The 56,984-nt window shown below is 70.7% G+C and carries 49 protein-coding genes (2 of these 49 only partly in view); 29 read left to right on the top strand and 20 right to left on the bottom strand.

Annotated features, from left to right (window positions below; translation table 11 throughout):
* A protein-coding gene (locus CIW48_RS07105) for an HdeD family acid-resistance protein (RefSeq protein WP_149310185.1) crosses the window boundary here: on the top strand, positions 1-639 show its 3' portion. The gene continues 27 nt to the left of window position 1, outside the view; only the last 639 of its 666 coding nucleotides appear in the window; the start codon falls outside the window, past its left edge; the stop codon is at positions 637-639.
* A gap of 161 nt (positions 640-800) precedes the next feature.
* Positions 801-3,260, top strand: coding sequence for a PBP1A family penicillin-binding protein (locus CIW48_RS07100; RefSeq protein ID WP_149310184.1), 2,460 nt, complete (start codon positions 801-803; stop codon positions 3,258-3,260).
* A gap of 4 nt (positions 3,261-3,264) precedes the next feature.
* Here CIW48_RS07100 and CIW48_RS07095 read toward each other — a convergent pair whose 3' ends face one another.
* Positions 3,265-3,693 carry a DUF1810 domain-containing protein gene (locus CIW48_RS07095; RefSeq protein ID WP_149310183.1) on the bottom strand — a complete coding sequence of 143 codons (429 nt, stop codon included), beginning with the start codon at positions 3,691-3,693 and terminating at the stop codon, positions 3,265-3,267.
* Positions 3,694-3,796: 103 nt separating this feature from the next.
* Here CIW48_RS07095 and CIW48_RS07090 point away from each other — a divergent pair, with 103 nt between their 5' ends.
* Positions 3,797-4,150 carry a hypothetical protein gene (locus CIW48_RS07090; protein ID WP_149310182.1) on the top strand — a complete coding sequence of 118 codons (354 nt, stop codon included), beginning with the start codon at positions 3,797-3,799 and terminating at the stop codon, positions 4,148-4,150.
* 173 nt (positions 4,151-4,323) lie between these two features.
* On the opposite strand, the gene CIW48_RS07085 is transcribed toward CIW48_RS07090, so the two are convergent.
* On the bottom strand, positions 4,324-4,593 hold the full coding sequence (locus CIW48_RS07085; RefSeq protein ID WP_149310181.1) for a hypothetical protein: 270 nt from the start codon (positions 4,591-4,593) through the stop codon (positions 4,324-4,326).
* A gap of 348 nt (positions 4,594-4,941) precedes the next feature.
* Between CIW48_RS07085 and pcaD the strand changes: the two genes are divergently transcribed.
* Entirely contained in the window at positions 4,942-5,751 is an 810-nt protein-coding gene (gene pcaD, locus CIW48_RS07080; RefSeq protein WP_149310180.1) for a 3-oxoadipate enol-lactonase, read from the top strand.
* A gap of 174 nt (positions 5,752-5,925) precedes the next feature.
* On the opposite strand, the gene CIW48_RS07075 is transcribed toward pcaD, so the two are convergent.
* From CIW48_RS07075 to CIW48_RS07055, 5 genes are all read right to left on the bottom strand, one after another.
* Complete coding sequence (locus CIW48_RS07075) at positions 5,926-6,339, bottom strand: EF-hand domain-containing protein (protein ID WP_149310179.1); 414 nt, start codon at positions 6,337-6,339, stop codon at positions 5,926-5,928.
* A 222-nt stretch (positions 6,340-6,561) separates the two neighbouring features.
* Positions 6,562-8,181, bottom strand: a complete 1,620-nt coding sequence (locus CIW48_RS07070) for an ABC transporter substrate-binding protein (protein WP_149310178.1) — start codon at positions 8,179-8,181, stop codon at positions 6,562-6,564.
* Between the two features lie 136 nt (positions 8,182-8,317).
* Positions 8,318-9,379 (bottom strand): MBL fold metallo-hydrolase, encoded by a 1,062-nt coding sequence (locus CIW48_RS07065; RefSeq protein ID WP_149310177.1) that lies wholly within the window; start codon positions 9,377-9,379, stop codon positions 8,318-8,320.
* An 86-nt stretch (positions 9,380-9,465) separates the two neighbouring features.
* Entirely contained in the window at positions 9,466-9,702 is a 237-nt protein-coding gene (locus CIW48_RS07060) for a hypothetical protein (RefSeq protein ID WP_091778413.1), read from the bottom strand.
* Positions 9,703-10,098: 396 nt separating this feature from the next.
* On the bottom strand, positions 10,099-11,322 hold the full coding sequence (locus tag CIW48_RS07055) for a transglycosylase SLT domain-containing protein (RefSeq protein ID WP_149310176.1): 1,224 nt from the start codon (positions 11,320-11,322) through the stop codon (positions 10,099-10,101).
* 324 nt (positions 11,323-11,646) lie between these two features.
* On the opposite strand from CIW48_RS07055, the gene CIW48_RS07050 reads away from it, so the two are divergent.
* From CIW48_RS07050 to CIW48_RS06995, 11 genes are all read left to right on the top strand, one after another.
* The gene (locus tag CIW48_RS07050) at positions 11,647-12,837 is read left to right on the top strand and encodes an inositol-3-phosphate synthase (RefSeq protein WP_149310175.1); all 1,191 of its coding nucleotides are present in this window, start codon (positions 11,647-11,649) and stop codon (positions 12,835-12,837) included.
* 39 nt (positions 12,838-12,876) lie between these two features.
* Positions 12,877-13,806: a hypothetical protein gene (locus tag CIW48_RS07045; protein ID WP_149310174.1), complete on the top strand. Its 930-nt coding sequence runs from the start codon at positions 12,877-12,879 to the stop codon at positions 13,804-13,806.
* 44 nt (positions 13,807-13,850) lie between these two features.
* A complete protein-coding gene (locus tag CIW48_RS07040; protein ID WP_149310173.1) occupies positions 13,851-15,032 on the top strand; it encodes a methyltransferase domain-containing protein in 1,182 nt (393 codons plus the stop codon).
* Positions 15,032-16,027: a Gfo/Idh/MocA family oxidoreductase gene (locus tag CIW48_RS07035; protein WP_149310172.1), complete on the top strand. Its 996-nt coding sequence runs from the start codon at positions 15,032-15,034 to the stop codon at positions 16,025-16,027. Before CIW48_RS07040 ends, CIW48_RS07035 begins: the two co-directional genes overlap by 1 nt.
* Before the next feature lie 224 nt (positions 16,028-16,251).
* Positions 16,252-17,853: a YcaO-like family protein gene (locus CIW48_RS07025; RefSeq protein ID WP_149310171.1), complete on the top strand. Its 1,602-nt coding sequence runs from the start codon at positions 16,252-16,254 to the stop codon at positions 17,851-17,853.
* A complete protein-coding gene (locus tag CIW48_RS07020; RefSeq protein ID WP_149310170.1) occupies positions 17,850-18,722 on the top strand; it encodes a sugar phosphate isomerase/epimerase family protein in 873 nt (290 codons plus the stop codon). The genes CIW48_RS07025 and CIW48_RS07020 overlap by 4 nt, the downstream gene beginning before the upstream one ends.
* A 157-nt stretch (positions 18,723-18,879) precedes the next feature.
* Entirely contained in the window at positions 18,880-20,118 is a 1,239-nt protein-coding gene (locus CIW48_RS07015) for a glycosyltransferase family 4 protein (RefSeq protein WP_149310169.1), read from the top strand.
* Positions 20,119-20,236: 118 nt separating this feature from the next.
* On the top strand, positions 20,237-20,995 hold the full coding sequence (locus tag CIW48_RS07010; protein WP_246695155.1) for a PIG-L family deacetylase: 759 nt from the start codon (positions 20,237-20,239) through the stop codon (positions 20,993-20,995).
* A complete protein-coding gene (locus CIW48_RS07005; protein WP_149310167.1) occupies positions 20,985-21,614 on the top strand; it encodes a uracil-DNA glycosylase in 630 nt (209 codons plus the stop codon). Before CIW48_RS07010 ends, CIW48_RS07005 begins: the two co-directional genes overlap by 11 nt.
* Positions 21,615-21,765: 151 nt before the next feature.
* Complete coding sequence (locus CIW48_RS07000) at positions 21,766-22,854, top strand: lysylphosphatidylglycerol synthase domain-containing protein (RefSeq protein WP_149310307.1); 1,089 nt, start codon at positions 21,766-21,768, stop codon at positions 22,852-22,854.
* A gap of 19 nt (positions 22,855-22,873) precedes the next feature.
* A complete protein-coding gene (locus CIW48_RS06995) occupies positions 22,874-24,145 on the top strand; it encodes an ATP-binding protein (protein ID WP_149310166.1) in 1,272 nt (423 codons plus the stop codon).
* Here CIW48_RS06995 and CIW48_RS06990 read toward each other — a convergent pair.
* Positions 24,127-24,738: a glutathione S-transferase family protein gene (locus CIW48_RS06990; protein WP_149310165.1), complete on the bottom strand. Its 612-nt coding sequence runs from the start codon at positions 24,736-24,738 to the stop codon at positions 24,127-24,129. The two genes, CIW48_RS06995 and CIW48_RS06990, sit on opposite strands and share 19 nt — an antisense overlap.
* Before the next feature lie 174 nt (positions 24,739-24,912).
* Between CIW48_RS06990 and CIW48_RS06985 the strand changes: the two genes are divergently transcribed.
* The 4 genes from CIW48_RS06985 (at position 24,913) to CIW48_RS06970 (ending at position 29,497) form a co-directional block, all read left to right on the top strand.
* A complete protein-coding gene (locus tag CIW48_RS06985) occupies positions 24,913-27,387 on the top strand; it encodes a heavy metal translocating P-type ATPase (RefSeq protein ID WP_149310164.1) in 2,475 nt (824 codons plus the stop codon).
* Positions 27,384-27,845, top strand: a complete 462-nt coding sequence (cueR, locus tag CIW48_RS06980; protein WP_149310163.1) for a Cu(I)-responsive transcriptional regulator — start codon at positions 27,384-27,386, stop codon at positions 27,843-27,845. The genes CIW48_RS06985 and cueR overlap by 4 nt, the downstream gene beginning before the upstream one ends.
* The gene (locus CIW48_RS06975; RefSeq protein WP_149310162.1) at positions 27,842-28,099 is read left to right on the top strand and encodes an amino acid transporter protein; all 258 of its coding nucleotides are present in this window, start codon (positions 27,842-27,844) and stop codon (positions 28,097-28,099) included. Before cueR ends, CIW48_RS06975 begins: the two co-directional genes overlap by 4 nt.
* Positions 28,100-28,324: 225 nt before the next feature.
* Positions 28,325-29,497 (top strand): M20 aminoacylase family protein, encoded by a 1,173-nt coding sequence (locus CIW48_RS06970; protein WP_149310161.1) that lies wholly within the window; start codon positions 28,325-28,327, stop codon positions 29,495-29,497.
* A gap of 284 nt (positions 29,498-29,781) precedes the next feature.
* Here CIW48_RS06970 and CIW48_RS06965 read toward each other — a convergent pair whose 3' ends face one another.
* Positions 29,782-31,182, bottom strand: coding sequence for a leucyl aminopeptidase family protein (locus tag CIW48_RS06965; RefSeq protein ID WP_149310160.1), 1,401 nt, complete (start codon positions 31,180-31,182; stop codon positions 29,782-29,784).
* 126 nt (positions 31,183-31,308) lie between these two features.
* On the opposite strand from CIW48_RS06965, the gene CIW48_RS06960 reads away from it, so the two are divergent.
* The 5 genes from CIW48_RS06960 to CIW48_RS06940 all read left to right on the top strand — a co-directional run bounded on the left by CIW48_RS06960 (position 31,309) and on the right by CIW48_RS06940 (position 39,226).
* Positions 31,309-32,121 carry a hypothetical protein gene (locus CIW48_RS06960; protein ID WP_149310159.1) on the top strand — a complete coding sequence of 271 codons (813 nt, stop codon included), beginning with the start codon at positions 31,309-31,311 and terminating at the stop codon, positions 32,119-32,121.
* A 487-nt stretch (positions 32,122-32,608) separates the two neighbouring features.
* Positions 32,609-35,308 (top strand): aconitate hydratase AcnA, encoded by a 2,700-nt coding sequence (acnA, locus tag CIW48_RS06955; protein ID WP_149310158.1) that lies wholly within the window; start codon positions 32,609-32,611, stop codon positions 35,306-35,308.
* Between the two features lie 314 nt (positions 35,309-35,622).
* Positions 35,623-36,309, top strand: a complete 687-nt coding sequence (locus CIW48_RS06950; RefSeq protein ID WP_149310157.1) for a metal ABC transporter permease — start codon at positions 35,623-35,625, stop codon at positions 36,307-36,309.
* A gap of 261 nt (positions 36,310-36,570) precedes the next feature.
* Positions 36,571-38,232, top strand: coding sequence for an OFA family MFS transporter (locus CIW48_RS06945; RefSeq protein ID WP_149310156.1), 1,662 nt, complete (start codon positions 36,571-36,573; stop codon positions 38,230-38,232).
* 76 nt (positions 38,233-38,308) lie between these two features.
* Positions 38,309-39,226 (top strand): LysR family transcriptional regulator, encoded by a 918-nt coding sequence (locus tag CIW48_RS06940; RefSeq protein ID WP_149310155.1) that lies wholly within the window; start codon positions 38,309-38,311, stop codon positions 39,224-39,226.
* Positions 39,227-39,342: 116 nt separating this feature from the next.
* Here the strand turns inward: CIW48_RS06940 and rpmG are convergent, their stop codons facing one another.
* The 6 genes from rpmG to CIW48_RS06910 form a co-directional block, all read right to left on the bottom strand.
* On the bottom strand, positions 39,343-39,510 hold the full coding sequence (gene rpmG, locus CIW48_RS06935; protein ID WP_012320513.1) for a 50S ribosomal protein L33: 168 nt from the start codon (positions 39,508-39,510) through the stop codon (positions 39,343-39,345).
* Positions 39,511-39,616: 106 nt separating this feature from the next.
* Positions 39,617-40,747, bottom strand: a complete 1,131-nt coding sequence (locus CIW48_RS06930) for an MFS transporter (RefSeq protein WP_173009208.1) — start codon at positions 40,745-40,747, stop codon at positions 39,617-39,619.
* 53 nt (positions 40,748-40,800) lie between these two features.
* Positions 40,801-41,544: an NUDIX domain-containing protein gene (locus tag CIW48_RS06925; protein ID WP_149310154.1), complete on the bottom strand. Its 744-nt coding sequence runs from the start codon at positions 41,542-41,544 to the stop codon at positions 40,801-40,803.
* A complete protein-coding gene (locus CIW48_RS06920) occupies positions 41,501-41,965 on the bottom strand; it encodes a DUF983 domain-containing protein (protein ID WP_149310305.1) in 465 nt (154 codons plus the stop codon). Before CIW48_RS06920 ends, CIW48_RS06925 begins: the two co-directional genes overlap by 44 nt.
* A gap of 23 nt (positions 41,966-41,988) precedes the next feature.
* On the bottom strand, positions 41,989-44,310 hold the full coding sequence (gene rnr / locus CIW48_RS06915; protein ID WP_149310153.1) for a ribonuclease R: 2,322 nt from the start codon (positions 44,308-44,310) through the stop codon (positions 41,989-41,991).
* Positions 44,311-44,445: 135 nt separating this feature from the next.
* Positions 44,446-44,784: a hypothetical protein gene (locus tag CIW48_RS06910; RefSeq protein WP_149310152.1), complete on the bottom strand. Its 339-nt coding sequence runs from the start codon at positions 44,782-44,784 to the stop codon at positions 44,446-44,448.
* 117 nt (positions 44,785-44,901) lie between these two features.
* Between CIW48_RS06910 and CIW48_RS06905 the strand changes: the two genes are divergently transcribed.
* Complete coding sequence (locus CIW48_RS06905) at positions 44,902-47,985, top strand: FAD-binding and (Fe-S)-binding domain-containing protein (protein ID WP_149310151.1); 3,084 nt, start codon at positions 44,902-44,904, stop codon at positions 47,983-47,985.
* 10 nt (positions 47,986-47,995) lie between these two features.
* Positions 47,996-48,886: a ketopantoate reductase family protein gene (locus tag CIW48_RS06900; protein ID WP_149310304.1), complete on the top strand. Its 891-nt coding sequence runs from the start codon at positions 47,996-47,998 to the stop codon at positions 48,884-48,886.
* A gap of 91 nt (positions 48,887-48,977) precedes the next feature.
* On the opposite strand, the gene CIW48_RS06895 is transcribed toward CIW48_RS06900, so the two are convergent.
* The 4 genes from CIW48_RS06895 to CIW48_RS06880 form a co-directional block, all read right to left on the bottom strand.
* On the bottom strand, positions 48,978-49,292 hold the full coding sequence (locus CIW48_RS06895; RefSeq protein ID WP_149310150.1) for a plasmid stabilization protein: 315 nt from the start codon (positions 49,290-49,292) through the stop codon (positions 48,978-48,980).
* Positions 49,293-49,309: 17 nt separating this feature from the next.
* Positions 49,310-50,929, bottom strand: a complete 1,620-nt coding sequence (locus CIW48_RS06890) for a hybrid sensor histidine kinase/response regulator (protein WP_149310149.1) — start codon at positions 50,927-50,929, stop codon at positions 49,310-49,312.
* A gap of 129 nt (positions 50,930-51,058) precedes the next feature.
* Positions 51,059-53,032: an AI-2E family transporter gene (locus CIW48_RS06885; RefSeq protein WP_149310148.1), complete on the bottom strand. Its 1,974-nt coding sequence runs from the start codon at positions 53,030-53,032 to the stop codon at positions 51,059-51,061.
* 56 nt (positions 53,033-53,088) lie between these two features.
* Positions 53,089-53,469: a response regulator gene (locus CIW48_RS06880; RefSeq protein WP_091778464.1), complete on the bottom strand. Its 381-nt coding sequence runs from the start codon at positions 53,467-53,469 to the stop codon at positions 53,089-53,091.
* Positions 53,470-53,663: 194 nt separating this feature from the next.
* Here CIW48_RS06880 and CIW48_RS06875 point away from each other — a divergent pair, with 194 nt between their 5' ends.
* The 3 genes from CIW48_RS06875 (at position 53,664) to CIW48_RS06865 (ending at position 56,644) form a co-directional block, all read left to right on the top strand.
* Positions 53,664-54,299, top strand: a complete 636-nt coding sequence (locus tag CIW48_RS06875) for a glutathione S-transferase family protein (protein ID WP_149310303.1) — start codon at positions 53,664-53,666, stop codon at positions 54,297-54,299.
* Positions 54,300-54,414: 115 nt separating this feature from the next.
* Positions 54,415-55,320, top strand: coding sequence for an amino acid ABC transporter substrate-binding protein (locus CIW48_RS06870; protein ID WP_149310147.1), 906 nt, complete (start codon positions 54,415-54,417; stop codon positions 55,318-55,320).
* Positions 55,321-55,402: 82 nt separating this feature from the next.
* Entirely contained in the window at positions 55,403-56,644 is a 1,242-nt protein-coding gene (locus tag CIW48_RS06865; RefSeq protein WP_173009203.1) for an MFS transporter, read from the top strand.
* Between the two features lie 2 nt (positions 56,645-56,646).
* Here CIW48_RS06865 and CIW48_RS06860 read toward each other — a convergent pair whose 3' ends face one another.
* A protein-coding gene (locus CIW48_RS06860) for an FAD-dependent oxidoreductase (RefSeq protein WP_149310146.1) crosses the window boundary here: on the bottom strand, positions 56,647-56,984 show its final stretch. 904 nt of this gene lie beyond the right edge of the window; 338 of the gene's 1,242 nt are visible here — the last part of the coding sequence; its start codon lies off the right edge, out of view — the gene reads right to left on this strand; it ends in the stop codon at positions 56,647-56,649.

The raw sequence follows: 56,984 nt of genomic DNA, 5'->3' as shown, positions 1-56,984 counted from the left end.
CACAGCTCCGGATCCGGTCCGACGAGCTCGCCCACGGGTATCCCCCTCGTCGGCGTCGCTCGCCTCGATGCGATGAGCGCGGCGCTCGCGCGCAACTGGTGGCTCGTGGCTCTGCGCGGCGTCATCGCGATCCTGTTCGGCGTGATCGCGTTCGTTGCCCCGGGCGCCTTCGTGCTCTCCCTGGTGCTGTTCTTCGCCGCCTACATGCTCGTTGACGGCGTCTTCGCCATCGTGGGCGCGGTCCGGGCCGCGCAGCGCCATGAGCGCTGGGGCTTCCTGCTGCTCGAAGGTCTCGTCGACATCATCGTGGGTGTCGCCGCGGCGCTGGTGCCGGCCGCGGCCGTCTGGGCATTCGTAATGCTGCTCGCCGCATGGGCGCTGGTGACGGGCGGCCTGATGATCGCGGCCGCCTTCCGCCTGCACATCCATTACGGGCGGTGGTGGCTGGTCCTCGGTGGGGTCGTCTCGATCCTGTTCGGCCTCGCGCTGCTCATCAATCCGGGCATGTCGGCCCTGGTCCTGACATGGTGGATCGGCTCCTACACCTTCGCCTTCGGCGTGCTGCTGCTGATCCTGGCTTTCCAGCTGCGCAGCCGGCACGGGGCGGCCTCGGGGCCGACGCCGCCGCTCGGCCGCTGAGCCGACCGGCAAGCCGGATCGGGCTCGTGGCCCGATCCACACGGTCGCGGCGCGATCGACGGGCCGCCCGGCCTCCGTTCGCGCATGCGCGGGACATGGGAGCCGATGCGGCTTAGAAGGCTCGGTCGACCGGATCGGCCGGTCTCGGAATCCGCATCACGATGACGCCCGACGCGCCGGAGCGCGCCCCCGCCGACGGGCCGAGACCGCCGAAGCCGGATTCCGCCCCTGAGGCCCCAGATCCGCGCCTCGCCGCCCGCGAGGCCGGGCGCGCAGCGCGCGACCTGTTCCGCCATCTCCGGACGCTGATCGCCGCGGCCGGCCGCGGCCTTGCGCGTCGTGGCCGGGCCTTGTCCGCGCGCTGGGCGGCGCGGGCTCGCACCGCCCGGATGGATCGTCCCGCCGACACGGCCATTCCGCAGCCGGAGGAACGGGGCCTGAGCCGGCGGATGCGGCCGATCTTGGGCCGCCGGCACCCGGCCTGGCTCGCCGCGGCCGGGCTGGTCCTGCTGCCGGTCCTGGCGCTGGCCGTGTACCTGTTCGCGGCCTTCGTGACCCTGCCGCCGCTCGGCGGCGCCGTGGTGGAGACCGGCCAGCGGGCGATCACCGTGGAGGCCGATGACGGCCGGGTCTTCGCCACCCGCGGCAGCTTCCGCGGCCAGAAGCTCACGGCCGCCGACCTGCCGCCGCACCTCGCCCAAGCGATCGTGGCGATCGAGGACCGGCGCTTCTACAGCCACTGGGGCATCGACCTGCGCGGCCTTGCCCGGGCCGTGTGGCGTAATCTCCGCGGCGGCGGCGTGCGCGAGGGTGGCTCGACGATCACCCAGCAATATGTCCGGCTGATCTCCCTCAACCAGGAGAAATCGCTCTGGCGCAAGGTGCAGGAGGCCTTTCTGGCGCTGCGGGTCGAGTCGATGATGAGCAAGGACGCGATCCTGCTCGGCTACCTCGACTCCGCCTATTTCGGCGCCGGCGCCTACGGAGCTGACGCGGCGGCGCGGCGCTATTTCGGCAAGCCCGCCAAGGCCCTGAATCTGCCGGAATCGGCGATGCTGGCCGGGCTGGTGCGGGCGCCCTCGCAGCTCGCCCCGACGCGCAACCTCGGCGGTGCCAAGGAGCGCGCCGACGTGGTGCTACAGGCCATGGTCGAGACCGGCGCGATCACGCAAGCCGAAGCCGACGCCGCGCGCAAGCAGAGCGTGACCCTGAAGTCGCCACCCGAGGCGCCGCCCGGCACCAACTACTTCCTCGACATGATCGCGGGCGACGTGAAGCGCCTCGCCGGCACCGACGGCGACATGACGGTGCGCTCGACCCTCAACCTCGACCTGCAGAGCCTCGCCGAGGGCGTCGTCGCCCGCCGCCTCGACAAGGACGGTGCCCGCCGCAAGGTCGGCCAGGCCGCCATGGTGGTGCTGTCGAAGGAGGGCGCGATCCTCGCCATGGTCGGCGGCCGCGACTACGAGGACAGCCAGTTCAACCGCGCCGTCCAGGCCAAGCGCCAGCCCGGCTCCCTGTTCAAGCTCCTCGTCTACCTGACGGCCTACGAGAAGGGCTACACGCCGGAATCCGTGATGGTCGACCGCCCGGTCCAGATCGGCGATTGGGACCCGGAGAACGACGACGGGCGCTATCGCGGGCCCGTGCCCCTGCGGACCGCCTTCGCGCTCTCGATCAACACCGTGGCGGCCCAGCTCGGGCAGGATGTCGGCATCCCGGCGGTGATCGCCACCGCGCGCAAGCTCGGGATCCAGTCGGACCTGCCCAACGTGCCGAGCCTCGTCCTCGGCTCGGGCGCCGTGAGCCTCCTGGAGATGGCCCGCGCCTACGGCTCGGTCCTGTCCGGGCGCACGCCGCTCCAGGCCTACGACATCCAGGCGATCCGCGGGGCGGCGCCGCAGCCGCTCTACGTCCGAACCGACCCGGCCCCGGGCGCGATGCTGGCGCAGGAGCCGCGCACCATGATGCTCGACTCGCTGCAGGCGGTGGTGGAATCCGGCACCGGCCGTGCCGCGCGGGTGCCGGGCCAGATCATCGGCGGCAAGACCGGCACGAGCCAGGATTTCCGCGACGCATGGTTCGTCGGCATGACCCCCGACCTCGTGGTCGGGATCTGGGTCGGGAACGACGACGACAGCTCGATGAACCGCATGTTCGGCGGCGAGATGCCGGCCGGAATCTTCCACGACTTCATCCAGCGGGCCACGGAGAAGCTCGCGAAGGGCAAGCTCCGGCCCTCGGCGGAGCCGGCCGAGCCGGCGCGGGCGCCCGCGCCTGCCCCCGCGGCCGAGCCGGTCGCGGGCGGCGAGGTCCGCGGCGTGCCGGAGGTGATCGACACCGGCACCCTCAACCTGCGCGGGCGGGTCGTGCGCCTCCTCGGCGTCGTCGGCGAGCGCGGCCACCTCGCCCGCCAGCTCGCCAGCTACCTGCGCCGCCGCGAGGTGGTTTGCACCGGACTCTCCGATGGGGCCACGGCCCGCTGCCGCATCGAGGGCGACGACCTCGCCGGGCTGATCCTGGCGGCCGGCGGCGCGCGGGCCTCGGAGGACGCGCCGCCGGACCTCCTGGGCGCGGAGGAGCAGGCCCGCGCCGAGCGCGTCGGCCTGTGGGGCCGGTGAGGCGCTAGCCTTCCCCGAGCTTCGCCAGCGTACGCGGGTCGGGGGCGCCGTCGAAGTAGCGCGCCAGCGCGTCGGCGAAGAGCGGCTCCCCGGGGGCGGCACGGGCGAACAGCGTCATGCTGGAGCGGAATTTCAGATCGTCCGGCGAGCCGAAGATCGCGTGGGCCGAGCGCCCGGCAACCGCGTTCACGGCCGCCGTGCAGGCGCGCAGGCGCTCGCCCAGCACCGGATGCGCCAGATAGGCTTCGGCCTCTTCCAGGGAACCGATGGCGTAGCGTTGCGCCATCGGGCTCGCGCCGAGCCCGGCGACCTGCGGAAAGACGAACCACATCCAGTGGCTGCGCTTCGCACCGGCCCGCAGTTCCGCCAGCGCCCGCTCGTAGACGCCCTCCTGCGCGGCGACGAAGCGGCCGAGTTGGTAGACGTCCGACATGGCGTGGCTCCGATGCTCCGGTTTCACTCCATCAACGGCGCCTTGCCGCTCCTGGATGCAGGCCGTCGCAGACGCCGTGTCCGGTTTGATGTAAGCGCGGCCCATGCTCGCAACGCTCGTCGCCTTCATGGTCGCGAACCCGGCAATGAGCCACGCCCTGACGGCGATCCTCGAGACCGCCGGGATGGCTGCCGCGCTGATCCTGCTGCGCAGCCCGCGCCCGGAAGGCATCGCCGCGCTGGTGGTCTCGACCTACTATTACGGTCGCGAGGCCGGGCAGCGGGAACACGACATCAAGCATGCCGGCTGGGATGCCGTTCAGGCGCATCTCGGCGCCGAGTTCCTGTACGGGTGGTCGCTGCCGAACCTGCAGCAATGGGTAGCGCCGACCTGTGCGGCCTGGGCGGTGGCGGGGGCGATCATCCTGGTCCGGTCGCGGACAGGCGTCCAGCGCTGACGGATGGCTGCCGGATACCGGACGCATCCTCGTCCTCGCGAGCGCAGCGAAGCAACTCAGGGCCGCGCGAAGTCCGTCACGGAGAGCCACTGCATGGCTTGGCCGCGTTCGCGGGGACGGATCCGGCAGCGGACCGTCGAGCAACGGTGCGCCCCACTTCCGGAAGGGCGATCTCAGGCTCGGATTGAGGGACCGTCCGACGGCTTGACCTCGCTGCGGTCCCCGAGAAGCCGCCGGCCGGAGGCGATGATCTGGACCGTGTCCCGGTTGCCGCATTGTCGCCGCGCCAGGGCTTCCAGGTCGCGCAAGTAGTCGATTACCGGGCCCCGCTGCTTGTCACCCCGGCCGATCACCGGCTCGACCTTGGCGGTCACCAGCCCGGCCACCGTGTCCCAGAATTCCGCCGGACGGATCGCGGCGTCGCCCATCGAAGGCTCGTGCATCGCTCATCTCCTCCTGCCTTGCAGCCGCTCTCGTCGGGCATTTCGCCCATTGGCGCATTGACCCATGTTGAAGACGGCACCGCGTGCCGGATCACGCGCGGCAACGGGATCCGCGCCGAAGCGAATCCGACGGGGCGGCGTCCGCCATGGATCATGCCGCAGAGACCGTACCGGACGACCTGCACGAGCGCGGTTGGGACCTGATATGCCTGGGCCGCGCCTGAGAGCCGAAGCCGTCCGGGAGACCGCGACGGCCCAGGCATCACCGAGCCTTTCGACGTGCCGGCCAGCGATGGTCGCGACCTCCCGGCATGACATTCTCGAACACGCCAAACCGGAGACCGCTGCATGCCTCAGATCACAGTCGCGGGGATCGGATTTCGCTACCTCCTCGAAGGACCCGACGACGCCCCCGTGGTCGCCTTCTCGAACTCGCTGGGTGCGACCCTGGAGATGTGGGACGCGCTGATACCGGCGCTCGCAGGACGGTTCCGGACGCTGCGCTACGACACGCGAGGCCATGGCGGGTCTGACACCCGCGACCGGCCCGTAGCGGTGGCGGATCTCGCCCAGGACCTTGCGGGCCTGCTCGACACCCTCGGGATCGACCGTGCCCATCTGGTCGGATTGTCGCTCGGCGGGATGACCGTGCAGGCGCTGGCGAGTGCCGATCCCGAACGGGCGCTCAGCGCCACCCTGATGGCGACGGCCGCCTACATGCCGAGCACGCAGAGCTGGGACGAACGGGCTGCGACCGTTCGCGCCCACGGAACGGCCTCCGTCGTGGAGGCGACGCTCGGCCGCTGGTTCACGCCGGATTTCGTGCGGCGCGACCCGGCCGCGGTCCAGTCGGTCCGCGAACGCTTTTTGGCCTGCGATCCGGCCGGCTACGCCGTGTGTTGCGGGGCGATCGGGCGCATGGATCTCCGGCCGGCGCTCTCCGCAATCACCACGCCGACCCTGGTGATCGCGGGCCGCGACGACCCCTCGACGCCGCCGGCCATGGCCGAGGAGATATGCGGCGGCATCGTCCAGGCCGAACTCGTCGTCCTGCCCCGCGCCGCGCATCTGCTGGCCGTGGAGCGTGCCGAGGCCGTCGGCAGCTACCTGCGGGCTTTCCTCGACCGCACCGCGCGGGGTGCGGAGCCGGGACGCTGACTCGCCTCGCGTCGGCGGCAGCGTCGCCGAGGGTGCCAATCTCGTGTCCGGGCTGGTGCACAGGGCCGCGAGGCGCCGGTCGACGGCAAGGCCCGGCTTGAACGCAGCAGGGCCCCCGCGTCGGCTCCGCGGGGGCCCTGCTCATCGACGTTCCTCAGGAACGTCCAGTCCGATTTACTTGATGAGGGCGAGAAGGGCCTTGCCGGCCTTGGAGTTCAGCTCCTTGGCGTCGAGGGTGCCGTCGCTGTCCGGATCGGCCAGCTTGAAGCGCTCTCCGACCGCCGCGAGGTATTCCTTCTTGTCGAGGGTGCCGTCGCTGTCGGGATCGGCCTGCTTCACGCCAGCCTTGCTGAGGCGGCCCTTCAGCTCACGGGCGTCGAGGGTGCCGTCCGCATCCTTCTCGAGGCGGTCGAAGGTCGCCGAAGCCACGGCTTCCACTTCCTTCAGATCGACGGTGCCGTCATTGTCGGTGTCGATCATCTTGACGGCGCTCGCTCCGCTCACCGGCTTGGCCAGCGCGGCCGGAGCAGAAAGGCCGCACACCGCGAGCGTCACCGCCGCGAAGCCACTGAAGAAACGAAGGGTCATTGCCAAACTCTCCCGAAAAATGATGCCCGATCTTCCTAGTCTCCGACTCACCGTGCTGCAAGTGCGAAATCGGACCCTGTGGGCGGATCCGGTCGTCTCCCGGGGCGCGCCATAGAAAAAGGGGGCCGGTATGAGCCGGCCCCCAAGAAGGCGCATAGTTGCCGAGGGGCGATGCGCGTGCCGTCTCGCGCCCTTCCCGATCCGGAGACAGGTCTGCCCGGATCAGGCGAGCGTCGCGAGGTCCTGAAACCAGTGCTGCGCCTGGACGTAATTTTTCACCCGCGAAGACAGTGCGTGCGGATTGGTGTCGTGGACCACCCAAACCTGTACGGCATCGTCGACGACGATCTCATGGATGCGCGCCAGCAGCCTGTTCTGCTCATCGATGTCCAGGCTCGCCTTCACCTTGTCGCACAGGGCGTCGACCTCGGGGTTGCGGTAGTGGCTCCAGTTCACGCCGTTCGGAGCGATCTGCTTCGAATCGTAGAAGCGCAGGATCGCGTAGAACGGGTCCGACGTGACGTAGGCGATGTTGCCCACGCTGACCCCCTTGAGGCTCGGATCCGCGGCGCCCTGGCGCCATGCGGTGTAGGCCACCTCCAGTTCGACGGTCTTGAACGTGACCTGGATCCCGACCTCCGCCCAGCTCTGCTGGACGAACTCATTGATCGGCAGCGACAGCATCTGGCCCGTCCCCCCGGTCGGGATCAGGACCGTGGCCTTCACCGGGTTCTTGACCGAATACCCGGCCTCCTCGACGAGCTTGCGCGCCTGATCGACGTCGGTCGTGATCTTGAAGCCCGGTTTGCCGAACCACGGGCTCGATTCCTGCACCTGCCCGACGGCGGGCTGGGCGAGGCCGCCCATCAGCTCGACGACACCCGCGCGGTCGATGGCGAGATTGGCGGCCTTGCGCAGGCGCAGGTCGCGCCAGGGCGAGCCCTCCAGCATCGACAAGTGGTAGTTCCAGACATGGGGCGTGTCGTTGCCCACCACCCGCATCCCGGCGGCCTTCAGGCGCGGGACGGCGTCGGGCGCGGGCGCCTCGATCAGGTCGACGCTGCCGGACAGGAGCGCGTTTACCCGGGCGAGATCCTCGGGCACGCAGGTGAGGGTCAGCTTCGCGAGCTTCGGAACCCGCTTCGGATTCCAGTAGCCGACATTCGGCAGCAATTCGAGGCGCACCCGCGGCACCAGCTGGCCCATCCGGAACGGCCCGGTCCCCGAGGGTTCGAAGGCGAATTTCGCCCAGTCCCGGCCGACCTTCTCGTACTGCGCCGGAGAGGAGATCAGGAACCAGAGCATCTGGTAGGGGAACAGGCTGTCGGGGGCCTTCGTGACCACCTGGACGGTCTTGGCGTCGAGCTTCCGATAGCTCGCGACCCCGGGCAGGCGCGGACGGACCTGGGCCGCCTGCCGCTGGTCGAAATGCGGCGCCTCCTTGTTCAGTACCTTGTCGAAGTTCCAGATCACCGCGTCGGCATCGAAGGCCGAACCGTCGTGGAAGGTCACCCCCTCCCGCAGGTGGAAAGTCCAGACCTTGGGATCGGCCGGATCGGCCTCCCAGGCGGTGGCGAGTCCGGGTACCATCTTGCCCGGCCGGTCCGCGACGTCGAGTTCCCAGGCGACCAGGGGGTCGTAAAGGGTCAGTCCGGTGAACTGGTAGCCGCCGGCGCCCCGATCCGGCTGGCCGGTGGTGAGCGGCAGGTCGGTCATGGAGATGCCGTAGGTCAGGCTGCCGGGGGCCGCGCCCTGCGCGCCGGCCCGGCCCGCCGCCCCGAACGCGGCGAGGGCGACGCCCCCGGCCATCAGGGATCGGCGTGTCGGCTTGATCGGGTCCATCGTGTCTCTCGGCTGAAGGCGGGCGCCGCATGGAGCGGCACCCGCCTTCAGGCGCGCGGCGGCGCTGTCCGGGCCGTGTCCCCATGCTGCATGCAGAATGATGCACGCATCATGCCCAATGCCTCGCCGAGAGCAGTCAGACCTCCCAGATCTGTCCGGGTCTCAGGGGAAGGAACCGCTCGAGCGGGATGCCGGCGCCGCCGAGGGCGACCGCCAGCGCCTCCGCGGGCCGCTCGATGCCCTCGTCGGTGAGCTGGAACGTGCCCCAGTGATGGCCGAGTGCCTGCTCGGCGCCGAGCAATGTAAAAGCCTTCACCGCCTCGGCCGGGTTGACGTGCTGCGCCTGCATGAACCAGCGCGGCTCGTAGGCGCCGATCGGCAGCGTCGCGAGACGCGGTGGCCCGAAGCGGGCTCGGATTTCGGAAAACAGCGTGCCGTCGCCGAAGCCGGTATCGCCGACATGATAGTGCACGCCGCGGGACGAGGTGATCACGAAGGCGCACCACAGGGCCATCCGCCGGTCGTTGACGCCCCGGGCCGACCAGTGGTTCGCGGGTGTCAGGTGGACCTGCAGGCCGTCGCCGAGATCGACCGACTGCCCCCAGTCGCGAATCTCGACATGCATCGTATCGTCGTAGCCGCGCAGGATCGTGTCGTTGCCCAGCGGCGCCACGATCAGCGGCTGGTGCGCCTGCCAGATCCGAGCGAGGCTCGGCCCGTCCAGATGGTCGTAGTGGTTGTGGGTGACCAGAACCGCATCGATGGGCGGCAGGTCGGCGAAGGCGATCCCGGGCGGATTGACGCGCTTCGGACCGGCAAAGCGGACCGGGCTCGCGCGCTTGGCGAAGACCGGATCAATCAGGATGTTGCGGCCGGCGACCTGCACGAGATAGCTCGCGTGGCCGATCAGCACGACCCGCAGGCCCGCGACGCGCTCGGGCGGCCGGTCGACCGGAAAGGGGCTGGGGAAGCTCTTCGGCCAGGGCTCGCGCTGCCGCTTGGCCTGCCAGCGCAACACGTCCGGCAGCGACTTGTCGGTCGCCTGCTCCGGCAGGAAGAACCGCAGCCCGTCGAAATGGTCGGAGGTCGGGCCGCGATAATAGGGGTTCTTGCCGCGCCGATGCGCGGCATAGCCGACACCGCCGAGCGTCATGACCGTGGCCGCACTCGCGACCGTGAGCAGGCTGCGCCGTTTCATGGATCCGAGATGGCCCGAACCGGGGGCCGGTCAAGCACGCCGGTGGAGCGGCGGTGAGCCTCAGGCCCATGCGAGGCCGCCCCGGCTCAGTCGACCATCTCGGCAGCGAGGGAGAGGCGTGCCCGGTAGACGATCTTGCCGACTCCGTCGCGGACGCAGGCGACGTAATCCTGGCGCTCGACATCCGGCAGCATGTCGCGGGCGATCGCCGACATGATCCGGGTGACTTTGGCCCTGGCCGCAGGCAGGTCCGGGAGGTCGAAGCCGACCTCATCGTGGATCGGCTGTGAACCGTCGTGAAGGTCGATGAAGAAGCGGGGCATCGGCGCGAAGCGTCTCAAAGAGAAGTCGTTCGCCGAAAGGATTGGTCTTGGTATGGTTAACGGCGACTTAAAACACGCATTGCGAGGCCGCTCGACGGTCGCGCGTCGGTGGGTCGGGCGAGGGCCGGCTCCGAACCTCGACGCCTCGCTCCCGACCCGCTCCGTCTTTCCGGGGCGCTGCAGGCGAGCCCGGAATCCAGGGCCGCCGTCCGCGCAAGGATCTGTCGCCTGGGCCTCTCCGGATCCCGGGTTCCGTCGGTGCGGCCCCGGATGACGGAGCGGCGCCTGGGAAACGCCACGGAGAGACGAGGCAGGGCGAGCCGCCCATCGGACAGCCCCGACGCGCCGAAGCGGTGTTCCGATCCGCTCAGGAAAGCCGCCGGCCCGACAAGGTCCTCACACCCCGTCCGGCGGCAGCGCCTCCGTCACCTCGACGCGGCGGTTGCCCGCCACCGGAGCCGTCTCCTCGCTGGCGGCGACGTCGTTCTGGGCCGGCGCCTTGACCAGCGCCTCGGCAACCGCCGCGACACCCTGGTAGCGGGTCAGCCGCCGGTCGATCATGCCGTCGATCCGGTCGTGCAGCTCGGCCACGGTCAGGCTGCGGCGCTTGCCGCCCGCCTTCTCGGTGAACAGGCTCCGATTGGCTCGGGCCGCGGTGCGGAACTCGCGTCCCGCGACCTCGTCGGGCTTCTCGGAGGAGAGCGACAGGAAGCGCCCGGCGCTCGCGGTGCCGAGAAAATGGGCGAGGTACAGCTCGGTCGTGGTGAGCGCGCGCCCGACCCGGGCCTCGATCCGCTCGCGGTCGCGCTTGACCAGCTCGGCCGCCATCAGGGCGGCCACGCGCGGATCGTTGCGCAGGCCGAGCACCCGGGCGCGCATGCTGCCCGTCACGGTCATCGCGGCGCCCCGGCCCTTCACGGCTGCGGCCTCCTCGGCGAGCCCGTAGCGGGCGCCGTAATCGCGGATCATTTCCAGCCACGTGCGGGCGACGAACTGGAACAGGCCCTGCGCCGAGGAGGTCGCTGCCTTCGCAACCGTGTCGAAGCTCGATTCCTTGTCGGCCAGCGCCATCATGTAGACGGGGTCGACGCCGGCCTCGTCGGACGCCTTGACGATTGTGTCGACGACCTTGCGCGGCACGCTGCGCTCGCCGAACTTGACCGCGTCCCGACCCTGCTCCTGCGTCACCCGCGGCAGCGCCGCGAGGTCGTCCTGGATCAGGGCCGTGGTGGCGGGCTCCTGCTCCGGCACGGGCAGGCCGTTCCAGGCGTCTGCATCCGGCGCAGCGGCGGACGCGCTTGCCTGGGAATCCGGCCGCGCCAGCGCCTGAGCGGCGCGGGGACTGGCATCGACCCGGTCATGGGCCTGGGCGGAAGGCGCGAAATAGGCCGGCGCGAAGGCCGCCTGCGGCAGGCCGAACCCGGCGACGAGCCCGAGCGCAAGCGTCCCGGAGATCCGGCCCAGGCCGGTGCGGCGAAGTGACCGGCGCCCTGTCCCGCGGCCGGCCCGCGGCAGCCACGCCACGGCTTCATCCTCGAAACGCCCGGTGCCGTTCAGGGTCTGCGGCACGAGTCGGCTCACGTCGTCGGCGCGACGCGCCGGCTCCGGGAAAACCCCCATCATTGGTCCTCTTCAGATTGGTCCTTGCGTCCGCCCGGCTCTGACGGCCGGGTTTTTTCGGAAGCGGCGGCCCTATCGACGCCGGCCGTGACCAGAATGGGACGGCCCCGTGATCCAAGCGTGGCACGGTCAAGGAAGAGTTAACCCTGCCTTTTAGGGCCGCGTTAACGCCGCGATCCGGCCGCGCCCCGGGCGACGGCAGGGCAATGTTGTCGCATTCGGCTTGGAACACGGCACTGCCGAGCCAGTTAGGAACGGCCCCGGTGGGGTCGAATCTTCCGTCCCAAGACGCCACCCGCGTCCGTACAAGGACATCGTTTTCCGATGAGCATGCAGTCCGGTCGCCGCGTCGGTGTCGCGTTCGTTGGCATGGGGGGCGCCGTCGCCACCACTGCCATCGCCGGCATCGAGATGATCAAATCCGGCTCGAACCGGCTCGACGGGCTGCCGCTCGCCGGCCTCTCCGTGGCGGGCATGGTCGATTACAAGGATCTCGTCTTCGGCGGATGGGACCTCAACAGCGACGATCTCGGCGCGGCCGCGAGCGGGCACGGCGTGCTCTCGAAGGACGATATCGAGAACGGCGCCCAGGTCCTGAAGGGGATCACCCCGTGGCCGGCGGTGGGTAGTGCCAAGTTCTGCAAGAACATCGACGGCCAGAACCGCATCGTCGCCAAGGACCACCGCGAGGCGGTCTCGGTGATCGCCAACGATCTCCGCCGCTTCCAGAAGGAGAGCAATCTCGACGACGTGGTCGTGGTGAACCTCGCCTCCACCGAGCGCTGGCCCGACCTGAACGACCCGACCCTGAACTCGACGGCCGCCTTCGAGAAGGGTCTGGATTCGAGCGACGAGGCGATCTCGCCCGCCATGCTCTACGCCTACGCGGCGATCAAGAGCGGCATCCCCTACGCCAACTTCACCCCGAGCGTGGCCGCGGACGTCCCGGCGCTCCTGGACCTCGCCAAGGAGCTGAACGTCCCGGTGGCCGGCAAGGACGGCAAGACCGGGCAGACCATGATGAAGACGGTGCTGGCCCCGGCCTTCAAGGCCCGCGCGCTCCACGTCGACGGCTGGTTCTCGACGAACATCCTGGGCAACCGCGACGGCCTCGCCCTGAACGACCCGAACTCGCTCCAGTCGAAGCTCAACACCAAGGGCACGGTGCTCGACTCGATCCTCGGCTACCCGGTCGAGGACCACCTCGTGCACATCCACTATTACCGGCCGCGCGGCGACGACAAGGAAGCCTGGGACAACATCGACGTCACCGGCTTCATGGGCCAGCGGATGCAGATCAAGGTGAACTTCCTCTGCAAGGACTCGATCCTGGCCGCGCCGCTGGTCATCGAGATCGCCCGCGTCCTCGACCTCGCCAACAAGCGCGGCGATGGCGGCGTGCAGGAGCAGCTCTCGACCTTCTTCAAGGCGCCGATGGTCAAGAACGGCCACGGTCCGGAGCACGCCTTCGGCAAGCAGGAGAAGATGCTCCACGACTGGCTGGGCGTGCACTAGGCCTCGTCGCAACACGGGGCGGATTTTCGGAACGAGACGATGCCAAGCGAGACCCGACCGCCCCTCTCCGGCGCCGCCGCGCCGGAGGCGCTGCGCGACCTCCTGGTCGAGATGAACGACCTCAAGCGCGTCCGCTCGTCGGGCCGCCAGGGGTCGATCGCCGAGCGCCTGTTCGCGCAGGGCTGGGGCCTCCTCACCGGCGGGACCCCGCCGGAGGATGTCGCCCTCGACATCACGGCCACCACCCTCGCGGCGACTCGCCTCTGCGACCTCGACGCGGCGTTCCTCACGGCCGCGGGCCTGTCGGAGGCGGCGGCCTCCGCGGTGCTGGTGGCGGGCTTCGATGCCGTCACCGGAGACCTCGATCCGGATCTCCGTGATCGCCTGCGCGCGCGGCTCGCGCCACGTCCGGCGGGCAAGCCCGGACCGCTGCCGGGTTTCGTCGGCGCCCTGGCGCAGCAGCCGCGGGCGGGCGTCACCTGTCCAGGCCGCGCCCGCATCCTGCTGGAGCCGCCCGAGAACCACGCCGAGCATTGCCTGATCGTGGCCGCCTACGGCGTCTGCCTCAGCCCGTTCTACCGGGCCGACCCGGGCACCGTGTTCCTGGCCGCGATGGCGCACCACTTCCACAACGCCGCGATGCCGGATGCGGGGTTTGCCGGCGAGATGCTGCTCGGCGACCATCTCGGGCCGATCATGGCCACAACCACCGCCTGGGCGCTGGCCGAGCTCTCAGAGCCCCTGCGTGGTCAGGTCGAGCGCGCCCGCGCGGTCCTGCCGGACGATGCAACCGCGGAAGGCCGCGCCTTCCACGCAGCGGATGGTATCGATCGGGTCTTGCAGATCGCCCAGCACCTGCGCGGAGCCTCGACCACGATGGGGATGGTGCTCGACGAGTGGGAGCTGGTCCATGCCGGCCCGGTGAAGGGTTTCCACGACCGTGTCCTCGCCGACATGCGCATCCCTTGATCGCCGGATCCATCCGACCATCTGCCCGGGCGGTCCCGAGAGCCATGATCCCGTTCGAACTCACATCGCCGGATACCGGCCACCCGCTGAAGGCCGACGGCCCGCATGCCCTGCGCGATGCGGTGACCGGCGCGCGCTGGCCCGTGATCGACGGCATCCCGTACCTGCGCGTCGGCCGCGAGGCCCTGATCGAGCGGGTGCTGGCCCATCTCGACGCGGGTGAGCCCGACGAGGCGCTCGCCGCCCTCTTGGTCGATCAGGACGAGTGGTGGAACGGGCCGCCCGCCGATCCCGCCGGGATCATCCGGCTGATCAAGGACCGGCGCACGGCGACGCTGCGCGACGCGGTCGAACGCCTCGGCTGGGGCCGGGTCGGCGACTATTTCCTGCACCGCTGGAGCGACCCGACCTACTTGGCCGGGCTGTCGCTGCTGGAGGCGCACTGGAACGAGCCCATCTGCGTCTTCGAATTCGCCTGCGGCATCGGCCATTACCTGCGGGAGCTGCAGCGGCGCGGCTGCAAGGTCGCCGGCGCGGACGTGGTCTTCGCCAAGCTCTGGGTCGCGCGCCACTGGGTCGTCGCCGAGAAGGCGCAGCTCGTCTGCTTCGATGCGGGCTCGCCGCATTGGCCGATCCCGGGGGCACCCGTCGACCTCGTCGCGTGCAACGACGCCTTCTACTTCCTCGACGACAAGGCCGGCCTTCTCGATTGCCTCCGTCAGAATGCCGGCGACGATGGCTGGCTGGCCCTGAGCCACATCCACAACCGCGACCGCCCCGGCTTCTCCGCCGGTCGCGCGGTGACGGCCGAGGAGATCGCCGAGCTGTTTCCCGACGCCCTGGTCTACGACGACGCGGAGCTGACCCGGGCGCTTGTCGCGGCGCGGGCGCCGGTCCCGCAGGAGCCCGGGGCCCTCCGGACCTGCGAAGCCTTCTCGGTGGTGTGCGGTCCCGGCATGCGGCCGGCGCCCCGTGCGGTGGTCGACGGCCTGACCCTGCCGAGACCCGGAACGGTGCTGCGGCTCAACCCGCTCTATGTGCCCGAGGCCGACGGATACAGCGTTCGCTGGCCGTCGGAGCGCTACGAGGCGGAATACGCCCCCCGCGCCACCTACCCGATGCGCTCGCCCGGACCCGAAACCGTGACCTTCGAGGGCAGCCTCGACGCGCCGGAGACGCAGCGCGTGCGCGTGCGCGAATTCGTCGACCTGCCGGAGCGCTGGTGATGGACGGGGTCGGCTGGGGGATCGTCGGCTATGGTTGGGTCGCCCGCGACTACATGGAGCCCGGCATCCGCGCGGCCGGGCATCGGTTGGTCGCGGTCTGCGATCCGAACCCGGACAGCCGCGCCGCCGCCGAAGGCGCGGGCGCCTGCGGCCATGCCGACCTCGCTGGCCTGATCACCGAGCCGGACGTCGAGGCGGTCTACGTGGCGACGCCGAACCACCTTCACCGCGGCGCGGTCGAGGCCCTGGCGGCCGCCGGCAAGGCGGTGCTCTGCGAGAAGCCGATGGCGGCGACGCTCGTGGACGCCGAGGCCATCGTGCGCGCCGTCGAGTCCCACAATATCTTCTACGGCACGGCCTTCGACCAGCGGCACCATCCGGCCCACCGGGCGATCCGCGCCCAGGTCGAGGCCGGGCGGCTCGGCATCGTGACGGCGGTGCGGATCGTCTACGCCTGCTGGCTCGGGCGCGACTGGTCGGAGGCCGGCCAGCCGAACTGGCGGATCGACGCCGCCCAGGCTGGCGGCGGCGCGCTGATGGACCTTGCGCCGCACGGACTCGACCTCGTGGAGTTCCTGATCGGCGAGCCGATCACCACCATCGCGGCCCTGACCCAGACCCGGGCCCAGGATTACGCCGTCGATGACGGCGCCCTTCTGATCGGCCGCACCGCCGGTGGCGCGCTGGCGAGCCTGCACGTCGCCTACAATTGCCCCGACGCGCTGCCCCGCCGCCGCCTGGAGGTGGTCGGCACGAAGGGCATGCTGGTGGCCGAGAACACGATGGGCCAGACGGCCGGCGGTGCGCTGGCGTTCATCGACGGCGCCAGCGGTCGCCCGGACCCGCTCGCCTTCGATCCAGAGAGTTCGCCCTTCACCGAGCAGGTGCGGGCCTTCGGCTCGGCCCTGCGTCGGCCCGAGGAGCGGGCGGCGTGGTCGGCGGCACGAGACCTTCACACGATGCGGCTCGTCGCCCGCGCCTACGGGCAGGGGTAGCGAGCATTGGACAGGATCAGCGAACGCCGAGCCTCGACCGATCCATCCCGTCCCAGCCCTCATCCTGAGGTGCCCGCGCCAGCGAGCCTCGAAGGAGGGCTTCAGGGATCGCACGGCCGGCTGGGATCCTCCTTCGAGGCCTTCGCGGCGCTCCGGCACCTCAGGATGAGGGGGATTGATGGGATGAGGCGTGGCGCACGGTTCGAGGAAGACGGGAACACGACGTGAGCAACGCAGACGCCTTCCACGACCAGGATGACCGCGCTCGCCACGAGCGGATCAAGGCGCCGCGCCCCTACCGCTTCGGCGCCAAGCGGCCGATCGAGGGGCTGCCCGAGACCCTGCCCGATCCTGTGCGCGCCTATCTCGACGTCCTGCCGGAGGGGCGCGTCGTCGGCTTCCCGCTGGCGCCCCTCGACCGCACCGGTATCCCGGTCTGGTTCGTGGCCCTTTTCCTCGACGACCCGTTCTTCGTCGGCGCGATGCCGTCGGGCATCGGCTACGGTGCCACCGACGAGGAGGCGCTGATCGGCGCGGTCGCGGAGATCGCCGAGAACCTGATGCCCTCGCTCGCGGTCCTGCCCCGGGCCAAGGAGCGGGCGAGCTACACCGATCTCGCGCGCGTCTACGGCGCCAAGTCGGTCGCCGATCCGCTGACCCTCTGCCTGCCGGCCGGCTCCCCGGTCGGCCGGGACACGGTGCTCGAATGGACGCCCAGCGTCCGGCACGCAACGGGCGAGATCGTTCTGATGCCGCTCGACGTCGCCGCCACCGATTATTTCGAGCTGTCGGGGGGGTACCGGCCCTTCACCAACCTGATCACCAACGGCCTCGGCGCCGGGCCCGACATACCCTTCGCGCTGGGCCACGGCGTGCTGGAACTGCTCCAGCGGGACGGGAACGGCCTGCTGTTCCGGGCCCTCGACCAGGGCGTGATGCTCGACCTCGACGGCATCGGCCCGGAGAACGCCGCGATGCTGACCCGGCTGAAGGATCTGGGCATCCGCGCCCTGCCGAAATTCGCCACCGACCAGTTCGGCCTGACCAACCTCTACGTCGTCGGCTACGACGAGGATCCGGCGCGCACGCCGGCGCCGATTGCGCTGTCGGCCTGCGGCGAGGCCTGCGATCCGGACCGGGAGCGGGCGCTCCGCAAAGCGCTCCTGGAATTCCAGGCCGCGCGGGTGCGCAAGACGTTCGGGCACGGCCCCCTCGACCTGGCCGCCACGGTGACGCCGCCGGGCTATATCGACGCGTTCATCCAGAAGGCGCTGCCGAGCCTCGACCTGGAAGAGAGCCGCGCACTCCAGGCGATGCTCGAATGGATCGAGATGCCGGCGGCCGACCTCCGGGGTGTCCTCGCCGACACGGTCTATTCCCAGCGCAGCACCAAGCGCTTTGCGGAGCTGCCCTCGACCCCGGCCGCCGACGGCCATGCCCGGGGCAAGATCGCCTGCGACCGGCTGCTGGAGGCCGGGTTCGACGTGCTCTACGTCGATTGCACGCCTCCCGGTGGCAGTGTCGGCGTGGTGAAGGCGATCGTGCCGGGGCTCGAGGTCGAGACCATGAGTTATTACCGGATCGGCGAGCGCAACACGAGGAAGCTCCTCGACCGCGACCATCCGCTGATCCGCTTCGGCACCGAGAGCGAGACCCTGCGCCCGGTGCGGCTCACGCCGGAGGCCCTGGAGCGGTTCGGCGGCCAGCCGCTGTTCGACGTGGCCCTGGCCGAGACGATCGTCGGGCGGCACTATCCGCTCTACCGCGAGCCCGAATCGCACCACGCGCCGTTCCGGCTCGCCCAGCGGAAGGGGAGGGAGGCGTGACGCTCCGGTTCGCCTACAACACCAACGGCGCGGCCAACCACCGCCTCGACGACGCGATCCACCTGATCAAGGCGGCGGGCTACGACGGCGTGGCCCTGACCCTCGACATCCACCACCTCGATCCGTTCTCCGAGACCTGGGCGGCCGAGGCCGGCCGGGTGGCGAGCCTGCTCGAGAAGCTGGAGCTGACCTGCGTCATCGAGACGGGCGCCCGCTTCCTCCTCGACCCCAACGCCAAGCACGAGCCGACGCTGGTGACGGCCGACGCCGCGGGCCGGGCGCGGCGGGTCGGCTTCCTCAAGCGGGCGATCGAGATCGGCGCCATGCTCTCCGCCGAGGCGGTCTCGTTCTGGGCCGGCGTCCCGAAGCCCGGCGTCGATCACGGCGAGGCCCGGCGCTGGCTGGCCGAGGGCCTTCACGAGGTCGCGGGTTTCGCCACCGAGGCCGGGATCGTGGCCTGCCTGGAGCCGGAGCCCGGCATGCTGATCGAGACGCTCGACGACTACGCGGCCCTCGACATCCCCGGGTTGAAGCTCGCCCTCGACACCGGTCACTGCCTCGTCACCGGCGAGCGCGAGCCGGAAGCGGCGGTGCGGGAATTCGCCGACCGGATCGGCACCGTGGCGATCGAGGACATGAAGCGGGGCAGCCACATCCATCTCCCCTTCGGCGAGGGCGACATGGACGTGCCGGGCGTGCTGGAGGCCCTGGAGGCGGTCGGCTTCGGCAAGCTGATCTGCGTCGAGCTGTCCCGCGAGAGCCACCGGGCCGACGTGATGATCCCGCAGGCGCTGGACTATCTCCGCGGCTGCCGGCGCTCCGGCCCGGTGCTGGCCGGCAGGCAGGAGACACGGCGGCAATGGCAATGAGAGTGGCGGCCCGTCTCTCCTCCCCGTCGTGGGGAGGAGCCGGAGGTGGGGGTGGCTCAGGATCGAGCGATCTGCTGCCTTCTCTGCGCCCACCCCTTCCCCTCTCCGCAAGGGCGAGAGGGTTTCGACCGGCCCGCACTTCGGACCGCGTGCCAGCATGAGAATCCTCTTCCTCAGCCGGCGCTACTTCCCCGCCATATCGGGCATGAGCGTCTATGCGCAGAACCTGCTGCGCGAGCTGGTCGATGCCGGTCACGACGTCACGATGATCTCGCAGTATCGCGGCGACGCCTTCGGCACTCGCGTCTACGGGGGCGGGCCCCCACCGCCCGTCCCGGGGGTGCGGGTGATCGGCCTGGAGCAGCTGGGCGAGCAGACCTCCGGCGATTTCGAGCGCGACATCGCCACGATGGTGGATGCGATCTGCCGGGAGCACGCCGAAAAGCCCTTCGACATCCTCCACGCGCAATATGGATACCCGACCGGTTGGGCGGTGCTGCTCGCCGCGCGCAAGCTCGGGGTTCCGAGCGTCGTCTCGATCCAGGGCGGCGACGGCCACTGGGTCGGATCCTGCTGCGAGACCCATCGGGTCGCCATGTGCGCGGTCCTGGCCCACGCCAACGCGCTGCTGATCGGCGGCGCCTCCTTCGTGGACGAGGTCTGCGGGCGGCTCGGATCGGACCCCGCCCGCTTCACCATCGTGCCCGGCGCGGTCGACACGGACCGGTTCGCGCAACAGACGCCCGACGGCTTGCCGGCACCCCATGCCGGCCCGGTGCGGCTGTTCTATCACGGCCGGGTCGACCGCCGGAAAGGCGTGCTCGACTTCATCGACGCCCTGGCGATCCTGCGCGCGCAGGGCACGCCTTTCGCGGCCACGATCTCGGGGATCGGGCCCGACGTCGGGCCGGCCCAGGCGCTCGCTGCCGAGCTGGCCTTCTCGGAGCGCGAGATCGCCTTCACGGGCTATGCCGAATACCGCTCCGTGCCCGATCTCTACCGCCGCGCCGACGTGTTCGTCTCGCCGACCTACGCGGAAGGGTTCTCCAACACGATCCTTGAGGCGCTGGCGGCCGGCCTCGCCACGGTCTCCTGCCACGCGGTCGGCGTCTCGGACTGCTTGCGCGACGGCGAGAACGGATTGCTGGTCGATCCCGGCGATGTGCCGGCGCAGGCGGCCGCGTTGACCCGGATCATCACGGACGAGGGTCTGCGCCGCCGCATCGCGACGGCCGGGCTGGAGGAGTGCCGGCGGGTCTATTCCTGGCACGCGGTCGGGCGGCAGATCATGGACGTCTACGCCCGCGTGCGCCACGAAAGGCCGGCTGCCGATTTCGCGACGGACCTGCCCTACGATCCCAGCTGCCGGTTCCGCGCCGAGCCGCATCTGCTCTGAAGGCGCCTGATCCATAGATATCCGATTCGCGCCCTCATCCTGAGGCGCTTCCGCTGCGCTCCGGCACCTCGGGATGAGCGCGACGGTCGGACATCCCCCAGCCGATAGGCCCCGAACCGTGCCGACCGCCCTCGCCCTGTCACCCCATCTCGATGATGCCGCCTTTTCCTGCGGCGGCCTCCTGGCGAGCCTCGCCGCGGATGGCTGGCGCGTCGTGATGGCGACCCTGTTCACCGGCAGCGTCGCCGAGCCCAGCGGCTTCGCGCTGGCCTGCCAGCTCGACAAGGGGCTGCATGCCGGGATCGACTACATGGCGCTGCGCCGGGATGAGGACATCCGGGCCGCCGCCGAACTCGGTATCGCGCCGCCCGTCCACCTGCCGTTCCTGGAAGCGCCGCATCGGGGCTACGGCTCGGCGCCGGACCTGTTCTCCGACACCCGCCCCGACGACGGCATCGCGGCCGATCTCGCGCCGGCCATCGCGGAGCTGATTGGCGTCGAAAGCCCTGACCTCCTCCTCGCGCCGCAGGCGATCGGCGGCCATGTCGACCATGTTCAGATGGTCCGGGCGCTCCGGAGCCTCGATCCGGCGCAGCCGATCCTGTGGTGGCGCGACTTCCCGTACACGGTGCGCGACACCGTGCCGAACGCTCCGCTGGCCGAGCTGTTCACGGCGCTTGCCGAGCCGGCAATGCGTCTCGGTCCGGACGCCCAGGCCAGGAAGCGCACGGCCTGTGCGGCCTATGCCAGCCAGATCGGCTTCCAATTCGGCGGCGTGGCCGGCCTCGATGCGCGGCTCGCCCACGAGGAGGGCATCGAGCGCTTCCGTCTCTCCGGCCGGCTCGGCGCGGCGATCCCCGGCCTCGATGTCGGCTGAGCCGCAGGCGGCGAAATCCCTGGCCGACCCGGACGCGCTCGCGTCCCGCCGCGCGATGATGGGGGCAGAGCATATCGCGCCGATCCGGGCACTCGGCGAACGGATCTCTGCGGAGCGCGGCGCGCCGGTCCCGGTACCCGATCCCCTCGATGGCGGCGTCGGCGCGCGGATGCTGCTCCTCTTGGAGACGCCTGGGCCGGCCGTGCTGCGCACCGGATTCGTCACTCGCGACAGCGTGAACGGCACCGCCGCCAACCTGTTCCGCTTCCTGGCCGAAACCGGCATTGCCCGGGCCGACACGCTGATCTGGAACGCCGTCCCCTGGTTGATCCATCAGGCGGGCGCGCTCAACCGGGCGCCCCGCCGGACCGAAATCGCGGCCGCCGGGCCCTATCTCGCGCCCCTCCTCGACCTGCTGCCACGCCTCGCGGTGGCGGTGCTCGCCGGCCGCTTCGCCGGTGAGGCAGCACCGGCGCTCGCGGCGCTCCGTCCCGGCCTGCCGGTGATCCGGATCCCGCACCCGAGCCCGACCTATGTCTGCACCGCGCCGGAGGTGCCGGCCCGGATCCGGCGCGGCCTTGCAGAGGCGGCCGCGATCCTCGCCGACGCGGCCGGCTGAGGATAGAAGGCCGGTCACGGCCGGACCTTCCCTGGCCTTGGGCGCCTGTTCGGCCTACATGCGGGGCGACGGGCCGCGGTCCGGGAGATTCCGGCACGGGCTGACGGCCTTCGGCCGGGCCGCGCAGCCGGAAGGGCGGACGCCGAACGGCATGAATTTTCAGGGACAGCACCGGAAGCCGGCTGAACCGGCTGAGCCGGTCCAGCACGACGCGGCCGAGAGCGCGAAGCGGAAGGGCCGGCGCAACCGCTTCGCCTGGATCGGCACCGCCGCCAGCATCGTGCTGGTCGCCGTCTCCCTCGGCGTGCTGTGGAAGCTCGTCCAGAGCGTGAGCTGGGCGGAGGTCCGCTCGGCGATCGCGGCGGCCACGGCCGAGCAGCTCGGCCTCGCCTTCCTGTTCGTCGGCGTCAGCTACCTGTTCCTTACCGGCTACGACGCGCTGGCCCTGCGCCAGCTCAAGATCAAGGTGCCCTACCGGATCACCGCGCTCGCCTCGTTCACCAGCTACGCGGTGAGCTTCACCCTGGGCTTTCCGCTGCTCACCGCCGGCACGATCCGCTACTGGATCTACGCCCGGCAGGGCCTGTCCACCCCCAAGATCGCGGCGCTCACCGTCATCGCCGGCTTCACCTTCTGGCTCGGCATGGGCGTGGTGCTGGGCCTCAGCCTGATCATCGAGGCGGGCCAGCTCGCCGGGCTCGCCTTCACGTCGATCCGGATCAACCAGGGCGTCGGACTCGCGGCGCTCGCCCTGGTGCTCGGTTACCTCGCCTGGGTCTCGGCCAAGAAGCGCAGCATCACCGTGAAGCAGTGGCGCCTGGAACTGCCCGGGGCCTCGGTCTCGATCGGGCAGATGATCGTCGGGATCGGCGATGTCTGCGCGGCGGCGGCCGTGCTCTACGTCCTGCTGCCGCAGGAGACGACGCTCGGCTTCACGACCTTCCTGGCGATCTACGTGCTCGCCGCCATGCTGGGCATCGCGTCGAACGCCCCGGGCGGCATCGGCGTGTTCGAGGCGACGGTGCTGCTCGCCCTGTCGAGCCTGCCGCGCAACGAGGTGCTGACCTCGCTGCTCCTGTTCCGGGGCTGCTACTACGTCGTACCCTTCGTCACCGCCCTGGCGATGCTCGGCCTCTACGAGATCGTGAAACGTGCGGGCGGCGCGCGCGATCCCGGCCCGCCGGAGGGGACGGCGGGGCCGTCCGGCCGGGCATGGCATGACGAGACCGAGCCCCGCTGATCCGCCGGACGCGCCTGCCATGTCCGCCCGCCTGCGCAGCTCTCCCGCCTGGACCGGCGCCGCGATCGTGGCAGGCCTACTGGGGCTCGCCACCGCCCTGGCCGGTCGGCTCGATCTGCCGCTGATCCTGATCGGGCTCGGCGCCGTCTGCCTGGGCGGCTGGCTCGGCGGGCGCGGCCGCGAGGCCCCGGTGCCGCGTCCGGCCGCCACCGCGCAACGCCATGGTGTCGCCGAGGCGTTGCTCGCCCACGTGCCGGATCCGGTGATCCTGGTGGACCGGCGGACCCTGGTTGTGGAGGCGAATCCCGCCGCCCGCGCGCTCCTGCCGGCCCTGCACCAGGCCCGGCCCCTGTCCTTCGCGCTCCGCGATCCGGAGGTCCTCGACGGGATTGAGGCGGTGCTCAGTTCCGGCCTCCCGCGCCGCGTCGCGCTGTCGACCCGGGTGCCGCTGGAGCGCACCTTCGACGTCCAGATCGGCGCCCTGCCGATGCCCGACGGCTCCGGCGTCAGCGCGCTGCTGTTCCTGCGCGACCTCACGGCGGCCCGGCGCCTGGAGGCGATGCGGGTCGATTTCGTCGCCAACGCGAGCCACGAGCTGCGCACGCCGCTCGCCACCCTGATCGGCTTCATCGAGACCCTGCAGGGGCCGGCCCGCGACGACGCGCAGGCCCGGGAGCGCTTCCTGGAGATCATGCGCGTCCAGGCCCTGCGCATGACACGGCTGATCGACGATCTGCTGTCGCTGTCGCGGATCGAGCTGCGCGAGCACGTCGCGCCCACGGCCGTGGTCGATCTCGGATCCCTCGCCCGCCAGATGGTCGATGCCCAGGGGCCGCCCGCCAAGGCGCGGGGCGCCACGATCCAGCTGGAGGAGGGGACCGGCCCCTACGCCGTCCCGGGCGACGCCGACGAACTCGCCCGGGTGATCGAGAACCTGATCGAGAACGCCGTGAAATACGGCGGGGGCCGGATCAGCGTCGGACTCGCCCGGGAGGATGATCCGCGGCTCGGGCGCCGGATCGTCCTGTCGGTGGCCGATGACGGGCCGGGCATCCCGCCCGAGCACATCCCGCGTCTGACCGAGCGCTTCTACCGGGTCGACGTCGCGTCGAGCCGGGCCCGCGGCGGCACCGGCCTGGGGCTCGCCATCGTCAAGCACAGCCTCAACCGCCACCGCGGACGCCTCGCCATCGAGAGCGCCCCGGGGGAGGGGACGACCGTGCGGGTCAGCCTGCCGGAATACGGCGCCGCGCCGCCGCAGCCCGCAGCCGATCAGGCCGGCCCGGCGTAGGGCCCGATCCCGAGCTCGCCTTCGACGCGCCCGACCCAGGCGCCGATCGCCGGGTGGCCCGCGAGGTCGAAGCCGCCCTCATGCGCCATGCGCGTGTAGGCGACGAGCGCCACGTCGGCGAGGGTCAGGGTCTCGCCCGCCATGAAGGCCGAGCGCGCGAGGGTGGCCTCCATCAGCCGCAGGGCATCGGCGCCGCGCTCGGCGAGCTTCGGGTCGAGATCCTCCGGCGCCCGCCTAAGGTAGTGGAGTTGGTAGCGGCGGACCGCGATGTAGGGCTCGTGGCTGTACTGCTCCCAGAACATCCACTGCAGCATGCGGGCGCGGGGCAGCGGCTCCGCGGGCACCAGCGCGGAGCCCTCCGCGAGGTAGAGGATGATCGCGTTCGATTCCGACAGCACGGCGCCGTCGGGCAGGACGACGACCGGCACCCGCCCGGCGGGGTTCAGGGTCAGGAACTCGGGCCTGCGCGTCCCGCCGCCCGGGACGTCCACATCGCGCCAAACCGCTGGGATGCCGAGATGGGCCGCGACCCACTTGACCTTGAGGCAGTTCCCGGAGCCCGGGTCGCCGTAGATCGTCAGCGGTTCGGTCATCCGGATCCTCGTCGCTCATGCGTGCGAGGACCTTGGCCGGGCACCGGCGATTCGACAACGGACCGCGCCTCACCGTGTGTCGGATCCATCCGGTCTGCCACCCGTGCCCTTGACCTTCCCATCATGGGAAGCCCCATCTCACCGGGCGTGGATGCTTCGAACCGGATCACCGCCATGTCGAAATCCGTCGCCCTGACCTTGCCCGTCGAGGGCATGTCCTGCGCCTCCTGCGTCGGCCGCGTCGAGCGCGCCCTCACGGCGCTGCCCGGTGCCCGGGACGTCGCGGTGAACCTCGCCACCAACCGCGCCAGCCTCGTCCTCGACGGGGACACGAGCCCGGGCGACGTCGCGGCGGCGCTGGCGGAGGCCGGCTACCCCGTCCCCGAGACGCAGAGCCTCCTCACCATCGAGGGCATGTCCTGCGCGAGCTGCGTGGGCCGCGTCGAGCGGGCGCTGGCCGCCGTGCCGGGGGTGACCGGGGCCAGCGTCAACCTCGCCGCGGGGCGGGCTACGATCCGCCATCCCGAGGGCGTGGTGTCGATGGACGCACTGGCGGCGGCCGTCGAATCGGCGGGCTACGAGGCCCGACCGGTCGAGGCCGGCCACGCGGTCGACCCGTCGGCCCGGCAGGCGGAAGAGGGCCGCGCCCTGCGCCGCGACCTGATCGTCGCCGCCCTGCTGTCGGCGCCTGTGGTCGTCCTCGACATGGGCGGCCACCTTCTGCCCGCGCTGCATGGGGGTCCGGTGGCGGCCCTGGTCCAGGCCGTGCTGGCCACCCTGGTCCTCGCCGGCCCGGGGCGGCGCTTCTTCCTGCGCGGCGTTCCGGGTCTGCTGCGCGGCCATCCCGACATGAACGCCCTGGTCGCCCTCGGAGCCGGCGCCGCCTACCTGTACTCGCTGGTCTCGACCCTGGCGCCCGATCTCCTGCCGGCGGGGGCGGCACACCTCTATTTCGAGGCGAGCGTCCTGATCGTCACGCTGATCCTCCTCGGCCGGACCCTGGAAGCCCGCGCCAAGGGGCGCACCGGGCAGGCGATCGCCCGCCTGATGGACCTGACGCCGAAGACGGCCCGGGTCGTCCGCGGCGGCGCCGAAGCCGAGGTCCCCCTCGACGCCCTGCGCATCGGCGATGTCGTCCGGGTGCGGCCGGGGGAGCGGGTGGCGGCCGATGGGGCCGTGGTCTCCGGCACCAGCCACGTCGACGAGAGCATGGTCACGGGCGAGCCGGCTCCGGTGCGCAAGGGGCCGGGCGATTCCGTGGTCGGCGGGACGCTCAACGGCCGCGGCAGCCTCGATCTGCGGGTCGAGGCCGTGGGCGGCGCCACCGTGGTGGCGCAGATCGCCGCCATGGTGGAGCGCGCCCAGGGCGGTAAGCTGCCGATTCAGGCGCTGGTCGACCGCATCACCGGATGGTTCGTGCCGGTGGTGATCGGGATCGCCGCGGCGACCTTCCTGGCCTGGCTGATCCTGGCGCCGGCCCCGGCGCTGGGTCCGGCCCTGGTGAATGCCGTGGCGGTGCTGATCATCGCCTGCCCCTGCGCCATGGGGCTGGCGACGCCCACCGCCATCATGGTCGGTACCGGGCGCGCGGCGGCGCGCGGCGTGCTGTTCCGCGACGGCGCGGCGCTGCAGGGCCTGCGCGACGTGCGGGTCGTGGCCCTCGACAAGACCGGCACCCTGACCGAGGGGCGCCCCCGGCTGACCGAGATCGTCCCGGCCGCCAATGTCACGGAGGACGAGGCGCTGGCCCTCGCCGCCGCGCTGGAGACCCGCTCCGAGCACCCGCTGGCCGGCGCCGTCGTGGCGGCCGCCCGCGACCGCGGCCTCGCCGCGGCCGAGCCCGACAGCTTCGAGGCGGTGGCGGGCTTCGGCGTCGCCGGCCGGGTCGCGGGTCGGACCGTTGCACTCGGCGCGCCGCGCTACCTGGAACGACTCGGCGTCGCCCTGGATCCGGATCTCGCTGCCCGCGCCGAGGCGTTGGCGAGTGCGGGGCGGAGCCCGATCCACCTCGTGCTCGACGGCCGCCACGCCGCGATCCTCGCGGTGGCCGATCCCGTGAAGGCGGGCGCCCGCGCGGCGGTGGCGGCCCTGAAGGCGCAGGGTCTCGCGGTGGCGATGGTCACGGGCGACGATCCCGTCACTGCGGCGGGCGTGGCGCGGAGCCTCGGCATCGACGCGGTGGCCGCCGGGGTTCTGCCCGGCGGGAAGATCGAGGCCGTCCAGCGGTTCCGGGCCGCGCACGGGCCGGTGGCCTTCGTAGGCGACGGCATCAACGACGCGCCGGCCCTGGCCGAGGCCGATGTCGGGCTGGCGATCGGGACCGGCACCGACATCGCCGTCGAGAGCGCCGACGTTGTGCTGATGTCGGGCGATCTGGAAGCTCTGGTGGAGGCCCTGGCCCTGTCGCGGGCGGTGATGGCCAATATCCGCCAGAACCTGTTCTGGGCCTTCGCCTACAACGCCGCCCTGATCCCGGTGGCGGCCGGCGTGCTGGTGCCGTTCGGCGGCCCGGCCCTCTCGCCGATCCTGGCCGCAGGCGCCATGGCGTTCTCGAGCGTGTTCGTCCTCGGCAACGCCCTGCGGCTGCGCCGGGCCGGCGGGCGTCCCGCGTCGGCCGAGGCGCCGACGCTCGCCGTGCGGTCGGCATGAGCGCGGCGAGCCTGACGATCGGCGAGGCGGCGCGCCGCACCGGCGTCTCGGCCAAGATGATCCGCTGGTACGAGGCGACCGGCCTGCTGCCGCCGGCCGTCCGGTCCGAGGCCGGCTACCGCCACTACGGCGAGGCGGACCTGCACACTTTGCGCTTCATCCGCCGCGCCCGCGACCTCGGCTTCAGCGTGAACGCGATCGCGGATCTCCTGGCGCTCTGGCGCGACCGCGCCCGGCCGAGCGCCGGGGTCAAGGCCATCGCGCAGGAGCAGATCGCGAATCTGCGCCGCCGCATCGCCGAGATGGAGGGGATGGCCCGGACGCTGGAGCATCTGGCGGAGGCCTGCTGCGGCGACGCGCGGCCGGACTGCCCGATCCTGGACGACCTCGCCGCGGGCGACCATCCTCCCGCACCGCAGCGGCGCGCGCGCGGGATGACGGGGCGGGGGGCGGGGTGAGTGGAGCGGACGCGGATCTCCGGGGCAAGCTCGTCGGCAACGAGCGCGCGAAGCTCACCGCCACCTATATCAACGGTCTCGCGATCGCGGTCTTCGCTGTCGGCGGTTTCGCCCCCTTCATCGCGGCACTGGGCGTGGCCACCGAGCAGCACGGCTTTCTCGCCGGCGCGCTGCTGCTGCTCGGTGTTTGCTCGTTGACGAGCGGCGCCCTACATTGGGTAGCCCGATCCCGCCTCGGGAGCTTGGATCCATGACGACGCTTCAGTTCGCGAGCCTCCTCGCCGTTCCGCTCGCCGGCCTCGCCCTCGGCCTCGGCATGCTCTGGCTGACCGGCAAGGCGCACTGAGCCGCCGGGATCTGCGGGCTGTCCGGTCGGACTTACGGGTGCGCCGCGTGTGCCGAGCGCGGCCGTTGACGACGGCTCTGGCCCCGGCTTTGCTGGTCCGGCCCACCCCAAAGGCCACGAAAGCCCCGACCCGATGCCCGTCCTCGAACGGATCCGCGCCTTCACCGACACGATGACGGCGTGGCGGCACGACCTGCACGCCCATCCCGAGCTGCTCTACGACGTCGACCGCACCGCCGGCTTCGTGGCCGAGACGCTCCGGTCCTTCGGCTGCGACGAGGTGGTCACCGGCATCGGCCGCACCGGGGTGGTCGGCGTGATTCGCGGCAAGGGCCGCGCCTCCAACCGCGCCATCGGCCTGCGCGCCGACATGGATGCCCTGCCGATCCAGGAGGTGCGCGATCTGCCCTACCGGTCGACCGTGTCGGGCAAGATGCACGCCTGCGGCCATGACGGGCACACCACCATGCTCCTCGGTGCCGCCAAGTACCTCGCCGAGACCCGGGATTTCGACGGGGCGGCCGTGCTGATCTTCCAGCCCGCCGAGGAGGGCGGCGGCGGCGGCGAAGCCATGGTCGAGGACGGCCTGATGGAGCGGTTCGGGGTCGAGTCGGTCTACGGGATGCACAACATCCCCGGGATGGCGGTCGGCACCTTCGCGATCCGGCCAGGGCCGATCATGGCCTCGACCGACCGCTTCACGGTGACCATCGAGGGCCGGGGCGGACACGCGGCCCTGCCGCAGAACGCCATCGACAGCGTGCTGGTGGCCAGCCACGTGATCATCGCCCTGCAGAGCATCGTGTCGCGCAACCTCGACCCGGTGCAGTCGGCGGTCGTCTCGGTCTGCGCGCTGGAGGCCGGCGAAGCCTTCAACGTCCTGCCGCAGACCGTCACCATGCGGGGCACGATGCGCACGCTGTCTCAGGCCGTGCGGAGCCAGATCAAGGAGCGGATCGAAACTCTCGTGGCCGAGATCGCCGGCGGATTCGGCGCGCAGGGCCGCGTCGAGTACGGGTCGAGCTATCCGGTCACCGAGAACCATCCAGCCGAGACCGACTTCATGGCCGGCGTCGCCGAGGCGCTGGTCGGTGGTGAGAACGTCGACCGGGCGGTGGCGCCGATGATGACCGCGGAGGACTTTTCCTACATGCTCGGCCGCCGCCCCGGCGCCTACATGTTCATCGGCAACGGCGACAGTGCCTCGCTCCACCACCCGCATTACGACTTCAACGACGCGGCCGCGCCGTACGGGGCCTCCCTGTGGGCGCGCCTGATCGAGACCGGACTGCCGCACACGGCCTGAGCGCGCCGCCCTCCGGAGCCTCGCCGCGGCCGTCCCGGTCTGGCCTCCGGGCTGCGGCCCTCTCCTTCGGCGGCCCGGCCGGGCGGCGGTCTCGTGGCGGGGGCCGTTCGTGCTGCCGGGGCCCCGCATCCTGTGGATCTTCGCCGGCGCACCGCTGATCGGCCGCCCTGCTGCTGATCCTGGCGGCGATCCGCGTGGTCCTGCGGTCCGGCCTCGGGACTTTCCGGACCCTGGCGCTGTGCGCCGGGGCCGGAATTCTGCTGCGGCAGGCGAGCTGGGCTTGATCAGCCGCCGTAGCGGGCCTTGAGTAGCGCATAGGTCAGCCGCGCGGTCTGGACCTCGCCGCCCTCCGGCCGGCCGGGCTTAGTGGAGGGGTTCCAGCCGTAGAGGTCGAAATGGCCATGCGCCTTCGTGTTCGGTGCGAAGCGGCGCAGGAACAGGGCCGCGGTGATCGCGCCCGCGAACGGCCCGCCCGAGACGTTGTTGAGGTCGGCGATCTTGGAATCGAGGAGGCTCGCGTAGGGCGCGTGCAGCGGCATGCGCCAGACCGGATCGATCGCCGTCCGGCCGGCCCGCGCCACCGCTTCGGCCAGCACGTCGTCCTCGGTGAAGAAGGCCGGCAGGTCCGGCCCGAGGGCCACCCGCGCCGCGCCGGTCAGCGTCGAGAAATCGAGGATCAGGTCGGGGGATTCCGCGTCCGCGCGGGCGAGCGCGTCGGCCAGGATCAGGCGGCCCTCCGCGTCGGTGTTGCCGATCTCGACGCTGAGTCCGGCCCGGCTCGGCAGCACGTCGCCGGGGCGGAAGGCGTTGCCGGCGACCGCGTTCTCCACGGCCGGGATCAGCAGGCGCAGGCGCAGCCGGAGCCCGGCGCCCATGACCATGGCGGCGGCGGCGAGCGCCGCGGCGGCGCCGCCCATGTCCTTCTTCATCAGCAGCATCCCGGCCGACGGCTTGATGTCGAGGCCGCCGGTGTCGAACGCGACGCCCTTGCCGACCAGGGTCACGCGCGGCGCGTCCGCCGGTCCCCAGCTCAGGTCGATCAGCCGCGGCGCCCGGGGCGAGGCGACGCCCACCGCGTGGATCAGGGGGTACTCCGTGGCGAGCGCCTCGCCCTGCGTGACGGTGACGGCGGCGCCGTGACGGTCGCCGAGCGCCCGGACAGCCGCCTCGATCTCGGCAGGTCCGAGATCGTTGGCCGGCGTGTTAACGAGATCGCGGCCCATCGCCACCGCGGCGGCGATCCGCTCCACCTCGTCCGCGTCGATGCCGGTGGGCGCCGCGAGCCGGGCCTTGGTTCCGCCGCCGGACCGATAGCGGCCGAAGCGGTAGCTGCCCATCAGCCAGGCGAGCGCCGCCTCGGCGGGCTCGGGGGCGTTGTCCAGGCGGAAGACGCCCTCCGGCAGCAGGCCCGGCAGCTTGCCGACGAGCAGCCGGTCGTAGGCCGCGGCCTCCGGGTCGCCGAGGCCGAACAGCACCCGCGCGAGACTGCCGTCCGGGCCGGGCAGGAGCGCGAGGCTGCCCGCCTTCGGTTTGAAACCGGTGACCCGGGCGAAGCTGCGCTGGGTCGGCTCCAGGCTCGATTCGACCTCGGCCCAGCCGCCACTCGTGACCAGGGTCACCGGTACGGCCTGCGTCCCGCCGGGCAGGAGCCCGAGGGTCGTCGCCGGAATCTCGCCCTGGATCATGTGCCTCTCGCGTGCCGCCCGCACCGGCGGCTTAACCGCTGGTTAGGGTTAACGCTCTATCACCGGCCGGCCGGGGGCGGGAAGCACGTGCCAGCGCGTCCGGGCCAGATGCCGGCGGAGCGTACCATGATGACGGCCCTGATCCGGGTCACACGATCCCCGGCCAAAGCCGGACGCCGCGCCGCCCTGGTGGCCGCCGTCGTCGCGCTGGGGCTTGCCGGCTGCAACACCCGCTCCCCGGAGACGACCGGCTCGCTCGGCGGCGCCACTGCTGCCGCCGCGACGCCTTCGCGGCAGGACATCGACCGGCTGGCCGAGCGCTTCAACGCCGACCCCACCGACGGCCGCACGGCGATGGCCTATGCGCGCGCCCTGCGGGTCACCGATCAGATCAGCCAGGCCTCGGCGGTGCTGCAGCAGGCGGCCCTGCGCAACCCGCGCGACCGGGCCCTGCTCGGCGCCTACGGCAAGTCACTGGTCGAGGCAGGCCGGTTCCGTGAGGCGATCGACGTGCTCGCCAACGCCCATACGCCGGCCAATCCCGATTGGCGCATCCTCTCGGCGCAGGGCTCGGCCTCCGCCCAGCTCGGCGAGCAGGCCCGCGCGCAGAGCTTCTACGAGGCCGCCCTCAAGATCCGGCCGAACGAGCCCTCGCTCCTGTCCAACCTCGGCCTGTCCTACGCGCTGTCGCGCAACCTCGATCTCGCCGAGCAGACCCTGCGGCTCGCCGCCGACCAGCCCGGTGCCGACGCGCGGGTGCGGGCCAACCTCGCCCTGGTTCTCGGCCTCAAGGGCCGCTTCGCCGATGCCGAGTCCGTCCTGCGCCGGGACATGAGCCCCACGGAAGCCGCCGCCAACGTCGCCGCGCTGCGCAGGCTCGCGGCACAGCCGGACCGCTTCAAGACGCTGTCCGGCGCGGGGGCGCCGGGGCAGGGGTGACGTCACGGCTCACCGGTCCGGTGCTTCGGGGCTGAGCCGCGCCGGGAGCGGGGACGGCCGGCGACCCCGTCAGTCCGGGACGCCGCAGGCGAGCCCGGAATCCATCAACACCAACGGCGCCCGCCCTTGATGCGTCGGCGGGTCTCGATCCCGGGTTCCGCTGCGCGGCCCCGGGATGACGATGCACCGTGACGCTCGCACCCGCAGGCACGCCGACCGCCGTCGCGCATCCGCAGCCGCGACTCCGACAGGAAAACGCACCTGTCATCGCGAGCCGGTAGCGGCCAGATTCGAAAAGTTCTATATCCCTCCCTGGCTGCGCCGCGCGGCATCACGGGCGTCCAAATCGCCCCCGCGCATCGTCTCCTGCCCGGGCACTCCCGGGGCGGCGCGCGCCCGTCGGGCGCTACACAGGCCGAACACAGATCTCGTAGCGCAGGTCTTGCCTGCGCGTGTTCGACAACCCGCAGCGAGGATAGAACCAGCCGTGCCCTCACTCGACAGCTTCAAGGCCCGCCAGACGCTCGAAGCCGGCGGCAAAACCTACACCTACTATTCCATCCCCGCGGCCGAGAAGAACGGCCTCGCCTCGGCAGCCGCGCTGCCCTTCTCCATGAAGGTGATCCTGGAGAACCTGCTGCGCTACGAGGACGACCGCTCGGTCAAGAAGGCCGACATCGCGGCCGCCGTCGGCTGGCTCGACCAGAAGGGCAAGGCCGAGGTCGAGATCGCGTTCCGCCCGTCGCGCGTGCTGATGCAGGACTTCACCGGCGTCCCGGCCGTGGTCGACCTCGCCGCCATGCGCGACGCCATGGTGGCGCTGGGCGGCGACCCGCAGAAGATCAATCCGCTGGTGCCTGTGGATCTCGTCATCGACCACTCGGTGATCGTCGACGAGTTCGGCACCCCGAAGGCGCTGGCCGACAACGTCGCCCTGGAATACGAGCGCAACGGCGAGCGCTACACCTTCCTGAAGTGGGGCCAGTCGGCCTTCGACAACTTCTCGGTGGTGCCCCCGGGCACCGGCATCTGCCACCAGGTGAATCTGGAATACCTCGCCCAGACCGTCTGGACGAAGTCCGAGAACGGCTCCGACGTCGCCTATCCCGACTCGCTCGTCGGTACCGATTCGCACACCACCATGGTCAACGGCATGGCCGTGCTGGGCTGGGGCGTCGGCGGCATTGAGGCCGAGGCGGCGATGCTCGGCCAGCCGCTGTCGATGCTGATCCCCGAGGTCGTGGGCTTCAGGCTGTCGGGCAAGCTGCCCGAGGGCACCACCGCCACCGACCTCGTGCTCACCGTCACCCAGATGCTGCGCAAGAAGGGCGTGGTCGGCAAGTTCGTGGAGTTCTACGGCCCCGGCCTCGACGACATGGCGGTCGCCGACCGGGCCACGATCTCCAACATGGCCCCCGAGTACGGCGCGACCTGCGGCTTCTTCCCGGTCGACCAGAAGACCATCGACTTCCTGAAGGTCACCGGCCGCTCCGATGACCGGATCGCCCTGGTCGAGGCCTACGCGAAGGCGCAGGGCATGTGGCGCGACGCCAGCACGCCCGACCCGGTCTTCACCGACACGCTGGAACTCGACATGGGCGAGGTCCGGCCGTCGCTGGCCGGTCCGAAGCGCCCGCAGGACCGGGTGCTCCTCGACGGCGCCAAGCCGGGCTTCGCCGCCTCGATGGAGACCGAGTTCAAGAAGGCCGCCGACCTCGCGCGCCGCTACCCGGTCGAGGGCACCAACTTCGACCTCGGGCATGGCGACGTGGTGATCGCCGCGATCACGAGCTGCACCAACACGTCGAACCCGTCGGTCATGATCGGCGCAGGGCTCCTTGCCCGCAACGCCGTCGCCAGGGGCTTGCGCTCCAAGCCGTGGGTGAAGACCTCGCTCGCGCCGGGATCGCAAGTGGTCGGCGAATATCTCGAAAAATCCGGCCTGCAGGAGCCGCTGGATGCGCTCGGCTTCAACCTCGTGGGCTTCGGCTGCACCACTTGCATCGGCAATTCCGGCCCGCTGCCGGAGGCGATCTCCAAGTCGATCAACGACAACGACATCGTCGCCGCGGCCGTACTCTCGGGAAACCGCAACTTCGAGGGCCGCGTGAACCCCGACGTGCGGGCGAACTACCTCGCCTCGCCGCCGCTCGTGGTCGCCTACGCGCTCGCCGGCTCGCTCCAGATCGACATCACTACGGAGCCGCTGGGCCAGGGGTCGGACGGCAAGCCCGTCTACCTCAAGGACATCTGGCCGTCCTCGGCCGAGGTCCAGCAGTTCATCGAGGAGAACATCACCTCGGCCCTGTTCAAGTCCCGCTACGCGGACGTGTTCGGCGGCGACCAGAACTGGAAGGACGTCGAGGTCACCGAGGCCGAGACCTTCGCGTGGAACCCGGGCTCCACCTACGTGCAGAACCCGCCCTACTTCGTCGGCATGGAGAAGACCCCCAAGCCGGTCGAGGACATCGAGGGCGCGCGCATCCTCGGCCTGTTCCTCGACTCGATCACCACCGACCACATCTCGCCGGCGGGCAACATCCGCGCGGCCTCGCCGGCCGGTGAGTACCTGCAGTCGCACCAGGTGCGTGTGCAGGACTTCAACCAGTACGGTACGCGGCGCGGCAACCACGAGGTGATGATGCGGGGCACCTTCGCCAATATCCGCATCAAGAATCAGATGGTGAAGGACGCCTCCGGCGGCGTGGTCGAGGGCGGGTGGACGCATTTCCAGCCGTCCGGCGAGAAGATGTTCATCTACGACGCGGCGATGAAATATGCCGAACAGGGCACGCCGCTGGTGATCTTCGCCGGCAAGGAATACGGCACCGGCTCGTCGCGCGATTGGGCGGCGAAGGGCACGAAGCTGCTCGGCGTCCGCGCCGTGGTGGCCGAGAGCTTCGAGCGCATCCACCGTTCGAACCTCGTCGGCATGGGCGTGGTGCCGCTGGTCTTCCAGGGCGAAACGAGCTGGCAGTCGCTGGGCCTGAAGGGTGACGAGACCGTCACGATCAAGGGTCTCGCGGGCGAGCTGAAGCCGCGCCAGACGTTGACCGCGGAGATCAAGTCCGCCGACGGCTCGGTGAAGCAGGTCCCGCTGACCTGCCGGATCGATACGCTCGACGAGCTGGAATACTTCCGCAACGGCGGCATCCTGCCCTACGTGCTGCGCTCGCTCGCGGCCTGACCGGATCGGTTCGTCTCGCGAAGGAGATCGCAACCACGCCGTGATCCCGGGGCCGCGTAGCGGAGCCCGGGATCCAGGCCAGCCGACGCGTCGAGGGCTGGCACCGTCGGCGTTGACGGATTCCGGGCTCGCCTGCGGCGTCCCGGAACGGCGGCGGGGAAAATTGGTGCGGGGGTAGCCCGGACATCACGAGGCGGCGCCCAGCGGGCGCCGCCTCCTTTGTATCCTGGATCACGGCATTTCGCTTGCGCGCAACCTTGTTTTGCGCGCGGGTCGCCCCATAACCCGGCTCCTGAAGCCAGGATGGGATCCCGATGAAGCACCTCAGCAAGACCCTCGCCGCCGCCAGCCTGACAGCCCTGCTGTCGAGCGCGGCCCTCGCCGCGCAGGTCGAGCGCGTCCGCGGCACCATCGACAAGGCCGAGGGCGGCACGCTCACGATCAAGACCGACGACGGCAAGACCGAGACGGTGGATGTCGGCGGCGCCAAGTTCGCCTGGGTGGTGCCGTCGAGCCTCGACGCGATCAAGGACGGCGTCTTCATCGGCACCGCCACCAAGGGCGAGAGCCCGATGACCGCGCTGGAGGTCGTGCTCTTCCCCGAATCGATGCGCGGTACCGGCGAGGGCCATTACGGCTGGGACTCGATCACCGACCGCACGGCGGGCGCCGGCGCCAAGGTGAAGAGCGCCATGACCAACGGCACGGTGAAGGCCGAAGCGTCGAACGCCCCGAAGGTGAAGAGCGCGATGACCAACGGCACCGTGAAGGCCGACAAGGCGGCCGCCGGCGGCGAGCGCACCCTGACGGTGAGCTACGGGACGGAGGGATCCAAGGAGATCGTGGTGCCGTCCTCGGCGCCGATCGTCGCCTTCGAACCCGCCGACAAGGCGATCCTGACGCCCGGCTCCAAGGTCTTCGCCGTAGTCGCCAAGGATGGTGCCAAAGCGGACGGCAAGCTCGTTGCTGTCGGCAAGGACGGCCTGACTCCGCCGATGTGAGACCAGCTGCCGGGCAGGGGGCCGGCTTGCCCGGCGCCCTGCATCCGCGTCGCGGAAACCGCTCAGCCTTTCAGGATGACGCGGCGGATCCGTTCGCGGATCGCACCGGACGGCCGCGGCACGCAGAATATGCATACAGCCGGCGTCGGACCGGATTAAAATCGTGATCTCAGCGTATCGCGCGCTGGCACCCTGCACACAAATCGCGCATCTTCCGCCGCCGAGCGGCCCGCGAACGAGGCTGCCGCGGAGGAGTCCATCATGGGTGCTGGAGTGGCGGGCGCGATCGCGCCTGAGCGGACACCGGGTCTGTTGTCACGCGAACGGATCGTCGCGAAGCCAGGCTTCAACCGCTGGCTGGTGCCGCCGGCGGCTTTGGCGATCCATCTTTGCATCGGGATGGCCTACGGCCTGTCGGTGTTCTGGCTGCCGCTGACCCGGGCGCTCTCCGTGGGCAAGCCGGCTCCCGCCGCCTGTCCCGACATGGGCGTGATGACGGCCCTGTTCACCACTACCTGCGATTGGCGTGTCAGCGACCTCGTCACGGTATTCTCGATCGGCATCGTCGTGCTCGGCCTGTCAGCCGCCTTGTTCGGAGGCTGGCTGGAGCGCGCAGGCCCGCGCAAGGCCGGCATCGTGGCCGCCCTGTGCTGGGGGGGCGGCTTTCTGATCGGCGCCTTCGGCGTCTACATTCACCAGCTCTGGCTGGTCTGGCTCGGCATGGGCCTGATCGGCGGCGTCGGGCTCGGCCTCGGCTACATCTCGCCGGTCTCGACGCTGATCAAGTGGTTCCCGGATCGCCGCGGCATGGCCACCGGCATGGCGATCATGGGCTTCGGCGGCGGCGCGATGATCGGCTCGCCGCTGGCCGACGGCATGATCAAATCCTTCCGGGGGCCCGATTCCGTCGGCGTCTGGCAGACGCTCGCCGTGATGGGCGTCGGCTACCTGATCTTCATGCTGGGCGGCGCCTTCGGATATCGCGTGCCGCCGGCGGGCTGGCGCCCGGACGGCTGGACGACCCCGAGCGCCAAGAGCGCCATGATCGCCTCGGGGCACGTCCACCTGCGCGACGCGCACAAGACCTTCCAGTTCTGGATGATCTGGCTCGTCCTGTTCCTCAACGTGTCCGCCGGCATCGGCGTGCTGGCCCTGGCCTCGCCGATGCTCCAGGAGATCTTCGGCGGCGAGCTGATCGGTCTGCCGGGCACCGGCTTCTCCGCCTTGGATGCCGGCCAGAAGGCGCAGGTCGCGGCCATCGCGGCCGGCTTCGTCGGCCTCCTCTCCCTGTTCAACATCCTGGGTCGGTTCTTCTGGGCCTCCATGTCGGACCGGATCGGGCGGAAGGGCACCTACGCGATCTTCTTCGCCCTGGGCGGCCTGCTCTACGCGGCGGCGCCCTGGGCCGCCGGCATCGGCTCGCAGGCTTTGTTCGTCGCCATCTTCTGCGTGATCCTGTCGATGTATGGCGGCGGCTTCGCGACGGTGCCGGCCTACCTCGCCGACGTGTTCGGCACGCAGTTCGTGGGTGCGATCCACGGGCGGTTGCTGACCGCGTGGTCGATGGCCGGCATCGTCGGGCCCTTCGTCATCACCAAGATCCGCGAGGCGCAGGTCGCCGCCGGCGTGCAGGGGGCCGATCTCTACGGCCGGACCATGTACGTGCTCGCGAGCTTCCTGGCGGTCGGGTTCCTCTGCAACCTGCTGGTGCGGCCGCTGGCGCAAAGCTGGTTCATGTCCGATTCCGAGCGGGCCTCCCTGGACGTCCGCTCGGGTGCCACGGCCTCCGGCCCGTCCGGCTCTTTCGGCATCGGCCGCGGCGGCTTCAGCCTCGGCGCCGCCCTGGCCTGGGCGGTGGTCGGCATCCCGATCGTCTGGGGTATCGGCATCACCCTGTCGAAGGCGTTCATCCTGTTCCGCTGAGCGGGCGCGCTCGGTTGTGGCGGGCACGGCGGGTCGCTAGGTTCCGGGCGCCTCGCCCTGCCGGGATGCCTTCGTCGTGATCGACAAGCTGGACTTCCTGCTCGCGCTCGCCCGCGAGCAGCATTTCGGGCACGCCGCCGAAGCCTGCGGCGTGACCCAGCAGACCCTCTCGGCCGGCGTGAAGCAGCTGGAGAACCGCTTCGGCGTGCAGCTCGTGCTGCGCGGCTCCCGCTTCCAGGGCTTCACCCCCGAGGGCGAGCGGGTCCTCGAATGGGCGCGGCGCATCGTGGCCGATGCTCGAGCCATGCACGAGGAGGTCACTGGCCTGCGCCGGGGCCTGACCGGCCACCTGCGCATCGCCGCCATCCCCACGGCGCTGCCGATGATCGTGAACCTCACGACGCCCTACCGCGAGCGGCACCCGGACGTGCGGCTCACGGTCGAATCCGCTACCTCAGCCGACATCTTCTCGCTGATCGAGAATTTGGAGGCGGATGCCGGCCTGACCTACCTCGACAACGAGCCCCTCGGACGGGTGATCTCCGTACCGCTCTACCGGGAGCGCTACCGCCTCGTGACGGCAATCGGCGGCCCCTTCGATCATCGGGAAAGCGTCACCTGGGCCGAGACGGGCAGTCTGCCGCTCTGCCTGCTGACGCCGAACATGCAGAATCGGCGGATCATCGACCAGCAGATCCGGGAAGCCGGTGCGGACCCTGCCGCGACCCTCGAGTCCAACTCGATGATCGTGCTGCTGACCCATGTGCGCACCCTGCGCTGGGCCTCGATCATGCCCGAGATCCTGGTCGATGCGCTGGGCTCCATGGAGGGCGTGCGCACCATCCCGATCACCGCGCCGGACTTGGAGCACACGATCGGCCTCGTCGCTCCAAGACGGGAGCCGTCCACCCCGATGGTGACCGCCCTCGTGGCCATCGCGCGGTCGCTGGCGCGCACGCTCGATCCGGACCTCGCGGCATCGACGCCCATCTGACGGGCGCGACCGGAATGTCTCCGTTCGCAAAGACAGTGACGGCCCATGAAAAAGCCGCCCCGTCTCCGGAGCGGCTTCACAGGTTGGCAATTGAGCCGCGATGCGGCCCGCCCGCCTTACTTGATCTTGGTTTCCTTGAACTCGACGTGCTTGCGCGCGACCGGGTCGTACTTGCGCATCGTCAGCTTCTCGGTCTGCGTGCGGGAGTTCTTCTTGGTGACGTAGAAGTAGCCCGTGTCGGCGGTGGAGACGAGCTTGATCTTGACGGTGACTGCCTTGGCCATGGCGCGGCGCTCCTGCAGGGTGCGGCATTCCGCGTGAGCGAAACGCAAATGGCCGGGAGAACCCGGCCGAATACGGGCGGGTGAATGCCCGATCGGGCCCGGCAGGTCAAGAGCGCGGGACCGATCGCTCCATCGCGGCGAGCCATCCGACGAAGGCCAGGAACAGGGCGAGCAGCGCCAGGGCGAAGCCGTGCGGCGGCGCGAGGTCGAGCCCGCCGCCGATCAGCGGCGGCCCCAGCATCAGCCCGACATTGTAGAGCACCACAAAGGCCGCGTTGGCGCCCGCGAGATCATTCGGCGGCGTGCGGTCGCCCAGCATTGCGAGGCCGACCGTATAGAGTGTGCCGGTGATGCCGCCCCAGATGAGGAGGAGCAGGCCGAACGCCATCGGGGTGCCGGCCGCGAGCGGGATCAGGGCCGAGCCCGCAGCGCCCGCGAGCCCTGCGCCAAGCAGCACCACGAACCGGTCGAGGCGGTCGGCGAGCCAGCCGAACGGGATCTGGAACAGCACGTTGCCCAGCGCGATTAGGCTGACGAGGCCGGCCGCGCCCTGCGCGTCGTAGCCGAGGCGCAGGCCGTAGAGGGGCAGGATGGCGAAGATGCCGGTCTCCACCGCCCCGTAGGCCAGGGCCGCCGCCAGTGCGCCGGGGGCGAGCCGGACGTAGCCGAGTATGCCGCGGCCAGAGCCCGTCTCGATGGTCGGCGACAGCCCGCGGGCCAGCATGATCGGCAAGCCGCCGGCCAGCATCAGGACCGCCCCCGTCGCGTAGGGCGCCGGCCCCTCGGTCCCGACCAGCGCCAGCAGAAGCGGCCCGACCGCGAAACCCGCCGCCAGGACGGTGGCATAGATGCCCATCACCAGACCGCGCCGTTCGGGCGGAGCGGCGGCGTTGATCCAGTACTCGGACAGGACGAACAGCGCCCCGAGCGTCATCGAGAAGACGAAGCGCAGGGGAAACCACAGGGCGATGCCCGGCAGGAGCGGGAACAGCGCGAGGCTGATTGCGCCGACGAGGATCGCCAAGCCGAGCAGCGGGGCGACGCCGATCCGCGCCGCGAGCCGCGGCACGAACGGTACCGTGCAGATGCTGGCGATGCCTGCCACCGCGGTGTTGACACCGATCAGCGTGCTCGACGCGCCGCGTCGCTCCAGCTCTATCGACAGAAGCGGGATCGACAGGCTCAGCCCGATGCCGACCACGGTGACGCAGGTCACGGCCGCCGCGATGGCTGCCACATCCTCTGCGCTGATTCCGTTCGGCGCGTCCTGTCCCAGCTTCTCCTTGTGGCTCACAAGGCCACCCGCTCGCGGCGTCCGTAGCGTTCGTAGTGGAAGGGGATCATCCGGTGCGGGGCGAAGCCAGCGGCGATCTGCGCCTCCAGGTCGTCCAGGATGGCGCGGGTTATGTATGGCAGGTCGAGCTTGCGCGCGGCGTCGAGCCGGACCCAGGCCAGTTCGGTGAACTCGGCGTCGGCGGCGATGCGCCCCGGCTCCTCGGCCGCCACCATCCGGCGGTCGATGGCGAAGAAGCGCGTATCGAAGCGGCGCACGCGCTTGGGCGGCGTGATCGCCCGGGCGACGAGGTGCAGCGCCTCGAGATCCGGCAGCACACCGTGCCGGGCGAAGCCCTCCCATCCCGCCGGGACGCCCTCGGGGGCGCCGTGCTCGCTCGTACCGAGGAGCAAGCCGGTCTCCTCGTAGGTTTCGCGGATCGCGGCGAGCGCCAGCGCCCGGCCGAGATGGTGCGGCGGCCGGGTGACCTGCCGCGTCAGCGCCGCCTCCGCGTAGTCGGGAAGAGCCCCGGCCACCGGCATGTGGCGGTCGCCGAGTTCGATCCGGCCACCCGGGAAGACGAACTTGCCCGGCATGAAGGCGAGGTTCGGGTTGCGCCGGCCCATCAGGACCTTCGGGCCGCCACGCCCGCGCCGGTCGATCACGATCAGGGTCGCGGCATCCCGCGGCCGCAGACGCGCCGTCGCGGACTTGCGTTCAGGAGCTGTGGCGATCTGGGGCTCCTGCTGCGGCAGCGGCAAGGCGTGTCTCCTCCGGTCCCGGGGCGGGGCGGCTCCGCGGTAGCGTGGCGAAGCCGTGCATGCCAAGCGCGTATTGCAGCCCGACGACAGCGCCCTTCACGGGCTGGAGCAGAACCAGTGCGAACAGGAGCGTGAAGACCGGCCAGACGCCCATCTCGACCCAGAGGGGAACCTCGTAGGCGCTCTCGGTCTCCAGGATCAAATAACCGACGATGTGGGCAACGATGAAGATCACCACGTAGGGCGGCAGATCGTCGGCGCGGTGGTGGTGCAGCTCCAGGCCGCACGCGCCGCATTCCGGTCGCACCTTGAGGAAGCGGCTGAAGATCCGGCCCTGACCGCAATGCGGGCAGCGGCCGATGAAGCCCCTTGCCATGGCGGGAATGAGGCGTGTGCGCTCGGGAATCGCGTCGGCGGCCATGCGCTGGCTGTACACCGCCCGGCTCAGCGGCGCGAGCCGCGGTGGCGCGACCCGGTGTTGCGGATGCCGACAGGGCGTCCGGGCGGCGCGGCCTTGAAGGGACGTCCGCCCGGCTTCTTGCCCGGCCCGGCATTTCGGGCGCCGGAACGGGTCCGTCCCTCGCTAAGCAGCTCGAAGCGCAGCGCGCCCGCTACCGGCGCAGCCTCGACGAGGCGCACCTCGACCCGGTCGCCGAGGCGGAACGTCTCGCCGGTCCGCTCGCCCACCAGGGCGTGGCGGCCCTCCTCGTGGCGGAAGTAGTCGGCCCCGAGCTGCGACACCGGAACGAAGCCATCCGCGCCGGTCTCGTCGAGCTTGATGAACAGCCCGGCCCGGGTCACGCCGGCGATCTGGCCCTCGAAGGTCGCCCCGATCCGGTCGGCGAGGTGGTGGGCGATCAGCCGGTCGATCGTCTCGCGCTCGGCCGCCATGGCGCGGCGCTCGGCCGCCGAGATCTGCTCGCCGACCTGCGCCAGCTCGCCGAGTGACACCTCGTTGGCGAGCCCGTCGTCGCCGAGCTTGCAGGCGGTGATCAGCGCCCGGTGGACGATCAGGTCGGCGTAGCGGCGGATCGGCGACGTGAAGTGCGCGTAGCGGCGCAGGTTCAGGCCGAAATGCCCGAGATTCTCGGCGGCGTAGACGGCCTGGGCCTGACTGCGCAGGATCACCTCGCTGAGGAAGACTCCGTGCTCGGTCTCGGCGGCCTGAGCCAGGATCCGGTTGAACAGGGCAGGGCGCAGCGCGCCTTCCTTCGGCAGCTTGATGCCGACCGAGGCCAGCACCTCGCCGAGCGCCCGCACCTTCTCCAGGGCCGGCTCGTCGTGCACCCGGTAGATCAGGGGCTGGCGCGCCTGTTCCAGGGTCTCGGCGGCGGCGACGTTCGCCTGGATCATGAACTCCTCGATCAGCCGGTGCGCATCGAGGCGCTGCGGCACGATCACCCGGTCGACCGCACCCTCCGGGCTGAGGAGGATCTTGCGCTCGGGCAGGTCGAGGGCCAGCGGCCCGCGCCGGTCGCGCGCCGCGCGCAGGGCCGCGTAGGCGGCCCAGAGGGGGCGCAGCGCCGTCTCCAGAAGCGGCTCCGTCGCGGCGTCCGGCTGGCCGTCGATGGCCGCTTGCGCCTGGGCGTAGGCGAGCTTGGCACGGGAGCGCATCATCACCCGGTGGAAGCCGTGGCGGCGCTTCTCGCCGTCCGCGGCGATGATCATCCGGACCGCGAGCGCCGGCCGGTCCTCGCCCTCGCGGAGCGAGCAGAGGTCGTTCGAGATCCGCTCCGGCAGCATCGGCACGACGCGGTCGGGGAAGTAGACCGAGTTGCCCCGCTCCAGCGCCTCGCGGTCGAGGCTCGACCCCGCCCGCACGTAGGCGGCGACGTCGGCGATGGCGACGGTGACGATGAAGCCGCCAGGATTGGCCGGATCGGGATCGGCCTCGGCCATGACGGCATCGTCGTGGTCCTTGGCGTCGGGCGGGTCGATGGTCAGGAGAGGCCGGTCCCGCCAATCCTCCCGGCCCTGCAGGCTCGCCGGCTCGGCGGAATCGGCCTCCGCCAGGGTCGCGTCCGCGAAGACGTGCGGGATGTTGTGCAGGTGCAGGGCGATCAGGCTCACCGCCTTCTCGGAGCTCAGCGAGCCCAGGCGTTCCCGGACGCGGCCCCGCGGCAGACCGAACCGCGTCTCCCGTTCCAGGGAGACGCTGACGAGGTCGCCGTCGCGGGCCTGACCCTCCTCGCCGGGCGGGATCAGAATCTCGCGGCCCTGGGAGCGCTTCTCCACCGGCACGATCCGGCCGCCCTGCGCGCCGGCCCGGTAGACGCCGATGATCTCCGCGCGATTCTTGCCGATGACCTTGATGACCCGGCCGGTATAGCCGCCCTCGGCGTCGCGCTCGATGCGCACCAAGGCGCGGTCGCCGATGCCCGCCGCCGGGCGGTTGCCCTTGCGCGGGCCGCGGGGCTGCGTCAGCGCGATGGAGGGCGGCTTGCCCGCGCCGGTCCACTCCACCGGGACGGCCAGGAAATCGCCGTGCCGGTCCCGGGAGCGGATGTCGGCCAGAACGACCGGCGGCAGATGCCCGGCGGGAGCGAGTCCGCCGCGCCCGCGATCGAGGGCGCCGTCCTCCTGGATCTCCTTGAGGATGCGTTTCAGGTCGATCTTGGCGGCGCCCTTGATGCCGAAGGCCTGGGCGATCTCGCGCTTGCCGACGCGCTCCTTCGACTCGGCGACGAAGGCCAGGATCTGCTCACGGGTGGGAAAGGGCAGAGGAGCGGCAGGCTCGGCTGCCGGGGCGGTGCTGCGTCGTGCCAAAAGGTGAATGCCAGACAGTTCTTCGGACGGTACGCCCGCGCGCGGGCGTAGAATCGAGGCTTCGATCCTGTCGTCCCAAGATGGGTGTCCCAGCCCCCTGCGGCAACGCCGTGCCGTCCGTCCTCAACAGGCACGTCAGCCCGTGGAGGCGATCTTCCGGATGTGGTCTACCGCCGCGTCCACGTCGAAGCCGGGTGCCAGGATCTCCGCGAGGGTGAACGGGCAGGCGCGCGGCAGGGTCAGATTCACCTGCCCTTCCTGCGGCGCCAGCTCGGGGGTCTCCGCATCGCGGATTGCCAGCGTCCAGGCACCGTCCATGCGCAGGCTCGAAGGGTCCGGCGGATCGGCCGCAAGCGGCGCGAGCCTGCCGCGCGCGGCCTCCCGGCATGCGAGACTTCGACTATCGTTCGAAATCAGGGCTGCCTTGATCAGCTCGGCCAGGGCGCTCCTGACCTGTTCCACACTCGCGTTCATGCGCACCCATTCCTTGCGGTACCCTCGGCAGGGCAAGCGCGATGCCAGACGTGTGGCGGCTCGGCGGAGTGGAACCGCCGATCTTTCCTCGCGCTCCGCCGGGTGTAGAAGGCACGGATGATCCCGGTCCTGACCCGCCACACCGAGGCTGTGCCGCTCTATGCCGCGGCCTGCGCCGAGTTGCGCCTGCGCGGCTTCGAGGGCGACCTGACGCTCTCGGACGCCGACCGTACGGTCTTCGCCACCGACAATTCGATCTACCAGGTGGAACCGGGGGCCGTGGTCTTCCCCCGCAGCCGCGAAGATCTCGTCCGCATAGCCAAGCTCCTCGAGGACCCGCGCTTCTGCGAGATCGTGATCCGCCCGCGGGGCGGGGCGACCGGCACCAACGGCCAGTCGCTCGGCCACGGCCTCGTGGTTGACACGTCCCGGCATATGAACCGCATCCTAGAGATTGACGTCGCCAGCCGTACGGTCCGTGTCGAACCGGGGGTGGTGAAGGACCAGCTCAACCGGGAACTCGCCAAGCACGGCCTGTTCTTCGCGCCCGAACTCTCGACCTCGAACCGCGCCACCCTCGGCGGCATGATCTCCACCGATGCCTGCGGGCAGGGCTCGTGCCTCTACGGCAAGACGCGGGACCATGTCCTGGCTCTGACCTGCGTGCTCACCGACGGCACGATCTGGACCGCCGAGCCCCTGGATGAGAGCGGCCTGGCAGCCGCCAAGGGGCGCAATGACCGCGTCGGCGAGATCCACCGCATCGTCGACGCCGTCGTCACCGAGAACGCGGCGCTCATCGCCGAACGCTTTCCTAAGCTCAACCGCTGCCTTACCGGCTACGATCTCGCCCATCTGCGCGATGCATCGGGACGGTTCGACCTCAAGAGCGTGATCTGCGGCTCCGAAGGCACGCTGGCGCTGATCGCCGAGGCGCGGCTCAACGTGTTGCCGATCCCGAAGGCCGCGGTGCTTGTCGCGCTCTCTTACATCGATTTCGACGCGGCGCTCCGCGACGCGCAGGCACTGCTGCCGTTCGGCGCCGCCTCGGTGGAGACGATCGATTCCACGGTCCTGGCGCTGGCCCGCAAGGATCCGATCTGGGCCGAGGTGCGGGCCTTCTTCCCCGACGATCCGGCCGGGCGGCCAGTGGACGGCATCAACCTCGTGGAGTTTGTCGGCGACGATGCCGCGACCGTGGAGGCGGCCCTCGCGCGGCTCACCGGGATGCTGGAGGCCGAGCGCGGCACCGACACGAAGCGTCTCGGCTTCACCATTGCCCGGGGCGATGCGATCGAGCGGCTCTGGACCATGCGCAAGAAGGCGGTGGGGCTCCTCGGCGCCGCCAAGGGCGATGCGCGCCCGATCCCGTTCGTGGAGGATACGGCAGTCCCTCCGGAGCGGCTCGCCGATTTCATCACGGAGTTCCGCGCGCTCCTCGACGGCAAGGGGCTGCGCTACGGCATGTTCGGCCACGTCGATGCCGGCGTGCTGCACGTCCGGCCGGCCATCGACCTGAAGGACCCGGCCCAGAACGCCCTGATCCGCGAGGTCACGGAGGGGGTGGTCGCCCTGACCGCCAAATATGGCGGGCTGCTCTGGGGCGAGCACGGCAAGGGCTTCCGATCGGAATTCGTGCCGGAGACGTTCGGGCCGCTGATGCCGGCGCTGGAGGCGATCAAGCGCGCCTTCGACCCGGGCGACCGGATGAACCCGGGCAAGATCGCCTCGGCCAAGGGCGCTGGCCTGACCCGGATCGACGGCGTGCCGCGCCGGGGCGAGCGGGACCGCACCATCCCGGCGCCGGTCCGGCAGGATTTCGACGCGGCGCTCCACTGCAACGGCAACGGCGCGTGCTTCAGCTTCGACGCGGACGAGGCCATGTGCCCGTCCTGGAAGGTGACGCGCGAGCGGCGCCACTCTCCCAAGGGCCGCGCCTCACTGATGCGCGAGTGGCTGCGCCGCGCGGCAGAGGCCGGAATCGACCCGGCCGCCGAGCTGGCGCGGCAGCGCGCCGGATGGCTGCGCGACGTGGCGGCGACCCTGCGGAGCGGCCTCCGTGGTCGAGCCGAGGATGACGACTTCTCCCATGCCGTCAAGGAGGCGATGGATGGCTGCCTCGCCTGCAAGTCCTGCACGGGGTCCTGCCCGATCAAGGTCGACGTGCCGACCTTCCGGGCCAAGTTCCTGGCGCTCTATCACACCCGCTACGCGCGGCCGCTGAAGGACCATCTCGTGGCGGCGCTGGAGCCGCTGCTGCCGCTGGCGGCGCGGGCGCCGCGCCTGAGCAACGCGATTCTCACCAATCCGCTGACTCGGCTGATCCTGACCCGGGCCGGGCTAGTGGCGCTTCCGACCCTGGCACACGTCGATCTCAAGGCACGTCTGGCGGATCTCGGCGTCTCTGTCGCATCCCACGAGGCGCTCGCCCGGTTGGATTCGCGCGAGCGCGAGACTGCGATTCTTGTGGTCCAAGACGCCTTCACCAGCCATTTCGACGCGGAGGTCGTGGCCGACAGCTGCGCGCTGCTGATCGCCCTTGGCTTCAAGCCCTGGCTGTTGCCCTACCGGCCAAACGGCAAGCCGCTGCATGTGCACGGCTTCCTGGCGCGCTTCGCTGCCGTCGCCCGATCCAACGCCACGATGCTGCGGGATTTCGCCCGGCACGGCGTGCCGCTCGTTGGGATCGATCCGTCGATGACGCTGACCTACCGGTCCGAGTACGCGCAGGCGCTGGGGGGCGATCTCCCGAAGGTCCACCTTCTACAGGAATGGCTGGCGACCCGGCTCGACCGGATCGCGCCGCGACAGGGCGGTGGGATGATGCGGCTGCTGCCCCACTGCACCGAGCGCACCAACGCGCCGGGCGCGGTGCGGGACTGGCAGGCCGTGTTCGCCCATCTCGGCCTGCGGCTCGAGGTGCCGGCCGCCGGCTGCTGCGGCATGGCGGGGACCTACGGGCACGAGGCGCGCCACCGCGCCTCCTCCGAGGCGATCTACGGTCTGAGCTGGGCGCGTCACGTTGCGGAGGCTCCCGGTTGTACCCTCCTGGCGGACGGCTATTCCTGTCGGTCGCAGGCCAAGCTCGTCGACGGCGTTCGGCTGCGACATCCGGCCCAGGCGCTCCTCGATCATGTCCGCGCAGGTATCCCCGGGGCGGCCCCGTTCCATCCCGAGCGCGCTGCGGCTGCGGCGCGATGAGGGCGCCGTGATGCAGGTCGCTGTCGTGGGGGCCGGCGCAGTCGGCAGCTATTACGGTTTCCTTCTGGCCCAGGCTGGGCATTCGGTAACGCTGATCGGGCGCCCCGCTCTGGTCGAGGCGGTCAACTCGGGCGGTCTGGTGCTCGAGAGCGGGGATGGGACGGCCTCTGTCCCGGTGCGGGCAACGACTGCGGGCGACGGCGTCTCCGGCGCCGATCTCGTGCTGGTCTGCGTGAAGTCGGGGGACACCGAAGCGGCGGGTGTGATGATCGCACGCCATCTCGATCCTGCCGCGACGATCCTCAGCCTCCAGAATGGCGTCGACAACGCCGACCGGCTCGCCGCCGTGCTGGCGCGGCCGGTCGTGCCGGTGGCGGTCTACGTCGCCACCGCGATGGCGGGTCCGGGCCGCGTCCGGCACAATGGGCGGGGCGACCTGATCCTCGGCGCGTCGGAGACGAGCGACCGGCTCGCCGCCGCGTTCATGGCCGCAGGCATCCGGGCTACCGTGTCGGCGCGTGCCGTCGACGCGCTCTGGGCGAAGCTGATCATGAACTGCGCCTACAATGCGCTCTCGGCCCTGACGCAGATGCCCTACGGCCGTCTGGTCCAGGCCGAGGGGGTGGTCGCGGCCATTACGGACGTGGTTCAGGAATCCGTCGCCGTCGCGGGGGCCGCCAGTGTGTCGGTGCCCGCCGACATCCTCGACCGCGTGCTGGAACTCGGCGTCACCATGGCCGGGCAGCGCTCGTCCACCGCCCAGGACCTCGCCCGCGGCCGGCCCAGCGAGATCGATCACCTCAACGGCTACGTGGTGCGCAAGGGCGCGGCACTCGGCATCCCGACGCCGGCGAACCGGTTGCTGCACACGCTGGTCAAGCTCGCCGAGCAGAAGGGCTGAGCCTGTCCGCTCCACGCGCCCCGTCATTCCGTGCTGCGCCGGATTGCCTCGCTTCGCACGGACGGACGACGGATCCGGTTGCGATCTGCTGTCAGGTCCGCGCGGCCGCGTTGGCCTTGCGGGTCGCGGCCGCCTTCTTGGCGGAGGCTGAGCGCTCCGCGGCCGTTCGTCCGGCCGACGCCCTACCGCCGGTCTCGCCCCCCTTGTGGGCAGCCGGATGGCCACTGGCCTTGCCTCGTCCCGACCCGCCCGGCTTCTTGCCGCCCCCATCGTCCTTGTTCACGGTGGCCCAGGCCCGGGCCTCCGCTTCCTTCTCCGGCACGCCGCGGGATTCATAAGACTCGGCGATGTGCTCGGCCTTGCGCTTCTGCTTGTCGGTGTATTTGGACTTCTCGCCCTGGGACATGGTCCGGCTCCCGAAGCTCAGCCCACCCCGGTCGGACCGTCGAGGATGGCGCGCACGCGGCGAACCAGCTCCGTGCGCCGGTAGGGCTTGTTGAGGAGATCAAACTCCGAGCCGCCAATATCGGTTCGCTCCAGGCTCGCCTCCGCGTAGCCCGTTGCGAGTAGGACCTTGAGCTTGGGTTGGCGGCGCCGGGCCTCGCGGGCCAGAAGCACCCCGTTCATGCCCCCCGGCATGATCAGGTCGGTGAAGAGCAGATCGACCTTCTCGCTCGAATCCAGGATCTCAAGCGCCTCGCGAGCATTGCAAGCCACCAGCGTCGTGTAGCCGAAGTCCCGCAGGATCGTGCGGGCAAGCTCGGCCACGTCTTCCCGGTCGTCGACGATGAGGATCGTCTCGGTGCCTTGGCGGTCAACGGATCGCAGCGAGACCTTCGCGGGAGCGTTGACGTCGCCGTCGGTCGCCGGAAACGAGAGACGTACGGTCGTGCCCGCGCCCACGGTCGACTCGATCTGTGCCGCGCCTCCAGATTGCTTGGCGAAGCCGTAGACCATCGACAGGCCGAGGCCCGTGCCCTTGCCCTCTTCCTTGGTGGTGAAGAACGGGTCCATCACCCGGGCGAGCACGGCCGGCGGAATGCCGGTGCCCGTGTCCTTGATGGCGATGCTGACGTAGCGGCCGTCGCGCAGTGGGCCGATCTCCCGGCCGCGCGAGGCGATCTCGCTGTTCTCGGTGGAGATCCGAACGGTGCCGCCCTCCGGCATCGCGTCGCGGGCGTTGATGAGCACGTTCAGAATCGCGACCTCGGCCTGGGTCGGGTCGACCCGGCAGTTCCAGAGGTCCTCCGCAAGATCGAGTTCGACCTTCACGGCCTCGCCCACGGAGCGGGCGACCATCTCGCCCATCCCCTCGATCAAGGTGTTGAGGTTGACCGCACGCCCGTCCAGCCGCTGCTTGCGGGCGAAGGCCAGCAATTGCTGTGTCAGCGTCGTCGCGCGATCGGCGGCCTGCCGGATATTCTCGGTGGCGCGGCCGAGCCGGGCGCGGTCGGCGTCGGGCTTCTCCAGGCCGGCCGCAAGGATGTCGACGTAGCCGACGATCACCTGAAGCAAGTTGTTGAAATCGTGCGCGATGCCGCCGGTGAGCTGGCCCAGCGCCTCCATCTTCTGGGCCTGACCCAGAGCCTCCTCGGCATCGCGGCGGCGCGAGACGTCGAGCTGCGAGCCGAAATAATACACGAGTTCGCCGTCGGCATTGTAGACCGGTGAGACGAACAGGGCGTTCCAGAAGGTCGAACCGTTCTTGCGGTAGTTCAGGATCTCGGTGGCGAATTCGCGCTTCTCGGCAAGCGCCGCGCGGACCTGCGCGACGCTCTCGAGGTCGGTATCGGGACCCTGGAGGAAGCGGCAGTTGCGCCCGATCAGCTCTTCCGGCGTGTAGCCGGTCATCGCCAGGAACGCCCGGTTGGCGAAGATAATCGGGTTGTCGGGTTGTCGCGGATCAGTGACGATCATCGGCATCCGCGTCGTCTCCACGGCCGCGAAGAAGATGTCGCTCTTGCGGTCGGTGAGGTCGCTCGGGGCGCCGTCCCGGATCGGGGGACTTGGTCCGGAGGGCGGGGTTTCTGGCGTCTCAGACATGCGAGGCGGTTGTCACCCTCCAGGCCGGGAAATCACTCTGCGCGTGGCCGATCACGAAGCGGGTGAGCGAGATTAGCGGCCGCGCGGCCGATGTCGACGGTGTGTCCCCAGCGGTCCTGCGTTGGCGTCTCATGCTGCGGCCGGCTGTGCGGCGTCGGTACGCATGCCCACGGGTGCCGGTACGAGCCGGGTCGGCGCGGATTCGCGACAGGCGCCCAACACGGCCGACAGAGCCTCGTTCAGCGACGTGACCAGGAAATCCGCCGATGTCGCCCGGCGCAGCCGCTCCAGGGTCGCCGGATCGCGCTCGCGCCAGAAGCCCACCAGGATGCGGATTCCCGGCACCGCGGCGCGGGCCTGCCGGACGGTGAACCGGATCTGCGACAGGCTCACCGGCTCCAGATAAGAGAAGCAGATCAACGCGAGGCCCTCAGGGTTCTCAGGCCGCTCCCCGGCGCGGATCGCCGCCATGGACAGGATCTGCGAGGCCAGCCCGTGGCGCGCGAGGATCTGGCTTAGCATCAGCGTCGCCGCCTCGTCGAAGGGACCGCGGCTCGACACGCACAGGACCGGCGTCTCGCCGCGCCAGTTGGGCGCGAGGTCCTCGCGCTCGATGACGATGCCGGCCACCTGCCGGTCGGGACCGATGGCGGCCAGTGCCGCTGCGGTCTCGGTGTCGGGGCCACGGCCGGATCCGCGCCGCGACCGCCGCGCGACCGGGGCGGTCCCGAGGCGGTCCACCACCGTGCGGATCGCCGCGCCGACCTCCTCCTGCCGCTCCCGGTCGAGGGTGCCGCGCGACAGATCCTCCTGTGCCAGCAACAGACCGGCGAGGGCGACTTCGTCGTAGTACGTGACGAGGGCGCGTTCCTTGAGGAATTGCCAGCCCTGGTCGATCGCCTCGACGGGATCGCCGGCCAGCATGCGCTGGTAGAAGATTTCCGGTGGCGACAGGGCGGGCTGATCGCCCAGCAGCACGTCGAGATACCAGAGGCGTTCCACGTGCCGGCCGAGCACCACGAGGCAGACGGTGAGTGGCGTGGCCAGAACGAGGCCGATCGGCCCCCACAGGAACGTCCAGATCGTCGCCGCCAGGATGACGGCGACCGGCGAGAGGCCGGTGGAATGGCCGTAGAGCAGCGGTTCGATCACGTGGCCGCAGATCGGCTCCACAACCAGGAACAGCGCCGCCGTGGCGATCACCATGCTCCAGCCGGGGTCGACGGCGGCGGCGAGGATCAGCGGCAGGAGCGCGCTGATCGCCGCACCGATGTAAGGCACGAACCGCAGAATCGCCGCGAGAACGCCGAACAGGGTCGGGCTCGGGACGCCGATCACCCAGAGTCCGAGGCCGATAACGAGGCCGAAGGCGATGTTGAGGGCGAGCTGCGCCAGGAAGAACCGGCTGAGCCGACTCGTGGCGTCATCGATCGCCGCTGTGGTGCGGCGCAGGTCGCCCGAGCCGCCGGCGAGCCGGATCGCCCGGTTCCGCAGATCCTCGCGCTGGAGCAGTATGAAGATCGTGAAGATCAGGATCAGGCCCGTCGTGGCGAGCGGGTGCAGGATCGGGCCCACGACGGTCTGAAGCGTGTCGACGACGCTGGCGCGGGCCGGTGTCAATTCGACGGTGAGGGGATGCGTGCGCGATCCCGGCTCGCCGCGGACCTCTGCGGCAGGTGGCGGCTGCAGCGTGGCGCTGAGGTCCTGCACCATGTCGACGATCCGCGACAGCGTGCCGGTCCCGGCCGTCGCCCCGCGCAAGTCCTTGATCTTGGTCCGCATCACCTGGGTGTAGCGCGGCAGGTCGGAGGCGAGCTGGGACGCCTCGCTGGCGATCAGGCTGCCGATGCCGAACAGGGCACCGAAGACGATCACCACCACGAGGAGCACCGCCGGCGCGCGCGGCACGCGCAGCCGCCGGAGCATCCGGACTGCCGGTACCAGCACGAAGCTCAAGAGGATCGCGAGCGTCACCGGCACGAGGATCTCGCGCCCGAGATAAAGCGCCGCCATCGTAGCGACGACGAGCAGGATCGAGGCCAACGCCACGAAGACCGGCAGGCCCTGCCGCAGGCGCTGGGCAGTGACGGGATCCTCGCTCACGGACACGCTCCACTCACATCAGGTCTCGGGCCGCGTTTGGCGCGTCTGCAGTTGCGTCAGATCGCCTGTGCGGTCTCGCCCAGGGCCGCGCTGATCTGGCTGAGCAGCTTCGAGAAATCGACGGGCTTCGGATGATAATCGTCGCAGCCTGCCTGGATCGCCTTGTCGCGGTCGCCCGACATGGCGTGGGCGGTGAGCGCAATGATCGGGATCGCCCTCGTGTCGGAGCCCGATTTCAGCGTCCGGGCGACCGACCAGCCGTCGAGGATCGGCAGATTCATATCGAGGAGGATGACGTCGGGCTGACCCGAGCGGGCCTGGTGGACGCCGGCCTCTCCGTCATGAGCCAGGATCACCTCGTAGCCGCGTCGCTTGAGGCGGCGCGAGAGGAAGTCCCAAATCTCTTCATGGTCCTCGACCAGCAGAATCTTCGCCATCAGAATTCGAACCCCCGGCTTGCGGCGTGCCGGACGGAAGCCCAACGCGCGGCAACGCACAATCGCCCAACGCTCCTGCCGCGATTCCGGTCCCGGGAGAAGTGGCGCATGGTTCGCGGTTGACCGGACCTTCGGCCGGTAAGAGCGTGTGCGCGCCGGAAACGACAATCCTCGAACGCGGCAGGGCTGCAAAAATGGCTGACATTGAGTTCTATCATTCGCCCAATACCCGATCGTCGGGTGTGCGCGTGCTGCTCGAGGAGCTCGGCGTCCCCTACCGGCTGCACGCGCTCAACATGCGCGCCGGCGAGCACCTCCAGGACGCCTATCGCGCGATCAACCCGATGGCAAAGGTGCCGGCGATCCGCCACGGCGAGGCCCTGGTGACCGAACAGGCGGCCGTCTACCTCTACCTTGCCGACCTGTTCCCCGAGGCCGGGCTTGCACCGGCGCTGACTGAGCCTGCCAGGGCCGCCTACCTGCGCTGGATGGTGTTCTATGGCTCCTGCTTCGAGCCAGCGGTGATCGACCGGCACCTGAAGCGGGAGCCGGGACCGCGCGCCTTATCGGCCTATGCCGATTACGACAGCGTCATCGCCCGTGTAACCGAAGCGCTGACGCCGGGGCCGTATCTGCTCGGCGCGCGCTTCAGCGCCGCCGACATCCTGTGGGGCGGCGCCCTCGGCTGGACGACGGGCTTCGGCCTCGTCGAGCCCACGCCTGTCCTGACAGCCTATGTGGAGCGCATCCGGTCCCGTCCGGCCTCCCGGAAGGTGGCGGCTGAGGACGCACAGCTCGCGGAAGCACACCAAGCGGCCGCATCGGGCTGAGTCCGGCCGGACTCTTGCTGGGCTCGATCCGGGAGCCTGCACCCGCGCGGCCGGCGTCCCGCCGCCGGCGGCGCGCGCCGGACGGCCCCATCGCGCGCCTGGAACCCGTCAGCCCATGCGCCTGATCGCTCCTCTTCTCGCCGCGCTCCTTCTCGGTGCCCCCGCCGGGTCCGCCGAACTCACCGGAACCCTCAAGAAGATCCAGGACAGCAACAGGCTGGTCCTCGGCGTGCGCGACACTGCGCCCCCATTCAGCTACCTGGATCAGAACCAGAAGGTCGTAGGCTTCGCGGTCGACATCTGCCTGAAGATCGCCGACGCCGTGAAGCGCGAGCTCAAGAGGCCCGGGCTCGACGTCGCGATGGAGTTCGTCAATTCCTCGTCGCGGATCCCGCTCATCACCAACGGGACCGTCGACCTCGAATGTGGCACGACGACCAACAACGCCGACCGCAAGAAGCAGGTGGACTTCACCAACACCCACTTCCTAACGGCGACCCGTTTCGTTTCGCGGAAGGATCAGCACATCTCCAGCCTGGACGATCTGCGCGGCAAGATGGTCTCCTCGGTGGCCGGTTCGACCAACATCCTGATGCTGATCAAGGCCAACAACGAGCGCAAGCTCGGCATCACGGTGATCGCCGCCAAGGACGTTCCGGAGGGGTTCCTGCTCGTCGAGACCGGCCGCGCGGCGGCGTTCGTGATGGACGATGTGCAGCTCAGCGTCGTGGCCGCCCAATCCAAGGACCCGGCCGCCTACGTCGTCAGTCAGGAGACGATGTCGAACCCGGAGCCCTACGGGATCATGCTGCGTCGGGACGATGCGGCCTTCAAGGCGGTGGTAGACCAAGCGACCGCCGAACTCTACCGGAGCCCCGAGATCGTGACGCTCTACGATCGCTGGTTCCTGAAGCCGGTGCCGCCGCGCGGCCTGACCTACAACGTGCCGCTGTCCTCGGCTCTACGCTGGACTTTCGCGCATCCGACCGACAGTCCGGATCCGGCGTTCTACGCACACTGATCTGTCGCGCCGCGGGGTTCCGCTCCGGCTGGGGAGATGCGATGCCGCGAGTCTGGTTTAGACCGCGTCGCGAAGCGTCCCCATGACCGACAGCACAGAGCCGGCCCTCACACCCGCGGCGACGCTTTCCGCGGCGCCGACCACGTCGATTCCGCGCCTGATCGTCGTGCTGGCCTGCGCGGGCTTCGGCAGCACCTTCGCACTGCGCTCGGTCGAGCCCCTTGTCGGCGTGCTCGCCCGGGATCTTGCGAGCGATGCGCACACGGTGGCGCTCCTCTCTACCGCCTTCGCACTGCCCTACGCTTTCATCCAGCCGGTGCTCGGCCCGATCGGTGATGCGCTCGGCAAGGAGCGGGTGATGAGCACCTGCCTCGCGGTGCTCGCCGTCGCGCTGATCCTGTGCAGCGTCGCGCCGGATATCGGCAGCCTGTTCGGCCTGCGCATGCTGGCAGGCGCGGCAGCCGGCGGCTGCATCCCCCTCTCGCTGGCGCTGCTGGGCGACCGCGTCCCGATGGAGGGCCGCCAAGTGGCGATCGGGCGATTCTTGGTGGCGGTGATCCTCGGCCAGCTCTCGGGCTCGACCTTCGCGGGTCTGATCGAGGCAGCGATCGGCTGGCGCGGCGTCTTCGCGGTCACCGCGGCCGTGGCGGCCTTCGCCTGCGCGGCGACCGTGTTCGGCTTCGATCGGACCGGCCGTCCCGCCGCCCGCCGCCCGGCCTTTGCCGTGGCGGTGACGCGCTACTGGACGATCCTGCGAAACCCGCGGGCGCGGGTGCTGTTCTCGGCAGTGTTCATCGAAGCCATCGCGATCTTCGGCGTGTTCCCGCATCTTGCCCCGCTGATCGAGGCCCGCGGGGAGGGCGGACCGCGCGAGGCCGGACTCGTGCTGGCGGGGTTCGCGGTCGGCGGCTTGGCCTACTCGGCGCTTGTCGGGCTGCTGGTGCGGCTGCTTGGCCTGCCGCGGATGCTGATCGGCGGCGGCCTGATCTGCGGCGCCTCGCTCACCGTGGTCGGGCTCGCCGGATCCTGGCAGGTCGATTGCGCGGCGCTCACCGCCATGGGTCTCGGATTCTACATGCTGCACAACACCTATCAGACCCAGGTGACCGAGGTCGCGCCGACGGCCCGCGCCTCCGCGGTGGCGCTCCACGCCTTCTCGTTCTTCTGCGGGCAGGCGCTCGGCGTCGCGGTGATCGGGCAGGCGCTGCTCCGGTTCGGCCAGCTCGGGGCGCTTCTGGGATGCGCCGTCACCATCCTAGCGCTCGGCATCGCCACCGCCCTTGCCCTACGGCAGAAGCCGGCGCCGGTGGCGTTCCCGGGCTGAGGTCAGACCCGCCGCAACGCCAGTGCCTTGAGGTCGAAGCCCGGATCGGCGGCCTGATCGGGAGTGAGCGGCATCCCGCCGGCGAGCAGGCGCCGGGCGATCATGTGGTCGCCTGCCCGATCGACGGATTCCACAGCGCTCAGGCGCCCCTCGCGGAAGCGGAATACCGAGAAGGCGTCGCCGGAGCCGCGGATCACGCTGGCATCACCGGGGCCCGACAATCCGGCGATCTGCAGCTTATGCGGACCCTGGTCGCTCCAGAACCACGGGAGGGCGCCGTAGGAAGCGGGCTTGCCGGTGAGCCGGGCCGCGAGGCAGCGCCCCTGGTCGATGGCGTTCT

It is taken from the genome of Methylobacterium sp. P1-11, from assembly GCF_008329595.1.
Classification (GTDB): Bacteria; Pseudomonadota; Alphaproteobacteria; order Rhizobiales; family Beijerinckiaceae; genus Methylobacterium.
This window is presented reverse-complemented; position numbering and strand designations above follow the sequence as displayed.

Coding starts and splice junctions, on each gene's coding strand:
- CIW48_RS07100 (WP_149310184.1), top strand. CDS start 801: ATGACGCCCGACGCGCCGGAGCGCGCCCCCGCCGACGGGCCGAGACCG.
- CIW48_RS07095 (WP_149310183.1), bottom strand. CDS start 3,693: ATGTCGGACGTCTACCAACTCGGCCGCTTCGTCGCCGCGCAGGAGGGC.
- CIW48_RS07090 (WP_149310182.1), top strand. CDS start 3,797: ATGCTCGCAACGCTCGTCGCCTTCATGGTCGCGAACCCGGCAATGAGC.
- CIW48_RS07085 (WP_149310181.1), bottom strand. CDS start 4,593: ATGCACGAGCCTTCGATGGGCGACGCCGCGATCCGTCCGGCGGAATTC.
- pcaD (WP_149310180.1), top strand. CDS start 4,942: ATGCCTCAGATCACAGTCGCGGGGATCGGATTTCGCTACCTCCTCGAA.
- CIW48_RS07075 (WP_149310179.1), bottom strand. CDS start 6,339: ATGACCCTTCGTTTCTTCAGTGGCTTCGCGGCGGTGACGCTCGCGGTG.
- CIW48_RS07070 (WP_149310178.1), bottom strand. CDS start 8,181: ATGGACCCGATCAAGCCGACACGCCGATCCCTGATGGCCGGGGGCGTC.
- CIW48_RS07065 (WP_149310177.1), bottom strand. CDS start 9,379: ATGAAACGGCGCAGCCTGCTCACGGTCGCGAGTGCGGCCACGGTCATG.
- CIW48_RS07060 (WP_091778413.1), bottom strand. CDS start 9,702: ATGCCCCGCTTCTTCATCGACCTTCACGACGGTTCACAGCCGATCCAC.
- CIW48_RS07055 (WP_149310176.1), bottom strand. CDS start 11,322: ATGGGGGTTTTCCCGGAGCCGGCGCGTCGCGCCGACGACGTGAGCCGA.
- CIW48_RS07050 (WP_149310175.1), top strand. CDS start 11,647: ATGAGCATGCAGTCCGGTCGCCGCGTCGGTGTCGCGTTCGTTGGCATG.
- CIW48_RS07045 (WP_149310174.1), top strand. CDS start 12,877: ATGCCAAGCGAGACCCGACCGCCCCTCTCCGGCGCCGCCGCGCCGGAG.
- CIW48_RS07040 (WP_149310173.1), top strand. CDS start 13,851: ATGATCCCGTTCGAACTCACATCGCCGGATACCGGCCACCCGCTGAAG.
- CIW48_RS07035 (WP_149310172.1), top strand. CDS start 15,032: ATGGACGGGGTCGGCTGGGGGATCGTCGGCTATGGTTGGGTCGCCCGC.
- CIW48_RS07015 (WP_149310169.1), top strand. CDS start 18,880: ATGAGAATCCTCTTCCTCAGCCGGCGCTACTTCCCCGCCATATCGGGC.
- CIW48_RS07005 (WP_149310167.1), top strand. CDS start 20,985: ATGTCGGCTGAGCCGCAGGCGGCGAAATCCCTGGCCGACCCGGACGCG.
- CIW48_RS07000 (WP_149310307.1), top strand. CDS start 21,766: ATGAATTTTCAGGGACAGCACCGGAAGCCGGCTGAACCGGCTGAGCCG.
- CIW48_RS06995 (WP_149310166.1), top strand. CDS start 22,874: ATGTCCGCCCGCCTGCGCAGCTCTCCCGCCTGGACCGGCGCCGCGATC.
- CIW48_RS06990 (WP_149310165.1), bottom strand. CDS start 24,738: ATGACCGAACCGCTGACGATCTACGGCGACCCGGGCTCCGGGAACTGC.
- CIW48_RS06985 (WP_149310164.1), top strand. CDS start 24,913: ATGTCGAAATCCGTCGCCCTGACCTTGCCCGTCGAGGGCATGTCCTGC.
- cueR (WP_149310163.1), top strand. CDS start 27,384: ATGAGCGCGGCGAGCCTGACGATCGGCGAGGCGGCGCGCCGCACCGGC.
- CIW48_RS06970 (WP_149310161.1), top strand. CDS start 28,325: ATGCCCGTCCTCGAACGGATCCGCGCCTTCACCGACACGATGACGGCG.
- CIW48_RS06965 (WP_149310160.1), bottom strand. CDS start 31,182: ATGATCCAGGGCGAGATTCCGGCGACGACCCTCGGGCTCCTGCCCGGC.
- CIW48_RS06960 (WP_149310159.1), top strand. CDS start 31,309: ATGATGACGGCCCTGATCCGGGTCACACGATCCCCGGCCAAAGCCGGA.
- CIW48_RS06950 (WP_149310157.1), top strand. CDS start 35,623: ATGAAGCACCTCAGCAAGACCCTCGCCGCCGCCAGCCTGACAGCCCTG.
- CIW48_RS06945 (WP_149310156.1), top strand. CDS start 36,571: ATGGGTGCTGGAGTGGCGGGCGCGATCGCGCCTGAGCGGACACCGGGT.
- rpmG (WP_012320513.1), bottom strand. CDS start 39,510: ATGGCCAAGGCAGTCACCGTCAAGATCAAGCTCGTCTCCACCGCCGAC.
- CIW48_RS06920 (WP_149310305.1), bottom strand. CDS start 41,965: ATGGCCGCCGACGCGATTCCCGAGCGCACACGCCTCATTCCCGCCATG.
- CIW48_RS06910 (WP_149310152.1), bottom strand. CDS start 44,784: ATGAACGCGAGTGTGGAACAGGTCAGGAGCGCCCTGGCCGAGCTGATC.
- CIW48_RS06905 (WP_149310151.1), top strand. CDS start 44,902: ATGATCCCGGTCCTGACCCGCCACACCGAGGCTGTGCCGCTCTATGCC.
- CIW48_RS06900 (WP_149310304.1), top strand. CDS start 47,996: ATGCAGGTCGCTGTCGTGGGGGCCGGCGCAGTCGGCAGCTATTACGGT.
- CIW48_RS06895 (WP_149310150.1), bottom strand. CDS start 49,292: ATGTCCCAGGGCGAGAAGTCCAAATACACCGACAAGCAGAAGCGCAAG.
- CIW48_RS06890 (WP_149310149.1), bottom strand. CDS start 50,929: ATGTCTGAGACGCCAGAAACCCCGCCCTCCGGACCAAGTCCCCCGATC.
- CIW48_RS06880 (WP_091778464.1), bottom strand. CDS start 53,469: ATGGCGAAGATTCTGCTGGTCGAGGACCATGAAGAGATTTGGGACTTC.
- CIW48_RS06875 (WP_149310303.1), top strand. CDS start 53,664: ATGGCTGACATTGAGTTCTATCATTCGCCCAATACCCGATCGTCGGGT.
- CIW48_RS06870 (WP_149310147.1), top strand. CDS start 54,415: ATGCGCCTGATCGCTCCTCTTCTCGCCGCGCTCCTTCTCGGTGCCCCC.
- CIW48_RS06865 (WP_173009203.1), top strand. CDS start 55,403: ATGACCGACAGCACAGAGCCGGCCCTCACACCCGCGGCGACGCTTTCC.